Origin of the sequence: Achromobacter sp. ACRQX (assembly GCF_022346505.1) — a bacterium.
In the GTDB taxonomy this organism is placed as follows: Bacteria; Pseudomonadota; Gammaproteobacteria; order Burkholderiales; family Burkholderiaceae_B; genus Achromobacter; species Achromobacter animicus.
Map to the genome: position 1 here is coordinate 1 of NZ_JAKRML010000042.1, position 52,665 is coordinate 52,665.

51 protein-coding genes and 1 tRNA gene are annotated in these 52,665 nt (G+C 67.0%); 14 read left to right on the forward strand and 38 right to left on the reverse strand.

Annotated elements, in window-relative coordinates; genetic code table 11:
* Positions 1-298: 298 nt before the first annotated feature.
* From MHZ91_RS26230 to MHZ91_RS26250, 5 genes are all read right to left on the reverse strand, one after another.
* Positions 299-1,270 (reverse strand): tripartite tricarboxylate transporter substrate binding protein, encoded by a 972-nt coding sequence (locus tag MHZ91_RS26230; protein ID WP_239216376.1) that lies wholly within the window; start codon positions 1,268-1,270, stop codon positions 299-301.
* Between the two features lie 176 nt (positions 1,271-1,446).
* Positions 1,447-2,157 carry a 3-oxoacid CoA-transferase subunit B gene (locus MHZ91_RS26235; RefSeq protein WP_175186572.1) on the reverse strand — a complete coding sequence of 237 codons (711 nt, stop codon included), beginning with the start codon at positions 2,155-2,157 and terminating at the stop codon, positions 1,447-1,449.
* 1 nt (position 2,158) lies between these two features.
* A complete protein-coding gene (locus MHZ91_RS26240; RefSeq protein WP_175123712.1) occupies positions 2,159-2,824 on the reverse strand; it encodes a 3-oxoacid CoA-transferase subunit A in 666 nt (221 codons plus the stop codon).
* Positions 2,825-3,793: a tripartite tricarboxylate transporter substrate binding protein gene (locus MHZ91_RS26245; RefSeq protein WP_239216378.1), complete on the reverse strand. Its 969-nt coding sequence runs from the start codon at positions 3,791-3,793 to the stop codon at positions 2,825-2,827.
* 223 nt (positions 3,794-4,016) lie between these two features.
* The gene (locus tag MHZ91_RS26250) at positions 4,017-4,919 is read right to left on the reverse strand and encodes an NAD(P)/FAD-dependent oxidoreductase (protein WP_239216380.1); all 903 of its coding nucleotides are present in this window, start codon (positions 4,917-4,919) and stop codon (positions 4,017-4,019) included.
* Positions 4,920-5,039: 120 nt separating this feature from the next.
* Between MHZ91_RS26250 and folB the strand changes: the two genes are divergently transcribed.
* Positions 5,040-5,399 (forward strand): dihydroneopterin aldolase, encoded by a 360-nt coding sequence (gene folB, locus MHZ91_RS26255; protein ID WP_056565007.1) that lies wholly within the window; start codon positions 5,040-5,042, stop codon positions 5,397-5,399.
* 1 nt (position 5,400) lies between these two features.
* A complete protein-coding gene (gene ttcA, locus MHZ91_RS26260; RefSeq protein WP_191576457.1) occupies positions 5,401-6,369 on the forward strand; it encodes a tRNA 2-thiocytidine(32) synthetase TtcA in 969 nt (322 codons plus the stop codon).
* Positions 6,370-6,447: 78 nt separating this feature from the next.
* Here the strand turns inward: ttcA and MHZ91_RS26265 are convergent, their stop codons facing one another.
* From MHZ91_RS26265 to apaG, 5 genes are all read right to left on the reverse strand, one after another.
* Positions 6,448-7,404 carry a D-2-hydroxyacid dehydrogenase family protein gene (locus MHZ91_RS26265; RefSeq protein ID WP_239216382.1) on the reverse strand — a complete coding sequence of 319 codons (957 nt, stop codon included), beginning with the start codon at positions 7,402-7,404 and terminating at the stop codon, positions 6,448-6,450.
* Between the two features lie 67 nt (positions 7,405-7,471).
* Positions 7,472-8,260 carry a DsbC family protein gene (locus tag MHZ91_RS26270; protein WP_175123717.1) on the reverse strand — a complete coding sequence of 263 codons (789 nt, stop codon included), beginning with the start codon at positions 8,258-8,260 and terminating at the stop codon, positions 7,472-7,474.
* A 116-nt stretch (positions 8,261-8,376) separates the two neighbouring features.
* Complete coding sequence (locus MHZ91_RS26275; protein WP_175139586.1) at positions 8,377-9,546, reverse strand: UbiH/UbiF family hydroxylase; 1,170 nt, start codon at positions 9,544-9,546, stop codon at positions 8,377-8,379.
* On the reverse strand, positions 9,543-10,853 hold the full coding sequence (locus MHZ91_RS26280) for a murein transglycosylase A (protein ID WP_175123719.1): 1,311 nt from the start codon (positions 10,851-10,853) through the stop codon (positions 9,543-9,545). Before MHZ91_RS26280 ends, MHZ91_RS26275 begins: the two co-directional genes overlap by 4 nt.
* Before the next feature lie 40 nt (positions 10,854-10,893).
* Entirely contained in the window at positions 10,894-11,268 is a 375-nt protein-coding gene (apaG, locus tag MHZ91_RS26285) for a Co2+/Mg2+ efflux protein ApaG (protein ID WP_056319266.1), read from the reverse strand.
* A gap of 126 nt (positions 11,269-11,394) precedes the next feature.
* On the opposite strand from apaG, the gene rpe reads away from it, so the two are divergent.
* The 6 genes from rpe (at position 11,395) to trpC (ending at position 17,100) form a co-directional block, all read left to right on the forward strand.
* Complete coding sequence (gene rpe, locus MHZ91_RS26290) at positions 11,395-12,123, forward strand: ribulose-phosphate 3-epimerase (protein ID WP_056565028.1); 729 nt, start codon at positions 11,395-11,397, stop codon at positions 12,121-12,123.
* 10 nt (positions 12,124-12,133) lie between these two features.
* A complete protein-coding gene (locus MHZ91_RS26295; protein WP_056319270.1) occupies positions 12,134-12,841 on the forward strand; it encodes a phosphoglycolate phosphatase in 708 nt (235 codons plus the stop codon).
* 287 nt (positions 12,842-13,128) lie between these two features.
* Positions 13,129-14,649, forward strand: a complete 1,521-nt coding sequence (gene trpE, locus MHZ91_RS26300; protein WP_175123720.1) for an anthranilate synthase component I — start codon at positions 13,129-13,131, stop codon at positions 14,647-14,649.
* Positions 14,650-14,705: 56 nt separating this feature from the next.
* Complete coding sequence (locus MHZ91_RS26305) at positions 14,706-15,272, forward strand: aminodeoxychorismate/anthranilate synthase component II (RefSeq protein WP_239216384.1); 567 nt, start codon at positions 14,706-14,708, stop codon at positions 15,270-15,272.
* A gap of 11 nt (positions 15,273-15,283) precedes the next feature.
* Positions 15,284-16,315 carry an anthranilate phosphoribosyltransferase gene (gene trpD / locus MHZ91_RS26310; RefSeq protein WP_056565041.1) on the forward strand — a complete coding sequence of 344 codons (1,032 nt, stop codon included), beginning with the start codon at positions 15,284-15,286 and terminating at the stop codon, positions 16,313-16,315.
* Positions 16,312-17,100, forward strand: coding sequence for an indole-3-glycerol phosphate synthase TrpC (trpC, locus tag MHZ91_RS26315; RefSeq protein ID WP_175123721.1), 789 nt, complete (start codon positions 16,312-16,314; stop codon positions 17,098-17,100). Before trpD ends, trpC begins: the two co-directional genes overlap by 4 nt.
* Before the next feature lie 122 nt (positions 17,101-17,222).
* Here the strand turns inward: trpC and MHZ91_RS26320 are convergent, their stop codons facing one another.
* Entirely contained in the window at positions 17,223-19,229 is a 2,007-nt protein-coding gene (locus MHZ91_RS26320) for a sigma-54-dependent Fis family transcriptional regulator (RefSeq protein WP_239216386.1), read from the reverse strand.
* Between the two features lie 222 nt (positions 19,230-19,451).
* Between MHZ91_RS26320 and adh the strand changes: the two genes are divergently transcribed.
* A complete protein-coding gene (gene adh, locus MHZ91_RS26325) occupies positions 19,452-20,981 on the forward strand; it encodes an aldehyde dehydrogenase (RefSeq protein ID WP_175123722.1) in 1,530 nt (509 codons plus the stop codon).
* 90 nt (positions 20,982-21,071) lie between these two features.
* Positions 21,072-21,449 (forward strand): DUF779 domain-containing protein, encoded by a 378-nt coding sequence (locus MHZ91_RS26330; protein WP_175123723.1) that lies wholly within the window; start codon positions 21,072-21,074, stop codon positions 21,447-21,449.
* 6 nt (positions 21,450-21,455) lie between these two features.
* On the opposite strand, the gene MHZ91_RS26335 is transcribed toward MHZ91_RS26330, so the two are convergent.
* The 3 genes from MHZ91_RS26335 to MHZ91_RS26345 form a co-directional block, all read right to left on the reverse strand.
* The gene (locus MHZ91_RS26335; protein ID WP_175123724.1) at positions 21,456-21,629 is read right to left on the reverse strand and encodes a hypothetical protein; all 174 of its coding nucleotides are present in this window, start codon (positions 21,627-21,629) and stop codon (positions 21,456-21,458) included.
* A 171-nt stretch (positions 21,630-21,800) separates the two neighbouring features.
* Positions 21,801-22,451, reverse strand: a complete 651-nt coding sequence (locus MHZ91_RS26340; RefSeq protein WP_175123725.1) for a 2-hydroxychromene-2-carboxylate isomerase — start codon at positions 22,449-22,451, stop codon at positions 21,801-21,803.
* Entirely contained in the window at positions 22,448-22,723 is a 276-nt protein-coding gene (locus tag MHZ91_RS26345; RefSeq protein ID WP_175123726.1) for a DUF2917 domain-containing protein, read from the reverse strand. Before MHZ91_RS26345 ends, MHZ91_RS26340 begins: the two co-directional genes overlap by 4 nt.
* Positions 22,724-22,894: 171 nt before the next feature.
* Here MHZ91_RS26345 and MHZ91_RS26350 point away from each other — a divergent pair, with 171 nt between their 5' ends.
* Positions 22,895-23,812, forward strand: coding sequence for a LysR substrate-binding domain-containing protein (locus MHZ91_RS26350; RefSeq protein ID WP_175123727.1), 918 nt, complete (start codon positions 22,895-22,897; stop codon positions 23,810-23,812).
* 144 nt (positions 23,813-23,956) lie between these two features.
* On the opposite strand, the gene selD is transcribed toward MHZ91_RS26350, so the two are convergent.
* Positions 23,957-25,018, reverse strand: coding sequence for a selenide, water dikinase SelD (gene selD, locus MHZ91_RS26355; protein WP_239216388.1), 1,062 nt, complete (start codon positions 25,016-25,018; stop codon positions 23,957-23,959).
* Positions 25,019-25,129: 111 nt separating this feature from the next.
* Between selD and MHZ91_RS26360 the strand changes: the two genes are divergently transcribed.
* Entirely contained in the window at positions 25,130-25,777 is a 648-nt protein-coding gene (locus MHZ91_RS26360; RefSeq protein WP_239216390.1) for a TlpA disulfide reductase family protein, read from the forward strand.
* A gap of 471 nt (positions 25,778-26,248) precedes the next feature.
* Here MHZ91_RS26360 and MHZ91_RS26365 read toward each other — a convergent pair.
* From MHZ91_RS26365 to fdnG, 7 genes are all read right to left on the reverse strand, one after another.
* Positions 26,249-26,344 (reverse strand) — tRNA-Sec (locus tag MHZ91_RS26365).
* A gap of 12 nt (positions 26,345-26,356) precedes the next feature.
* Positions 26,357-28,339: a selenocysteine-specific translation elongation factor gene (selB, locus tag MHZ91_RS26370; RefSeq protein ID WP_239216392.1), complete on the reverse strand. Its 1,983-nt coding sequence runs from the start codon at positions 28,337-28,339 to the stop codon at positions 26,357-26,359.
* Positions 28,336-29,766: an L-seryl-tRNA(Sec) selenium transferase gene (gene selA, locus MHZ91_RS26375; protein WP_175123730.1), complete on the reverse strand. Its 1,431-nt coding sequence runs from the start codon at positions 29,764-29,766 to the stop codon at positions 28,336-28,338. Before selA ends, selB begins: the two co-directional genes overlap by 4 nt.
* A 24-nt stretch (positions 29,767-29,790) precedes the next feature.
* Positions 29,791-30,723: a formate dehydrogenase accessory protein FdhE gene (gene fdhE / locus MHZ91_RS26380; protein WP_218342277.1), complete on the reverse strand. Its 933-nt coding sequence runs from the start codon at positions 30,721-30,723 to the stop codon at positions 29,791-29,793.
* Between the two features lie 77 nt (positions 30,724-30,800).
* Positions 30,801-31,433 carry a formate dehydrogenase subunit gamma gene (locus tag MHZ91_RS26385; protein WP_175123732.1) on the reverse strand — a complete coding sequence of 211 codons (633 nt, stop codon included), beginning with the start codon at positions 31,431-31,433 and terminating at the stop codon, positions 30,801-30,803.
* Complete coding sequence (fdxH, locus tag MHZ91_RS26390; protein ID WP_175139597.1) at positions 31,426-32,325, reverse strand: formate dehydrogenase subunit beta; 900 nt, start codon at positions 32,323-32,325, stop codon at positions 31,426-31,428. The genes MHZ91_RS26385 and fdxH overlap by 8 nt, the downstream gene beginning before the upstream one ends.
* A 10-nt stretch (positions 32,326-32,335) precedes the next feature.
* Positions 32,336-35,404 (reverse strand): formate dehydrogenase-N subunit alpha, encoded by a 3,069-nt coding sequence (fdnG, locus tag MHZ91_RS26395; protein WP_175123734.1) that lies wholly within the window; start codon positions 35,402-35,404, stop codon positions 32,336-32,338.
* Between the two features lie 286 nt (positions 35,405-35,690).
* On the opposite strand from fdnG, the gene MHZ91_RS26400 reads away from it, so the two are divergent.
* Together MHZ91_RS26400 and MHZ91_RS26405 are read left to right on the forward strand one after the other, a co-directional pair.
* A complete protein-coding gene (locus tag MHZ91_RS26400) occupies positions 35,691-37,319 on the forward strand; it encodes a DUF1254 domain-containing protein (protein WP_239216394.1) in 1,629 nt (542 codons plus the stop codon).
* A gap of 77 nt (positions 37,320-37,396) precedes the next feature.
* Entirely contained in the window at positions 37,397-37,903 is a 507-nt protein-coding gene (locus tag MHZ91_RS26405; protein WP_056319320.1) for an acyl-CoA thioesterase, read from the forward strand.
* 128 nt (positions 37,904-38,031) lie between these two features.
* On the opposite strand, the gene MHZ91_RS26410 is transcribed toward MHZ91_RS26405, so the two are convergent.
* From MHZ91_RS26410 to MHZ91_RS26485, 16 genes are all read right to left on the reverse strand, one after another.
* Positions 38,032-39,039 (reverse strand): sterol desaturase family protein, encoded by a 1,008-nt coding sequence (locus tag MHZ91_RS26410; protein WP_239216395.1) that lies wholly within the window; start codon positions 39,037-39,039, stop codon positions 38,032-38,034.
* A 2-nt stretch (positions 39,040-39,041) separates the two neighbouring features.
* Complete coding sequence (locus MHZ91_RS26415) at positions 39,042-39,842, reverse strand: polysaccharide deacetylase family protein (protein ID WP_239216396.1); 801 nt, start codon at positions 39,840-39,842, stop codon at positions 39,042-39,044.
* Complete coding sequence (locus tag MHZ91_RS26420; RefSeq protein ID WP_056565095.1) at positions 39,826-40,806, reverse strand: hypothetical protein; 981 nt, start codon at positions 40,804-40,806, stop codon at positions 39,826-39,828. The genes MHZ91_RS26415 and MHZ91_RS26420 overlap by 17 nt, the downstream gene beginning before the upstream one ends.
* A gap of 196 nt (positions 40,807-41,002) precedes the next feature.
* Complete coding sequence (locus MHZ91_RS26425; RefSeq protein WP_239216397.1) at positions 41,003-41,851, reverse strand: DUF2950 family protein; 849 nt, start codon at positions 41,849-41,851, stop codon at positions 41,003-41,005.
* Positions 41,852-41,874: 23 nt separating this feature from the next.
* Positions 41,875-43,326, reverse strand: a complete 1,452-nt coding sequence (locus tag MHZ91_RS26430) for a DUF3300 domain-containing protein (protein ID WP_239216398.1) — start codon at positions 43,324-43,326, stop codon at positions 41,875-41,877.
* A gap of 132 nt (positions 43,327-43,458) precedes the next feature.
* Positions 43,459-43,674, reverse strand: a complete 216-nt coding sequence (locus tag MHZ91_RS26435; protein ID WP_175123743.1) for a molybdopterin-binding protein — start codon at positions 43,672-43,674, stop codon at positions 43,459-43,461.
* Positions 43,675-43,741: 67 nt separating this feature from the next.
* Positions 43,742-44,641 (reverse strand): ATP-binding cassette domain-containing protein, encoded by a 900-nt coding sequence (locus MHZ91_RS26440; RefSeq protein WP_239216399.1) that lies wholly within the window; start codon positions 44,639-44,641, stop codon positions 43,742-43,744.
* Positions 44,642-44,675: 34 nt separating this feature from the next.
* Positions 44,676-45,509 (reverse strand): MetQ/NlpA family ABC transporter substrate-binding protein, encoded by an 834-nt coding sequence (locus MHZ91_RS26445; protein ID WP_239216400.1) that lies wholly within the window; start codon positions 45,507-45,509, stop codon positions 44,676-44,678.
* A gap of 15 nt (positions 45,510-45,524) precedes the next feature.
* Positions 45,525-46,187, reverse strand: a complete 663-nt coding sequence (locus MHZ91_RS26450) for a methionine ABC transporter permease (RefSeq protein ID WP_056566920.1) — start codon at positions 46,185-46,187, stop codon at positions 45,525-45,527.
* On the reverse strand, positions 46,187-46,987 hold the full coding sequence (locus tag MHZ91_RS26455; protein ID WP_218342283.1) for a methionine ABC transporter ATP-binding protein: 801 nt from the start codon (positions 46,985-46,987) through the stop codon (positions 46,187-46,189). The genes MHZ91_RS26450 and MHZ91_RS26455 overlap by 1 nt, the downstream gene beginning before the upstream one ends.
* Positions 46,988-46,997: 10 nt before the next feature.
* On the reverse strand, positions 46,998-48,227 hold the full coding sequence (locus MHZ91_RS26460; protein ID WP_239216401.1) for an acyl-CoA dehydrogenase family protein: 1,230 nt from the start codon (positions 48,225-48,227) through the stop codon (positions 46,998-47,000).
* Positions 48,227-48,820 (reverse strand): ABC transporter permease subunit, encoded by a 594-nt coding sequence (locus MHZ91_RS26465; protein WP_239216402.1) that lies wholly within the window; start codon positions 48,818-48,820, stop codon positions 48,227-48,229. The genes MHZ91_RS26460 and MHZ91_RS26465 overlap by 1 nt, the downstream gene beginning before the upstream one ends.
* Positions 48,766-49,065, reverse strand: a complete 300-nt coding sequence (locus MHZ91_RS26470) for a hypothetical protein (RefSeq protein ID WP_239216403.1) — start codon at positions 49,063-49,065, stop codon at positions 48,766-48,768. The genes MHZ91_RS26465 and MHZ91_RS26470 overlap by 55 nt, the downstream gene beginning before the upstream one ends.
* Complete coding sequence (gene ssuD / locus MHZ91_RS26475) at positions 49,065-50,237, reverse strand: FMNH2-dependent alkanesulfonate monooxygenase (protein WP_239216404.1); 1,173 nt, start codon at positions 50,235-50,237, stop codon at positions 49,065-49,067. The genes MHZ91_RS26470 and ssuD overlap by 1 nt, the downstream gene beginning before the upstream one ends.
* Positions 50,238-50,251: 14 nt before the next feature.
* Positions 50,252-50,845, reverse strand: coding sequence for an NADPH-dependent FMN reductase (gene ssuE, locus MHZ91_RS26480; protein ID WP_218342287.1), 594 nt, complete (start codon positions 50,843-50,845; stop codon positions 50,252-50,254).
* Between the two features lie 22 nt (positions 50,846-50,867).
* Positions 50,868-51,674 carry a MetQ/NlpA family ABC transporter substrate-binding protein gene (locus MHZ91_RS26485; RefSeq protein ID WP_239216405.1) on the reverse strand — a complete coding sequence of 269 codons (807 nt, stop codon included), beginning with the start codon at positions 51,672-51,674 and terminating at the stop codon, positions 50,868-50,870.
* Positions 51,675-52,665 lie beyond the last annotated feature (991 nt).

A 52,665-nucleotide genomic window follows, 5' to 3' on the forward strand; every position in this document is an offset into this window, starting at 1 on the left:
CCAACGCGTCCTGCACCACCTGACAAAGCGCGCAGAGACCATGGGCTACAGCTTGGTACCGTTGGCCACCCCAGAAAAAGCCAATGAAATATCAACAGCTTAGGAGGAGTTTCTTGAGAGGCAGTCGCCGAAGGCGACAACGAAGATGACGACGGGGACGTCCGGAGCGAAGGCTCCGGACCGCAATCGTGGGCGATCGCCTCCCCGGAGACCACGGCGTCGGGCGACCTACGAAGACTATCGCCACGAAGGCCGCTATCAGACACCTAACTCAGCCTTCCCAAGCCGAGACAACCCTTCAATTCACCTTAGCCCCAGACACCTCAACCGCCCTCTTCCAAGTCCCCAACTCCCGCTCGATATGCGCCCCAAACTCCCCAGGCGTAGACCCCACCACCTCATATCTATATCCCGCCAACTGCCCCTTCAACGCAGGCACCGCCACCGCCTCCGCAATTCCCTTGCTGACTGCATCAACCACCGCCCCCGGCGTGCCCGCCGGCGCCAATATCCCGTACCAGCCGTTGACGACGAAGTTGGGAACGGTTTCTGCGACGGTGGGGACGTCGGGCAGAAGCGGAGAGCGGTGTTCGCCGGTGACGGCGATTGCTTTCAATTTGCCGGCCTGCACTTGCGGCAGCGAGGTCGAGATGCTGTCGAACATCAAGGACACTTCGCCGCCGAGCAGTGCAACGACCGCAGGACCGCTGCCTTTGTACGGTACGTGCATCATGTCGGCGCCCGTCTGGTTCTTGAACATCTCGGCGGCCAGGTGGCTGGTGTTGCCGTTGCCGGCGGACGCGAAGCTCAGCTTGCCGGGGTTGGCCTTGCCGTAGGCGATCAGTTCGCTGACGGTGTTGGCGGGCGTGGCGAGCGGGGCGGCGACGAGCATGGGCAGTGTGGCGACGAGGGAGACTGGCGCGAAGTCCTTGCGGGTGTCGTAGGGCAGCGAGGGATAGAGACTGGGGTTGATGGTGTGGGCGGCCAGCACCATCAGGAGCGTGTAGCCGTCGGGCTTGGCGCGGGCGAGTTGGGCGGAGGCGATGGCGCCGCCTGCGCCCGGTTTGTATTCGAGGACGACCGGTTGGCCCCACTTCTTCTGGAGTTCTGCGCCCAGCGGGCGCGCGAGCATGTCTGCGCTGCCGCCCGGCGGGTACGGGATCAGCAAGGTGATGGGCTTGTCCGGATAGGTTGGCGCGGCGTGCGCGACGGCGCTGGCGCCTAGACACAGCACGCTTGCCGACGCGGCTGCCAGGATTGAACGGATCATCGGTAGCTCCTTTGCCCAGCGCGGGGCGGACGTGGGTCATCATCAGGGCGGCAGGAACGGCTGCGCCTGCCAGTCGTTTGCGCACATCTCGGCGTGGCTGCGCAAGCCGGTCGCTTACGCACATCGCGACGCGCCCCGCGCAGAATCCCGCTTACGTGTGTCGCGGCGCGGCTGCGTCAGCGGGTCGATTGCGCGTATCGCGGCACGCCCGTGCCATCCACGACGATCGTTCGCGGCGATTGTGGAAAGTGCAACGGCGCGTCGGTGACCGACCGCAGGAAGTCTTCGGTCACGCCCGCCTTCATCGCGTGCACCTCCAAACCCACGGGCATGACGTCGATGACGGCAAGGTCCGTATAGATGCGCGACACCACGCCTTTGCCGGTGAGCGGATAGGTGCATTGCCGCAGGATCTTGGGCGTGCCGTCGCGGCCGCGGTGTTCCATGGTGACCAGGACCTGCTTGGCGCCAACGGCCAGGTCCATGGCGCCGCCGACGGCGGGGATGGCGTTCGTGGCGTCGGTTTTCCAGTTGGCGAGGTCGCCGCGTTCGGACACCTGGAAGGCGCCCAGGACCGCGTAGTCGAGGTGGCCGCCGCGCATCATGGCGAAAGAGATCGTGTGTTCGGTGATGGACGCGCCTTGCAGCAAGGTGATGGGCTGGCGGCTGGCGTTGATGAGGTCGGGGTCGATGTCGTTGCCGGTGGCGGCAGGGCCCATGCCGAGGATGCCGTTTTCGCTGTGCAGCAAGATTTCGCGGCCACTGGGCAGGTAGTCACCGACGAGGGTTGGCATGCCGATCCCGAGGTTGACGATGGCGCCGTCGGGAATGTCGCTGGCCAGAAGCTGGGCGATCTGCTGGCGGGTCAGGCCGATGATGTCTTGCATGTCAGGCCTCCACGCGCACGACGGATTTCACGAAGATGCCCTGCGTCATGATCTGTTCGGGCACCAGCGCGCCCAGCGGCACGATCTCGTCGACCTGCGCGATGGCGTGTCCGGCTGCCATGCACATGACGGGATTGAAGTTGCGCGCGGCGTGGCGGTACATGAGGTTGCCCCAGCGGTCGCCCAGGTGCGCGCGGATGAGGGCGTAGTCGGCGCGCAGGGGCTGCTCGAGCACGTAGCCGATGCCGTCGATGACTTCCTGGCGCCGGCCTTCTGCCAGTTCGGTGCCGTAGCCGGTGGGCGTGTAGAACGGACCGAGTCCAGCGCCGGCGGCGCGCAGCCGTTCTGCCAGGGTGCCTTGGGGCACGCATTCCAGTTCGACCTCGCCTGCGCGGTAGGCGCGCGCGAAAGCCTCGGAGTTGGGTGGGCGCGGGTGCGAACAGATGATCTTGCGGACCTGCTTGCGCACCAGCAGCGCGGCGATGCCGCGTTCGAAGGTGCCGGCGTTGTTGGAGATGATGGTGAGGTTGCGCCGGTCAAGTTCCGCCAGGCAGTGCAGCAGTTCGTAGGGCACGCCGGCTTCGCCGAAGCCGCCCACCAGCACGGAGGCGCCATCGGGAATGACGGCCACGGCCTGCGCCATGGATTCCTGAATCTTGTCGATCACTTATTGCTCCTGCACGAGACCCGCGGCGTCCACGATGCTGTTCCAGCGGGCGCGTTCCTGGTCGATGAAAGCCGCGAAGTCTGCGGGCGTGTTGCCGCCGGCCTGGCCGCCCATGGCCTTGAAGCGCTCGCTGATCTCGGGGCTGCGCACCACGTCGCGCGTGGCGGCGTAGAGCTTGTCGATGGCGTCCTGCGGCGTGCCCGCGGGCGCGACGAGGCCAAACCACGCGGTGACGACCATGTCCTTCACGCCGGCCTCGGCCATGGTCGGCACGTTGGGCAGTTCGTCCAGGCGCTTGTCGCTGGTGACGGCCAGCGCGCGCAGCTTGCCGGCCTGGATGTACGGCATGGAGCTGGGCAGGTTGTCGATCATGAAGGTGAACTGCTGGCCGAGCAGCGCGGCCACGGCGGGGCCGGCGCCCTTGTAGGCGACGTGCGTGCCGGGGATGCCGGCGCGCTGCTTGAACATTTCGGCGGACAGGTGCGGCGACTGGCCCGCGCCGGAGCTGCCGAAGGAGACCTTGTTGGGGTCCTGCCTGACCTGCGCCAGCAGATCGGCCACGCTGCGGGCGGGCGAGGCTTCGTTGACGACGAGGACGTTGGGCACCGAGATCACGAGCGTCACCGGCGCGAAGTCGGCGGGCTTGTAGGGCAGCGTCTTGTAGAGCGCGTAGTTGATGGCGTTGGGGCCGATGTTGCCCATCAGCAGCGTGTAGCCGTCGGGCTTGGCGCGCGCCAGCGCCTGCGCGCCGATGATGCCGGCGGCGCCGGCGCGGTTTTCCACGATGACCTGCTGGCCGAGCTTGGCGGACAGCTTGTCGGCGATGAGGCGTGCCGAGATGTCGGTGGTGCCGCCCGGCGCGGCCGGGATGATGAGGGTGATGGGCCGTTCAGGCCAGGCCGCCTGCGCCGGGTTCGCGATGGCGATGGCCATCGCGCCGGCTGCCAGCCAGCGATGCGCACACATCATGCTTGTCTCCCTGCGTGACCATTGATTGGTCAACTCGTGAGCACGAGTGTGGGCGCGGGGGTGGCAATTGCCTATTCCGGAATCCGGAGGTGTGGGTTCGCCTGGGCTGAAGTACGCATTCTGGCCGACGCGGTTTAACTGCCGCGGGCGCCACGATGGCCTTGCCGGCCAACGCTGCGGCGGCCGACCGGCGTGTTCAGTGGCGGCCGCCGGGCGTCGGGTATTACGCCCCCGCGCGCTCCCAGCGCCGCTGGATGGCCTTGGCCGCGACCACGCCGTCCGCCATCGACGTCACCACGCACGGATGCATGCGGTGCGCGACCTCGCCGATGGCGTAGATGTCGGGCACGCTGGTCTCGGCGGTGGCGAAGTCGGTGCGGATGTAGCCGCGCTCGTCGCGCGCGAGCCTCAGGTCGTCGGCAAACGCGGCCTGTGGTTCCCAGCCGTAGAAGACGAGGACCAGGTCGTACTGCCGGCCGTCCACGCTGCGGGTGGCCGGGTCGACCTTGTAGGGTCCGATGTGCACGCCTTCGGTACCGGCGCGCGTCACCCATTGCTGTTGGGCGCGCACACTGCGGGCGTAGAGATGGACATTGCGCGCGCCGCGGTTGCGCACGTAGACGTAGTTTTCGAAGGCGTTGTCGCCCCCGCCCAGCACCGCGACCGACAGGCCGGAATAATCCTGCGCCACGATGGGCGAGCCGGGGCCGATCAGCACGCCCGGCCAGGACGCGCCCGGCGGGTGGTCGGGCAGCCCCTTGGCGCGAACGCCGGAGGCAATGACCAGAGTGCGGGCGCGGGCCAGGGTTTCCTGGCCGTCCGGACCGGCGAGCGTGGCCTCGATGCCGCCCTTGCAGGGCCGCACGCCGGTGACGCGGGTTTCCAGCCGTACCGGCACATCGGCGGCGCGCACGCTCGTGTCGATGTTGGCGGCCACCTGCTGGCCGGTCACGCCGGGCAACACGGCGATCCAGTCGTCGGCGAACGGGTTGTCATTGCCCAGCCCGCCCAGACGGGCGCTGGCCTCGACCAGCAATGGCGACAGGCCCAGGCGGGCCAGCCAGAGGGCGCAGGAGGCGCCGGCCGGGCCGCCGCCTACAATGACCGAATCGTGCATCTGTTGCATTTCACCCCTTATTGACTGCGCCGGCGCCTCGCGGGCGCCCGGACATGGCCGAATTGTAGCCAGCGCGTCCCCCATCCGCCGCCGCCTTACAATTCGGGCTATTCCACCCAGGTTTTCATCATGCCCACTCGCCGCATCATTCTTTCCGGCCTTGCGCTCGACGCCCGCATCGGCATCCTCGAGCACGAGCGCCGCGCCACCCAGCCCCTGCACGTTGATGCCGAATTCGACGTCGACATCCAGCGTTCGGTGGACGACCACGATATCCACAGCGTGCTGGACTACCGCCGGCTGCGCGAGGCCATCGTCGAGGAATGCACGCAGGCCCACGTGAACCTGATCGAAACCCTGTCCGAACAAGTGGCGGCGCGCCTCTTGGCGGACTTCCAGGAAATCCGCGCGCTGCGCTTGCGCATCAGCAAGCCCATGGCCTTCTCCGACTGTGCGGCGGTGGGCGTGGAAATCCAGATCAATCGCTGACATGAACGATATCGCTCCCCCCGGCGTGCAATTTCGCACGCCTGCCGACGAAAAGGCACGCCACGAAGGCAACAAGCTGACCAAGCGGCTGGCGCGCGAGACCACGCGCGCCTTGTCCGACTACAACATGATCGAGGAAGGCGACCGCGTGATGGTCTGCCTGTCCGGCGGCAAGGATTCCTATGCCATGCTGGACATCCTGCTGCAGCTCCAGAAGCGCGCGCCGTTCAAGTTTGAACTGATCGCGGTGAACCTGGACCAGAAGCAGCCGGGCTTTCCTGACCACATCCTGCCGCAGTACCTGAAGGAACTGGGCGTTCCCTTCCACATCGAGACGCAGGACACGTATTCGATCGTGACGCGCGTGCTGGAAGAGGGCAAGACGATGTGCTCGCTCTGTTCGCGGCTGCGTCGCGGCATTCTGTACCGCGTCGCATCGGAACTGGGCGCCACGAAAATCGCGCTGGGCCATCATCGCGACGACATCCTGGCCACGTTCTTCCTGAACCTGTTCTATGGCGGCAAGGCCAAGGGCATGCCGCCCAAGCTGGTGTCCGACGACGGCCGCCACACGGTGATCCGCCCGCTCGCGTACGTGGTCGAGTCCGACCTGATCGCCTACGCCGAGCTCAAGCAGTTCCCGATCATTCCGTGCAATCTCTGCGGCTCGCAAGAGAACCTGAAGCGCAAGGAAGTGGGCCGCATGATCAAGGAGTGGGACAAGCAGCACCCGGGCCGGTCGTGGAACGTGTTCAATGCGCTGTCGCGCGTGGTGCCTTCGCATCTGATGGACCGCGACCTGTTCGACTTCGTGGGGCTCAAACCCACGGGCGTGCCGGATGCCAACGGCGACACGGCGTTTGATACGGTCGACCCCACGGACGAGTCGGACGATGCGTGCGGCGATACGCCGCCGGCGTTGGAGCCGGGCGCGATCATCGAGAAGAAGGTGGTGTTCTCGCGCGGGTGATGCGCCGCGTGCAAAGCGACCATCCCAAATGAAAATGGGGCTGCGATAGGCAGCCCCATTTTTTTTGCTCGGGCGCAATCAGGCGTTCAACACCCGGATCGGCGAGCCCGCTGCCCAGGCCTTCACGGCTTCCAGGCAGTTCTGATAGAAGGCCTCGAAGTTTTCGCGGCTGACGTAACCCAGGTGCGGGGTGAGGATCACGTTGTCCAGGTCGCGCACGCTGTCGGTGGGCGACAGCGGCTCTTCGGGATACACATCCAGCCCCGCCCCGGCGATGCGGAACTTCACCAGCGCGTCCATCAGCGCTTCCTGATCCACAAGACCGGCGCGTGAGGTATTGACCAGATAAGCGGTCGGCTTCATCGCAGCCAGCGCGGTGGCGTCGACCACGTGGCGGCTGCGCTCGGACAGGATCAGGTGCAGGCTCACCACGTCGGACGTGGAAAAGAGTTCGTGCTTGTCCACGCGCGTGACGCCGGCGGCCTCGGCGCGCTCGTCGGTCAGGTTGGGGCTCCAGGCCACCACGTCCATGCCGAAGGCCAGACCCACCTTGGCCACCGCGGCGCCCAGCTTGCCCAGGCCCACCACGCCCAGGCGCTTGCCGGCCAGCGGCTCGGGCATGGCCGTCTGCCACATGCCGCGGCGCATGGCGGCGTCTTCGGCGGGCAGATGCTTGAAGAGACCCAGGATGTGCGCCCAGGCCAGTTCCGCCGTGGCGGTGTTGGCGTCGGCACTGCCGGGCGCGCCGGACACGACGATGCCCTGCTCAGCGCAGGCCTGCATGTCGATGGCGTTGTTGCGCATGCCGGTGGTGACCAGGAGGCGCAGCTTGGGCAGGGCGCGGATGCGCTCGGCGGGAAATGGCGTGCGCTCGCGCATGGCGACGATCACGTCGAAGGGCTCGAGCGAGGCCTCGACCTGGTCGTCGGGAATGAAGTTGTTGAAGATTTGCACCTCGGCGTCGCCGCCCAGCGAGGTCCAGTCCGCATAGCGCCGGGCTACGTCGTGGTAATCGTCGAGTATTGCGATTTTCAAGTCTTGTCTCCGGGAGGGATGGCGCTTGCCGCGCCCCCCTTTCCCGGGCCGGCGCGACGCGCGCCGGTCAGTTCAAACGGGCCTTGAGCTGGTCCAGCGGCAGCGCGCCGCTGATGCGCGAGCCGTCGGCAAAGAACAGCGTCGGCGTGCCGCGCACCATCAGCTGCTGGCCAAGCTCCAAAAGCTTGTCTTCGGGCACGTCGCAATTGGCGTTGGGCGGCGTCTTGCCGCGCAGCATCCAGTCGTCCCAGGTCTTGCCCTGGTCTTTGGCGCACCAGACATTGCGCACCTTGACCTTGGAATCCGGCGACAGGATGGGGTAGAGGAAGGTGTAGACGGTCAGGTTGTCCACATCTTCGAGCGTCTTGCGCAACTGCTTGCAATAGCCGCAGTTGGGATCTTCGAAGATCGCGACCTTGCGTGAGCCGTCGCCCTTGACCTGCTTGATCGCCAGGTCCAGCGGCAGCTGGTCGAACGTGACGGCGCTGAGCTTTTCCTGGGATTCGCGGGTGACGTCGCGGCGCGTGGCGGCGTCGATCAGCGGTCCTTCCATGACCCACGTCACGCCTTCGTCGGTGTAGATCAGGTCCATGCCGAGCTGCACTTCAAACAGGCCATAAGGCGTGCGGCGCACGGTCGTGACGTTCATGCCGGAGAAGCGTTGCTGAAAGCGTTCCTTGACGGCGGCCGACTGCGGATCGAGTTCGGTGGTGGAGACGCTTTTTTCGCCCTTGGCCGCCTGCCCCACGGACTGTGTGGAGACGGATTTTGCGCCCTGCGCATGTGCCGTGGCGGACAAGCCGATACCCGCGGCGAGGAAACAGGCCGCCAGCGTGGCGGGAATGCGGAATTTCATCGGTACTCCTGGTCTTGTCAGTCGTGTGCTCAGCCGGAAAGCGTAACCGATCCGGGTCGGGCGGCCGCGGCAGGCGGCGGGTGGGCGGATCCGTATCAGACGGGGCCGGGTCAGTCCTAATTGGCCGACGCCCCCGCGATCAGCCGGCGCTTGATCAGCGGCGCGCCCTCGACCCAGTGCATGCCGGCGTTGCGCAGCCAGACGAGCGGCGTCGCCTTCGATCCGAACAGCTTGTGCAGCCCGTCGGTCGCCAGCCGCATGGCCAGGACCGGTTCGGCGCGCGCCCGCTGGTAGCGGTGCAGCACGCGCAGGTCGCCGGCCTGCCGGTAGGGTTCGCGCTCGGCGACGATGCGGGCCAGCGCCTCGACGTCGCCCAGCCCCAGGTTCAGGCCCTGTCCCGCCAGCGGGTGCAGGCGGTGCGCGGCGTCTCCGGCCAGCGCGATGCCGGGCGCCACCATCTGGGCGCGCTCCAGCGTCAGCGGAAAACCGTGCAGCTTGCTGCGGACCTTCAGGCGGCCCAGCCGCCCTTCGGCAGCCTCGGCCAGCAGCGCCTCCAGGCGGGCGGTTTGCGCTTCCTGCGGCAGGTCCAGCAGTTGCTGGGCCAGCTCGCTGCGCATGGACCACACCATCGAAACCTGGGGGCCGTCCGCGGTATCGGGCAGCGGCAGCAGCGCCAGCACGCCGTCGTCGCGAAACCATTGGATCGCGGTGCCCTGGTGCGGCAATTCCGCGTCCAGATGCACGACGAGTCCGGTGTCGTTGTAGGACTGGGCTTCGTGCTTCAGCCCGGCCGCCTCGCGCAGCGGCGAGGCCGCGCCATCGGCGCCGACGAAGAGTTCGGCCTGGATGCGGGCGCCGCTCTCGGTGTCGATCGCGCCGTTCTGGTAGCCGGTGCAGCGGTCTTCCAGCCACGCGATGCCGAACATGCGCACGGCCTGGATCAGGACGCGCTCGATCTCGCCGGATTCGACGATCCAGGCCAGTTGCGGCAGCGCGGCCTGCCAGGCATTGAGGTTGACCTGGCCGTCCGCGTCGCCGTGGATTTCCATGGCCTGCACCGGCATCAGCCGGGACGCGGGCATGGCGTCCCACACGCCGATGTCGGCCAGGAAGCGCTGGCTGGCCGGCGAAATGGCGTAGACGCGGGGGTGATAGCGGTTGGGATCGGCGGGCGGCACGGCGGCTCGCGGCGCCAGGACGGCCACGCGCTGGCCGCGACGGGCCAGCGCCAGGGCGGTGGACAGGCCGACGATGCCGGCCCCGCAGACTACGATCTGATGGCTCATCGTGCGGAAGGCTCCCCGGCCTGTTTGGGCCACAGCAGCCACATCTGGCCGCGTTGCTTCATGCGGCCGGCCTGCTGGCCGGCTTCTTCGCCGTAACCCCAGTAGAAGTCGGCGCGGGCCGCGCCCCGGATGGCGGTGCCGGTGTCCTGGGCGAACACCAGGCGCTGCAAGGGCCGGTCCGACGCGGGATAGGTGGTGGACAGGAACAGCGGCGTGCCGAGCGGCACGAAGGTCGCGTCCACCGCCACCGAGCGCCGCGGCGCCAGCGGGATGGCATAAGCGCCCTTGGGGCCTTGTTCAGGATCCACGACCGCCTCTTCGCGGAAGAACACCACGGCCGGATTGGCGTTGAGCATTTCCTGGACACGCTTGGGATTGCGCTGCGCCCAGGCCCGGATGTTCTGCATGGACGCCTGGTCGGCGGTGAGTTCGCCGCGGTCGATCAGCCAGCGGCCGATGGACACATAGGGCTGGCCGTTGTGGTCGGCGTAGGCGACGCGGATGGTCTTGCCGGCGTCGGGACCGTCGGTCAGCTGCACGCGCCCGGAGCCCTGGACCTGCAGGAAGAAGTTGTCCACGGGGTCGTCCACCCAGACCACCACGGGCGGGCGGCGGCCGGACGACGATTCGATGGCGGCGCGCGTGTCGTACGGCACGACGCGCTTGCCGTCGAGCTTGCCGCGCACACGCTTGCCGGCCAGGTCGGGGTAGATGGAACCCAGGTCGATCGTCAGCAGGTCGGCGGGCACCGCGTACAGCGGCCATTGGTAGACACCGCCCTGGCGGCGCGAGCCGCGCACCAGGGGTTCGTAGTAGCCCGTCACCGTATTGGTGGCCGGCTTGCCGTCGGCCGCATTCAGGCGCCACGGTTGCAGGTAGGTCTGCAGGAAGCGGCGCACGCCTTCGGCGTCGCCGGCGGCGGGCGCGCGGGCCGGGTCGATGGCCGCGGCGCAGACCGGCTGCCAGGCGCGCGGCGTGGCACGCGCGGGCGCGGCCAGGTTTCCGCTGGTGGGCCGCATCAGACCCTTGCAGTTGCGCAGGAAAAGGGGCCAGAACTGCGACAGGTCGTCGGCGCTCCATCCGGGCAGCTCGGACCAATTGGCCGGCTTCAACTTGCCGGCCAGCGCGCGCGGCGGGGTGTCGGGCAACGAGCCCAGCGGCGGCACGACGAGCGGGCCGTCGGCCGCGGGCGTGCGAGCACCGGGCGTAGCCGGCAGGCCGGATCCGGAATCAGGGGGAATATCGGAGGGGGTGGAACATGCCGCCAGCAGGATCGACAGCACGGACAGGCTAAGAATGCGCTTCATGTGCAGAGGGAAAAACGTGCAACGGAAGGCCGGACCATACTCAGTGCAAGGTGCGCGGCATGGCCAGGACGAATTCGGAGATCGGCACCTCGAACGGAATGCCGTTCTCGCCGACGCAGTGATAGATGCCGCGCATCGTGCCCACCGGCGTGGGCAGGGGACAGCCGCTGGTGTATTCGAAGGTCTCGCCCGGGGCCAGGAGGGGCTGCTGCCCCACGATGCCCAGGCCGCGCACTTCCTGCACGCGCTGGTTGCCGTCGGTGATGATCCAGTGGCGGCTGATCACCTGCGCGGGATGTTCGCCGGTATTGGTGATGCGGACGGTGTAGGCGAACACGAATTGCTGTTCGCCGGGGTCGGACTGTTCGGGCACGAAGCGCGGAGAGACAGAGACGCTCAGGTCGTAAGGTTTCACAGTCCTTCCCTGTGTGGCTGCACGCGGGCGGCGGAACATGGGCGCCCACGCTTGAAAGACGGAATTTCAGGCGCGCCAGCCGGGGCATACCCGCTGCGGCGCCTCAAACTGCAATAATGGCACATTATGCCCTCCCCGACCCCGAACATCATGTCCAAGCAAACGGCCTCCACCCGCATTACTCCCAGCATCCTGTCGGCTGACTTCGCCCGGCTGGGCGAGGAAGTCCGCAACGTCGTCGCCGCGGGCGCCGACTGGATCCACGTGGACGTGATGGACAACCACTATGTCCCCAACCTGACGATCGGCCCGATGGTCTGTGCCGCGATCCGCCCCCACGTCGAGGTGCCGATCGACGTGCACCTGATGGTCGAGCCCGTGGACGCGCTGGTGCCGCAGTTCGCCAAGGCCGGCGCCGACTACATCAGCTTCCACCCCGACGCCAGCGCCCACGTGGACCGCACGCTGTCCCTGATCCGCGAAAGCGGCTGCAAGGCCGGTCTGGTCTTCAATCCCGCCACGCCGCTGTCCTACATGGACTACGTCATGGACAAGATCGACCTGGTGCTCATCATGTCGGTGAACCCGGGCTTTGGCGGCCAGAGCTTCATTCCGGCGGCGCTGACCAAGCTGCGCGAGGCCCGCGCCCGCATCGATGCGTGGATGCAGGCCGGCGGCCAGGAGATCGTTCTGCAGGTGGACGGCGGCGTCAAGATCGACAACATCGCCGAGATCCGCGCCGCGGGCGCGGACACGTTCGTGGCCGGCTCGGCCATCTTCGGCAAGCCGGATTACGCCGGCATCATCAAGGCCATGCGCGACCAGATCGCCATCGGCGAAACCACCGCTGTCTAAGGAACCCGACATGACCGCTTTTCGCGCCGCGCTGCTGGACCTGGACGGTACCCTGCTCGACTCCATTCCCGATCTGGCCTTTGCCGCCAACGCCATGCGTGTTGAACTTGGCATGATCGCGCTGCGCGAGGACGTGGTCGCCACGTTCGTCGGCAAGGGCGTGGACAACCTGGTGCGGCGCAGCCTGGCCGGTTCGCTCGATGCCGCCGACCCGGCGCCCGACGAATTCCAGCGCGCCCGCGAGGCTTTCTACCGCCACTACCACCTGGTCAACGGCGAGCGCGCGCAGGTCTACCCGGGCGTGATCGAAGGCCTGAAACTCATGCGCGACCAGGGCCTGAAGCTGGCCGTGGTCACCAACAAGCCCACGGAATTCACCTTGCCGCTCTTGCAGCGCACGGGGCTGGCGGGCTTTTTCGAGGCCGTGGTGTGCGGCGACACCTGCGAGCGCCGCAAGCCCGATCCCGACCAGATCCACCATGCGTGCGACCTGATGGGCGTGGGCGTGAACGAGGCCGTGACGATCGGCGATTCGATCAATGACGCGCAGGCGGGCCGCAGCGCCGGCACGCAGGTCCTGGTGGTGCCATATGGCTACAACGAAGGACGTGACGTGCGCGAGCTGGATGTCGATGGTATAGTTGACACGCTTGTTGACGCCGCCCAGTGGGTCGCGCTCTGGAATCAAAACCAGAACGCAGCAAAAGTCCCCGCTTGAAGCACGTCGCAACCCAAGCAAGAATTCACTACCGCGCATCACTTCCGCGTACTTCATTACCGAACCGCTAAATGAACGTTTCCATCCAGAACCAAATGCTCGGCGCCTCGTGGCGTTGGTGGCGTTTGTCTTCCGGGTGGCGATGATTCCCCTTCCCGGCCCTAGACGCGACCTTGCCGCCTAGCGCCGACACTGTGTAAACAGCGCCCAACCCGGAACCAGTCAACTGGACCGGGTTTTTTGTTGCGTGCCCGGTCCGAAAGCAGACACCGCTTACGAGACCCGACATGACCGAAATCGAATTCAAGGCCCTTGCGGCACAAGGCTACAACCGCATTCCGCTGGTGGCCGAGACCTACGCCGACCTGGACACCCCGCTTGGCATCTACCTGAAACTGGCGCACTCCGGTCCCCTGGCCGGCCGCATGACCTGCCTGATGGAATCCGTGGTGGGCGGCGAGCGCTTCGGCCGCTACTCGTTCATCGGCCTGCCGGCGCGCACCGTGATCCGCGCCAGCGGCACGCGCACCGAAGTGCTGCACGACGGCAAGGTCGCCGAGACGCACGACGGCGATCCGCTGACCTTCATCGAGCAATACCAGAGCCGCTTCAAGGTCGCGCTGCGTCCGGGCATGCCGCGCTTCTGCGGCGGCCTGGCCGGTTACTTCGGCTACGACACCGTGCGCCACATCGAGCCGTGCCTGGGCCCCGCGGTCAAGCCGTTCCCGGCCGGCATGGAAGGCGGCACGCCCGACCTGATGCTGATGCACGTGGACGAACTGGTCATCGTCGACAACCTGGCCGGCCGTATCTACCTGATGGTCTATGCCGACCCCAGCCAGCCCGAGGCCTACAGCCGCGCACAGCAGCGCCTGACCGACCTGCGCGCCCGCCTGCGCCGCCCCGTGGAAATTCCGTACAGCCACGCCAGCATGCAAACCGAGGAACGGCGCGATTTCAAGAAAGAGGACTACCTGGCGGCCGTGCTGCGCGCCAAGGAACATATCGCCGCCGGCGACCTGATGCAGGTGCAGATCGGCCAGGTCATCGCCAAGCCCTTCCGCGATTCGCCCCTCTCCCTTTACCGCGCCCTGCGGTCGCTCAATCCCTCCCCCTACATGTACTTCTGGAACTTCGGTGATTTCCAGGTGGTGGGCGCATCGCCCGAGATCCTGGTGCGCCAGGAACGCACCGTGGAAAACGGCGAGCCGAAGTCGCAGATCACGATCCGTCCGCTGGCCGGCACCCGCAAGCGTGGCGGCACGCCCGAGGAAGACGCGGCGCTGGCGGCCGAACTGAAGGCCGATCCCAAGGAGATCGCCGAACACGTCATGCTGATCGACCTGGCGCGCAACGACGTGGGCCGCGTCGCGCAGGTGGGCTCGGTGAAGGTGAGCGACACCATGGTGATCGAGCGCTACTCGCATGTGATGCATCTGGTGTCGAATGTGACCGGCACCCTGAACCCCGGCATGAGCAGCATGGACGTGCTGCGCGCCTCGTTCCCGGCGGGCACTCTGACCGGCGCCCCCAAGGTCGAGGCCATGAAGATCATCGACGAACTGGAACCCGTGCGCCGCGGCATCTACGGCGGTGCGGCCGGCTACCTGAGCTACGGCGGCGAGATGGACGTGGCCATTGCCATCCGCACTGGCGTCATCAAGGACGGCACGCTGTACGTGCAGGCGGCTGCGGGCATCGTGGCCGATTCGAACCCCGAAGCCGAATGGGCCGAGACCGAAGCCAAGGCGCGCGCCGTGCTGCGCGCGGCCGAGCAGGTGCAGCACGGCCTGGACGAACCCATCTGAGCCTCGCGGCCAAAACGACACCGCCCGGGCCGCAGAACGGCCCCGAGGAGAAAAAAATGCTGTTGATGATCGACAACTACGATTCCTTTACCTACAACCTGGTGCAGTACTTTGGCGAGCTGGGCGTGGACGTGCGCGTGGCGCGCAACGACCAGATCACGCTTGAAGAAGTGGCTGCGCTCAATCCCGACCAGATCTGCGTGTCGCCCGGCCCGTGCTCGCCGGCCGAGGCCGGCATCTCGGTGCCGCTGATCCAGGCGTACGCCGGCAAGAAGCCCATCCTGGGCGTGTGCCTGGGCCACCAGGCCATCGGCGCGGCCTTCGGCGGCGACATCGTGCGCGCGCAGCAGATCATGCACGGCAAGACGATCCAGCTGTCGCACACGGGCACTGACATCTTTGAAGGCCTGCCGACGCCGTACACTGTCATCCGCTACAACTCGCTGACCATCGATCCGGCCACCCTGCCGGACTGCCTGGCGGCCACCGCGACGGCGCCGGATGGCGACATCATGGGTGTGCGGCACAAGACCCTGCCGCTATACGGGGTACAGTTCCACCCCGAATCCGTACTGAGTGAGCACGGCCACGCCCTGCTGCGCAATTTCCTGAACCTCGCCTGAAAGGACGCACCGTGACGATTTCCCCCTCCGAAGCGCTGACGCGCTGCATCGAACACCGCGAAATTTTCCACGACGAAATGCTGCACCTGATGCGCATGCTGATGCGCGGCGAGATGTCGCCGCAGATCGCCAGCGCGCTGTTGATGGGCCTGCGCGTCAAAAAGGAAACCGTGGGCGAGATCACCGCCGCGGCGCAGGTCATGCGCGAGTTCGCCACGCCCGTGGTCACGCCCAATCCGAACGACCTGCTGGACATGTGCGGCACGGGCGGCGACGGCAGCCACACGTTCAACATTTCCACAACTGCGATGTTCGTCGCAGCCGCGGCCGGCGTGCCGATCGCCAAGCACGGCAACCGCAGCGCCTCGTCGTCCAGCGGCAGCGCCGACGTGCTGGAGGCGCTGGGCGCCAACCTGGTGCTGACGCCCGAGCAGGTGGCCGAATGCATCCAGGAGACCGGCATCGGTTTCATGTTTGCGCCCGCCCACCACGGCGCGATGAAGAACGTGGCCGCCGTCCGCAAGGAACTGGCCGTGCGCACGATCTTCAACATCCTGGGTCCCCTGACCAACCCGGCCGGCGCCGCCAACCAGTTGATGGGCGTCTTCCACCCCGACCTCGTCGGCATCCAGGTGCGCGTGCTGGAACGCCTGGGTTCGCGCCACGTGCTGGTCGTGCACGGCAAGGACGGCATGGATGAGGCTTCGCTGGGCGGGGCCACGATGGTCGGCGAACTGAAGGACGGCGTGGTCCGCGAGTACGAGATTCATCCCGAGGACTACGGGCTATCCATGATGTCCAACCGGAGCATCAAGGTGTCCAATCGCGAGCAGTCGCGCGAGCTTGTCATAGAGGCGCTGGAGAATGTCGAAGGCGCGGCCAGAGACATCGTCGCCCTGAACGCCGGGCTCGCCATCTATGCCGGCAACAAAGCCGATTCCATTCCCGAAGCCTTAGCGCTAGCATTTGAACTAATTTCCACCGGCGCGGCGCGAGCCAAGCTGGAAGAATTCTGCGCATACACCCGGACATTCCAGAAATGAACGATATTCTCGCGAAGATCCTCGCCGTCAAGGCCGAGGAAGTCGCCGCCGCCCGCCAGATGCGCAGCGAAGCCGAAGTCCTGCGCGAAGCGCAGGCGCGCCAGGACGTGCGCGGCTTCGCTCAAGCCATCGAAGACAAGATCTCGCAAGGCAAGGCCGGCGTCATCGCTGAAATCAAGAAAGCCTCGCCCTCCAAGGGCGTCATCCGCGAGGGCTTTGCGCCCGCCGAAATCGCGGCCACCTACGCCGTGCACGGCGCGGCCTGCCTGTCCGTGCTGACCGACGTGCAGTTCTTCCAGGGTTCGCACGACCACCTGCGCCAGGCGCGGGCCGCGTGCGCGCTGCCGGTGCTGCGCAAGGACTTCGTGATCGATCCTTACCAGATCGTCGCCGCGCGCGCGATGGGCGCCGACTGCGTGCTGCTGATCGTGGCCGCGCTTACGCCCGCGCAACTGCGCGACTACGAAACGCTGGCGATCGAGCTGGGCATGGACGTGCTCGTCGAAGTGCACGACGCCAAGGAGCTGGAAGTCGCGCTCACGCTCAAGACGCCGCTGCTGGGCATCAACAACCGCAACCTGCGCACGTTCGAGACCAGCTTGCAGACCACGCTGGACCTGCTGCCGCGCATTCCCGCAGGCAAACGCGTCGTGACCGAAAGCGGCATCCTCAAGCCGGAAGACGTGAAGCTGATGCGCGAGCACAAGGTCGACGCGTTCCTGGTGGGCGAAGCTTTCATGCGCGCGAAGGATCCTGGCGCGGAACTGGCGCGTCTGATCGGGTGAACCCGCGGCGGCGGGCGGCGTTGCCGTCTTGCCGTGCCGGACGGCGCATGCGTCATGCGGCGCATCGCCAGACGAGGGATCGGCCAATCGGCTGATCCCTCGCTCGTTTCTCCTTCCAACAGCTATTTCGGCCGAGCCAGGCCCCATGCAGCGCCGCGCCGGTACACCGTGCTGCGGTGCACGCCCAACGCGCGCGCCGCGCGGCTGACGCTGCCGCCGTGCTCGGCCAAGGCGGCCCGGATGGCGGCGTCCGTCATGGCGTGCAGATCGCCTGAGCCTCCGGCCGGCGCGAGCGTCGTTGTTGCGGTGCGCGATGCATCGCCGCCCGGCGTGGCGATGCCCGACGTAGTTTCGCCCGAGGTGGCTACGCCCGACGTAGCGACGCCCGACGTGTCGACGCCCGACGCGATGGCTTCGATCTTCGCGGCGCTCGCTGCACCGCGCAATTCCGCCGGCAGCATGTCCGCATCCACCCTGCCCGCTGGTCCCGCCAGCACATGCAACGTGCGCAGCACCGACGCCAGTTGCCGGTAATTGCCGGGCCAGGAATATGCCGCAAGCACGGCTTCAATAGCGGGCGGCAGCGCGGGACCCGCGCCTTGCGCCGCCCACAGCTCGCGCAGCAATTCCAGGCGGTCTGCCCGCGCGCGCAGGGGCTCGAGCGTGACGGTGTATTCGGCAATCCGGAAGTACAGGTCGGGACGCACCGGTGCGTCCGGGCCTTCGTGCGCCAGCGGCCGATGCGTGGCGCACACCAGGGTGAAGTCCACCGGCACGGGCCGCGCCGCGCCCAATGGCGAGACCTCGCGCGTCTGCAGCACACGCAGCAGGCGGGATTGCAGCAGCAGCGGCATATCGCCGATCTCGTCCAGGAACAACACGCCGCCATGCGCCTGCCGCAACAGGCCCTTGCTGCCCTGGCGGCGCGCGCCGGTGAAGGCGCCGTCTTCGTAGCCGAACAGTTCCGATTCGATCAGGCTTTCGGGCAAGGCGGCGCAGTTCACCGCCACGAAGGGGCCGGCCGCGCGCTGCCCCCGCGCATGGATCTGCCGCGCAAACACTTCCTTGCCCACGCCCGTTTCGCCCTGCAGCAGGATCGACACGCCGGCGTCCGCCAGATGCACGGCGCGCGCCAGCGCGCCCAGCGTCGCGGCATCGAAGCTGGGGGCTGGCGCCCTGGCTAGCGCGCCCGGCGCGCGCGACAGGGGCGCGGCGGGCGGTTGCGGTGCGCGCGTGCGCGGCATGCGCAGCCGCGCGTGATAGACCGCGCCTGTGCGTGTGTGCACCCTGCCCGTCGCGTCCGGGCATCGTTCGATGTCGCCGTCGAATACGTCCGCGTAGCGGTACACGCCCAGCGCGGTCGCCGCCAGCGCCAGCGCCTGCAGCGCGCGCCGGTTGGCGCCGATCAGCAGGTCGCCCTGGAAGGCCAGCAGCGCTTCGCCGGGCTGGCCGAGCCCGGCGGGGTCGGCATGCAGGCGCAGCACCGTGCAGGGTTCATAGGCGCTTTCGAACAACTGGTGTTCGATGCGGTCCACGGCCCCGCGCACCAGTGCCAGCACATCGGGGCGCACGTCGCGGGCCTGGCTGGAGAGATCAAGCACGCCGAGCGTGCGGCCTTCGCTGTCGGTGATGGGGACGGCCGCGCAGGTCAGGATGCGGTTGGGTTCGAAATAGTGTTCGGCGCCGTGCACGGCGATGGGCCGGCCTTCGACCAGCGCGGTGCCGATGGCGTTGGTGCCGGCGGCGGCTTCGTCCCACGGCGCGCCCGGCATCAACGCCACGCGCGAGGCGCGATGCGCAAATCCCGTATCGCCGTCCGAGTCCAGCACCAGGCCCTGCGCGTCCGACAGGATGACGAGGTTGCCGCTGCCGCCGGCCTGGCGGCGCAGATAGGCGATGGCGGGTTCGGACAGGCGGCGCAGCGCTTCGTTGCGCTGCTGGGCTTCGCGCAGTTCGCCCTGCGTCATGAGATCGGCGCGTCGCACGCCACGCATGTCGAAGCCCAGGTCGGCGCAGCGGCGCCAGGAACGCAGGATGGGTTCGGCAACCATGCCGCCCGGCACCGCGCCCTGCTGGTTAAAGAGCAGGCGCGCCTGCGTCAGCGTCTGCCTACCGGAGTGAGAGGCCATGTATGTCTCCTGGGACCGGCGTTCTGCGACGCCTGTGCTGCGACACCCGTTGCGCGACACCTGTTGCGCGACACCGTCGCGGATTGCGACATGGAACAAGCGAAAAACTACTTTCGCACGCGTGCGGCGGGCTGTCCAGCCGGGATGCCCCGACTGGCATGCGTTTTGCTTGATACCGGACAGGCAGCCCACTGCCACCATCCCAACAATACGGAGACAAGCATGGATATCGCGACCCGCGTTACCCCGGAGACCTACGGCACCCGCCTGGACCTCAGGACGCAGTACGACAATTTCATCGACGGCAAGTGGCAGTCGCCCGCGGATGGCGAATACTTCGACAACGTCACGCCGGTCACGGGCCAGACCCTGAGCCGCAACGCGCGCTCGAAGGAGCGCGACATCGAATTGGCGCTGGATGCCGCGCACCGCGCCGCGCCAAAATGGGGTTCGACCCCGGCCGCCGAACGCGCCCGCATGCTCATGAAGATTGCGGACGTGATGGAAGCCAACCTCGAACGCCTGGCCACGGCGGAAACCTGGGACAACGGCAAGCCCATCCGCGAGGCCCGAGCCGCCGACATTCCCCTGGCCATCGACCACTTCCGCTATTTCGCGTCGTGCATCCGCAGCCAGGAAGGCGGGCTGTCCGAGATCGATCACGACACGGTGGCCTACCACTTCAATGAACCGCTGGGCGTGGTCGGCCAGATCATCCCGTGGAACTTCCCCATTCTGATGGCTGCGTGGAAGCTCGCGCCCGCGCTGGCCGCCGGCAATTGCGTGGTGCTGAAACCGGCCGAACAGACGCCGCTGGGCATTCTGCTGCTGATGGAACTGATCGGCGACATCCTGCCGCCGGGCGTCGTCAACGTGGTAACCGGCTTCGGGCTGGAAGCCGGCAAGCCCTTGGCATCGAGCAAGCGCATTGCCAAGATCGCGTTCACCGGTGAAACCACCACCGGGCGGCTGATCATGCAGTACGCGTCGCAGAACATCATCCCGGTCACGCTGGAACTGGGCGGCAAGTCGCCCAACATCTTCTTTGCGGATGTGGCCGCGCAGGACGACGATTTCCTGGACAAGGCCGTCGAAGGCTTCGTCATGTTCGCGCTGAACCAGGGCGAGGTGTGCACGTGCCCCAGCCGCGCACTGATCCAGGAATCGCTCTACGACAAGTTCATGGAACGCGCCCTGAAACGCGTGGCCGAGATCAAGCAGGGCAACCCGCTGGACGCCGACACCATGCTGGGCGCGCAGGCTTCCACCGAGCAGCTGGAAAAGATCCTGTCCTACCTGGACATCGGCAAGCAGGAAGGCGCCGACGTGCTGGCGGGCGGCTCGCGCGCGCAGATGCAGGGCGGGCTGGAAGGCGGCTACTACGTGCAGCCCACCGTGTTCAAGGGCCACAACAAGATGCGCGTGTTCCAGGAAGAAATCTTCGGGCCGGTCGTGGCGGTCACCACGTTCAAGGATGCCGATGATGCGCTGGCGCTGGCCAACGACACGCTGTACGGCCTGGGCGCGGGCGTGTGGTCGCGCGACGCCAACACGTGCTACCGGATGGGACGCGCGATCAAGGCGGGACGCGTGTGGACCAACTGCTATCACGCCTATCCGGCGCACGCGGCATTCGGCGGCTACAAGCAATCGGGCATCGGGCGTGAGAACCACAAGATGATGCTCAACCACTATCAGCAGACGAAGAACCTGCTGGTGAGCTATTCGCCGAAGAAGCTGGGGTTCTTCTGATCAGCCTGGCTTGATCTGTCCATCCCAAGCCGCTTGCGCGGCCAACCTGCGCGCCGGGTCCGCCCGGCGCGCTTGCAGAGGAATCCCGTCATGCCAGAGCACACGCCACGCGTGGTTGCGACCGACGAGGCGCGCCAGCTGATCGACACCTTGCGCACCAAGCACGGGCCGCTGATGTTTCACCAGTCCGGGGGCTGCTGCGACGGCAGCTCGCCCATGTGTTATCCCCAGGGCGAGTTCATGGTGGGCGGCTCGGATGTGCTGTTGGGCGATCTGGAAGGCTGCCCGTTCTGGATCGGTGAAGACCAGTTCGCTTACTGGGAACACACCCAGCTCGTCATCGACGCCGTGCCCGGACGCGGCGGCGCGTTTTCGCTGGACAGTGCGGAAGGCAAGCGGTTTCTGCTGCGGTCTCGGCTGTACTCGGATGACGAGTGGGCGAACGTCGGGCCGGTGACGAAGGGATAGCGCGCCTTAGCCGCGCTTGCCGTGGCCGCCGCCCTTGGACAAGGTGTCGTCCTGAAGGCCGGCGCGTTCGGCCTGTTTCCACTGGAAGGACACCCGCCGGATGCGGGCGGCGCGGAATTGCGTGAACGAACGGCCGCCCGGCATGGGCGCACCGCGATAGGCGCTGCTTGCGTTTTTCATTGCTGATGTTGCGTTGACGAGAAATCTTGCGAAGGATGATTGGGCGAAGCGGCCGACGTCGTGCAGCCGTCGCCGTGCGGCGGGCCAGGTGCAGCCGGCCAGGTGCGCCCGGCTAGGTGCGCCCGGCTAGGTGCGGCCGGCGAGGTGCGGCGGCGGGCCTGGCGCGGCTATCTAAAGGCCGGCATGCGGTGACCACGCGCTGGCCGGCGCTTTGCGGCGCGTCCACGCCAGTGCGTCTTCCAATCGGTCGTTGCCCCAGAACATTTCCCCCTCCACGAAAAGCGTCGGTGCGCCGAAGATGCCCAGGTCACGTGCACGGTCGACCTGCTTGCGCAGCGCCTCCTTGGCGGTTTCCGTCTTGGCCCGGGCGATGAGCGCATCGGCATCCAGCGACAGGCCAATGAGCAGATCGCGCACGACGTCTTCGGACTGAATGTCCAGGTCGTGCTGAAAATTCGCGCGGAACACCGCGACGCAGAAATCGCGTCCCCAAGGTTCATCCTGGCCCAGCAGCGCGATGCGCGCCGGCAGCACGCTCATGCGCGGAAAGAGGCGCGGGCGGTTGTAGACCACGCCGTACTTCTCGGCCAGGCGGGCGATGTCGCGCATCATGTACGCGCCCTTGCCGGGAAACAGCCGGAACGGCGTGTCGTTCCAGCCCTGCGCCTGGAAGATCGGCCCCAGCAGAAACGGCCGCAAATCCACCTTGACCTCGGCCTCGCGCGCAAGACGGTCGATGCGCTCGATCGCCAGATAGCTGTACGGGCTGGCGAAGTCGAACCACATTTCGATGCGGGGCGTATCGGGCAAGGACGCGGTCATGGCTGAAACTCCGGTTGGCCTGCACAGCGGGGCGTGGCCGTGGCGCGCTGCGCCTGACCGCCCTGCGAAAGTAGCGCGACCTGCGCATCCGGCAGGCCGCTGAGGACGACGTCGCGATCGCTGTGCACGGTCAGGGATTCGCCCGCTTGCAGCACGCTGTCATCGAAGCGGCGGTACTCGGAGACCCACACGGCGCCAGCGTGACACTCGATGCGGACGCCCGAAGCGCGCTTGAGCAGCATAGTCGAGCCGCCGCCCAAACGGAATGACATGCCTGCGGTGCAACATAACTGGAACATGGCGCCCCTCCCGGCCGCAGCAGCGGCGATCACGGCGGATGACCACGACCTGGTCCCGGTCACCCAACGTCTGAGTCATATTGGACGCCCGCGGCGTACTATTGCTCAAGCGACTTTTCCGCTCGACACGCATGAGTTTCACGAATGCCATATCCGCTAGCGAAACTACCTCCGCTTGATCTGGTTCGCGGCTTTGTCGCCGTCGGCCGCCGCATGAGCATCACGCTTGCCGCGCAGGATCTGCATGTCACGCAGTCCGCCGTCAGCCGCCAGATCCGCGCGCTGGAAGCCCATCTGGGGGTGCCGTTGCTGGTGCGCGGGTTTCGTAGCGTGACGTTCACCTCTGAAGGCGCGCAGCTTTTCCGGATGGCCGATGTATGGCTCAGTCAGCTCGGCGACCTGACCGAACAACTGCGCGCCCCCGAGCGGCGCACGCCTGTCACCGTCACCACCACCATCGGCGTGGCCTCGTTGTGGCTGCTGCCCCGGCTGGGCGATTTTCAGGCGGCGTATCCCGACATCGACGTGCGCGTGGCCGCCGACAACCGGCTGATCGACATCGACCGCGAAGCCGTCGACATCGCCATCCGCTACAGCGAGCGCAACACGGTCTCCGATGGCGCCGTGTGGCTCTTTGGCGAGTCGGTGGTGCCCGTAGCCCATCCGTCGCTCAACGCGCGCGAACTGGATGCGCGCGAGTTGCAGCGCCATGTGCTGCTGGAATTCGACGATCCCACGCGGCCCTGGCTGCAATGGTCGGAATGGCTCAACGCGCGCGGCCTGGGGCGTGTGCGCCCGAAGGGCATGCTGCGCTTCAACCAGTACGACCAGATCGTGCATGCCGCGCTGGCCGGCCACGGCATCGCGCTGGGGCGGCTGGCGTTGATTGCGCCCATGCTCGCGGACCGGCGGTTGGCCCTCGTTGGCAGCCCCGCGGCCAGCGCCACCGAACACGCCTACTGGCTGGTGCGTAACGCGCGGCGCAGCACGCCGGATGCCGACGTCGTCACGCAGTGGCTGGTGGATCAGGCAGCGGCGACGGCGCGGGATTTGACGGGTTGAGCGGACGTCGCCGCGGCGAACGGCGCGGCGGGCGCGCGCAAGGGCGAACGCGGGTGGCACAGCAGCCGCCCATGCCCTGGTTACCAGACCGGCGACCACCAGACCGCTCGGGAGCAGCCCGCCGTGCCCTGTGTAGCCTGCCGGTCAGTCCACCACGACCTGCGCCGGACCGTCAGCCATCTCGCCGATCACGGCGGCCTGGCCGAAGCCCTGTTCGTGGAAGATCTTGAGCACCGCATCCGCGGCTTCCGGCACGCACGACACCAGCAGGCCACCCGAGGTCTGCGGATCCGTCAGCAAAGCACGCTGGGTGTCCGACACCCCGGCGCCCAGACGCACCGATTCGCCGTACGACGTCCAGTTACGGCCGGACGCGCCCGTGATCACGCCGTCGGCGGCAAACGCTTGCACACCTGGCAGCCAGGGCAAAGCATCCAGCCGCACGCGAGCCGTGAGCTTGGCGCCGCGCGCCATCTCCAGCGCATGGCCCAACAGGCCAAAGCCCGTCACGTCGGTGATCGCATGCACCCCATCCAGCGCGGCCAGCGCGGGGCCGGGACGATTCAGGCGTGTCGTCGTGTCGATCATGACGCGATAACCGTCCACGTCCAGCAGATTCTTCTTGAGCGCCGCCGACAGGATGCCCACGCCCAGGCCCTTGCCCAGGATCAGCACGTCGCCGGCGCGCGCATCCGCGTTGCGCTTGATGCGGTCCGGATGCACCAGCCCCATCGCGGCCAGGCCATAGATGGGTTCGACAGAATCAATGCTGTGGCCGCCCGCCACCGGAATGCCCGCGTCGGCACAGACCGATTCGCCGCCCTTCAAAATCTGGGCAATCACGTCGTGCGGCAGCACATTGATCGGCATGCCGACGATCGCCAGCGCCATGATCGGCGTGCCGCCCATGGCGTACACATCCGACAGCGCGTTCGTCGCGGCGATGCGGCCGAAGTCGAAGGGATCGTCCACGATGGGCATGAAGAAGTCCGTGGTGGCGATAAGTGCCTGCTCGTCGTTCAGCCGGTACACCGCCGCATCATCCGCGGTTTCCGTGCCCACCAGCAGGTTTGGATAGCTGGCGGCGGGGCCAAACCGCGCTAGCAGCGCCGACAGTACACCCGGCGCAATCTTGCAGCCGCAGCCGCCGCCATGCGATAGGGAAGTCAAGCGCGGCGCGTTAGTGGACGCAACATCCTGGGTCATCTCAGTCTCCGTGAGTCAGTCGGAAAAAGGATAGCACCGGCCCGGTGAATGGCCCTATGATCGAACGCAGCCAGGCCCTCGCCATTGAACGCTCGCTTGCAGGAGTCCGCCTTGATCAGCCGCCGCCGCCTTCTGCAAACCGGTTTGACGCTCGCGGCGCTGCCCGCGTGGGCCGGCGCCGCGAACAATGCGGCAAGCAACGCCGCGGCTGGCGTCGGAAAAGGCCCGGCAAATGGCGCCCAGAATGGCAGCCCGAACGGCACTCCCAGTGCCGCCCAGAATGCCGCCCAGACAGCCGACGCATTGAAAGCCGCCACCGGCCCCAACTGGGCGCCATGGACCGGCCCGGCCTTGCCGCTCGTCCTGCCCGACCTCGGCGGGCGCGAGCAAAAGCTTTCTGCTTGGCGCGGCAGCGTCGTCATCGTCAGCTTCTGGGCCACCTGGTGTGAGCCGTGCCGCGACGAACTCCCCGTTCTGTCCGCCATGGCCAAGCGCCATCGCGAAGAAGGCCTGCGCCTTGTCGCCGTCAACGTCGGCGAAGCGCCCGCCAAGATCTCCGCCTTCCTGAAAAAGACCCCCATCAACGGCACGGTCCTGCACGACCGCAACAGCGCCGCATCGAAGAAGTGGGAAGCCGCCGCGCTGCCCGCCAACTATCTCGTCGACCGTGCCGGCACGATCCGGTTCTGGCATCTGGGTGAACTGAACTGGAAGTCGCACGAGATAGGCGGCGTGGTGACGCGCATGCTGCGCAGTTGATGGAGCCCCCCCATTTGCGCCGGGGCGCTGCAACGCACTGCGACGGACATCTCGTAAGGGTGTCAGACACCTGCATCGGGGACACCTGCATCGAGGTATGCCGGCACTTGGTCCGACGTCCACACCCCAACGACAGCCCGATCAGCCACTGAAAGAGCCCGTGGTGGCGCGGGGTTCGCGTTGCGGGCCGTTTAGATGGTGCCCGGCGGAATCCGAAGGGAGCCGAAGGCGGACGAGGATGAGCACGGGGAAGTCCGGAGCGAAGGCTCCGGACCGCCATCGGAGGCCCGCAACGCGAACCCCGCGACGCCGCGGGCGGCAGAAGAACACAAACCGACAGCCCGGTGTCAGACACCCGAACACGACCCAGCATCAGCCCCGGTGTCAAACACCCGGACACGACGCAGTATCACGACGACTATCTCGTACGGGAATCAGACACCTGCGTGGGGAGCGGCAGAAGAGCCCAAATGGCGGAAGGCAGCAGGAGTCGAACCTACCTGGGAACGTCTGACGCCCCCAACCGGGTTTGAAGCCCGGCCGTGCCGCCGGGCACGAATGCCTTCCGTGGCGGACCGCCTATGATACCGGCTCGGCGGGCGGCTGCATCGCCGCGTACGCGCTTTCGCCGCGCAGCACATGCGTATCCCGCACCCGCCGCGTGTAGCCCACGCGATCAAAGAACTCCAGGATCTGGATCGCCCGCTTGCGGCCCAGGCCCGTCGCGTCCCGGAAAACCGCAGCGTTCAAGCCCGGCGGCTGCGCGGCCAGGTCTGCTGCCAGCGCCGCCAGCTTGCGTACCTGATCGCGGTGATAGAACAGATCCTTCACTACCTGCGCCACCTCGCCACGCCGCAGCAGCTTGCGCAGCAATTGGCGCACGGCGTCCTCGGGCTGCGCCTGCAGCTTCGCCAGATCGCGCACCCACGGCGGATCGAACGCGCCCGCGTCCAGCAGCGGCAACAGACGCGCCGCCAGCGCGGATTCGGCCGCTCCCAGCGTCGCAGTGTGCGTAGGCAGATGCAGCCAGGGACCATTGCGCGCGATATGGCCGTCGCGTTGCATTTCGTCGAGCAGCGATGTCCAGAGCGTGTCGGACATCGCAGGAAACGCCATGCGCCGCAGCCGCGCGCTGTCCGGACCCGGTTCGTCGGGCGCGCTTTGGTGGAACGACGCCAGCGCCTGCTCGGTCCGATCGCGCAGCGCCTTCCAATGCGCGTCCAGGATCAGCGTGCGCGCGCCCTGCGCATTGCGCGGCTCGATCCACACCGCACTCTCGGGCGCCGCGATATCGCTGACCGGCAGGCCCGTCAGACGCTGTAGTGCCGCTTCGTCCAGGCCCTGCGGCGCATGCGCCAGCACCGGTTGCAGGCCCCCGCCATCCAGCATGTCGGTCAGCGCCTGCAGGCCCGCCAGCCGCGACGCCGACCGGCGCTTGCGGTCCGGCGCATTGGGATCCAGCACCCGGCCGCCGCCCACCGTGCGCGTCGCCTGTGCGTTGCGCACGATGTAGCGGTCGCCCGGCATCGCGCAGACGGGTTCGTCGAACACCAGTTGCACCCATCCCGACTGGCCCGGCGACAGCGCCTCGGCGCTGATCGGCACCACGTGCGCCACATGGCGCGCCGCGCCGATGTGCACGTGCAGCGGCGCCCACGCCCGCACTGGCGCATCCGCGGACGGCAGCAGCGTCAGCGTCACATCCACGTGCTTCGAGGGCAGGAAGCAGCGCGCGTCCGCGATCCAGTCGCCGCGCGCAATGGCGTTCTTGTCGATGCCCGCCAGGTTCAAGGCACACCGCTGGCCGGCCGAGCCCGTCTCGCTGGGCTGGTTCTGCGCGTGGATGCCGCGCACGCGAACGCGTGTATTGGCCGGCATCAGGCGCAGATCGGTCGCGTCGTCGTCCGCGCGGACCTGGCCGGCGTGCGCCGTCCCGGTGATGACCGTGCCGTGCCCGGACAAGGTGAACACGCGATCCACCGCCAGCCGGAAGAGGCCCGTGGCCTCGGGCCGCGACAGGGCCTGCGCCTGCGCGTGCAAATAGTCTTTCAGCGCCGCCACGCCGGGATCGCCGGCGTGGGCCGCGTGAGATGTTTGGCTCGCCTGAGCCATCTGCGTCGCACTCGTGCTGAACACCGGCGCGCCTTGCAGGAACGTCCCTTCCGTCAACGCCGCGATCTCGCCGCGCACGGCTTCCAGTTGTGCCGCATCCGCGCGATCCGTCTTGGTCAGCGCCACCGCGCCGCGCGCCACGCCCAGCATCGACAGGATGGCCAGATGCTCGCGCGTCTGCGGCATGACGCCGTCGTCCGCCGCCACCACCAGCAAGCCGAAATCTATCCCGCTGGCGCCGGCAGCCATCGTATGCACGAGCTTCTCGTGCCCCGGCACGTCGATGAAGCCCAGCACGTCGCCGTTGGCGAGCGGCGTGTAGGCGTAGCCCAGTTCGATGGAAATGCCGCGCGCCTTTTCTTCCTTCAGCCGGTCCGTGTCCACGCCCGTCAGCGCGCGCACGAGCGTCGTCTTGCCGTGGTCGATATGCCCTGCGGTGCCGACGATCATGCCAGCGGCTCCGCCAGCTGCGCCGCAAAAGCGGCTTCGTCGCGGTCTTCCAGGCAGCGCAGGTCCAGCCACAACGCGTCATCCGCAATGCGGCCGATGACGGGCACCGGCAGCTTGCGCAACAGCGTCTCCAGCCGGTCCAGATGCCGCCCGGGGCGGCCGGTTCCCGCATGGCGCACGGCCAGTCCGTAACTGGGAAGCTGGTCGATGGGCAACGCGCCGCTGCCGATCTGGCTGAACATCGGCACCGCCTCGACCGCATAGCCCGGGCCTGCGGCATGCGCCAGCACGCCGCGCAGCCGTTCGGCCTGCGGCTGAATATCGCGCAGCGGCCGGGTCAACAGGCGCAGCGTCGTCAGCCGCTGCGCCAGGAACTCCGGTGCGCGATACAGCTGCAGCACGGGTTCCAGCGCCGCCAGCGTCAGCTTGCTGACGCGCAGCGCGCGCTTGAGCGGATTCTTTTTGATCTTGCGGATCAGGTCGGCGCGGCCCACCAACAGGCCGGCCTGCGGTCCGCCCAGCAGCTTGTCGCCGCTGAACGTGACCAGATCGGCGCCCGCAGCGATGGTCTCGCGCACGGTGTCTTCTTTCGGCAGCCCGAATTGCGTCAGGTCCACCAGCGTGCCGCTGCCAAGATCCACCGTGGCCGGCAGACCGCGCGCATGGGCCAGCGCCGCCACCTCGGCCACGCTCACGCTTTTGGTGAAGCCGGTCACTGCGTAGTTGCTGCAATGCACCTTCATCAGCATCGCGGTGCGCGGGCCGATGGCGTTTTCATAATCCGCCGCGTGCGTGCGGTTGGTGGTGCCGACTTCGATGAGCTTGGCGCCCGCCCGCTTCATGATGTCGGGGATGCGGAACGCGCCGCCGATCTCGACCAGTTCGCCGCGCGACACCACGACTTCGCGGCGATCCGCCAGGGCGTTGAGCATCAGCAGCACGGCCGCGGCATTGTTGTTGACCACCGTGGCGGCCTCGGCGCCCGTCAGCTCGCACAGCAGATCGTCGATGAGGTCGTCGCGATCGCCGCGGCCGCCGGTGTCCAGGTCGAACTCCAGGTTGGCGGGCGTGGTCAGCGCGCGCAGCACCGAGGCCACCGCTTCGTCGGGCAGCAGCGCGCGGCCCAGGTTGGTGTGCAGCACGGTGCCGGTCAGGTTGTAGACCGCGCGCAGACGGGGCCGCGCGGCCTCGTCCAGCGCGGCTGATGTGCGCCCCGCGACCGCGGCCGCCTCCAGCTCGTGGCGCGGCACGCCGCCGTCCAGCGCGCGCTTGCGCAGCGCGTCCAGGTCACGGCGCAGGGCCGCCACCACTTGTGTCCGCCCGTGGGTTGCGAGCGCCGGCTGCAACGCGTCGGCATTCAGCAGGCGGTCCAGCGAAGGAATGTCGGACGCGGCGGCAAGGCCGGCGCCGGACAGTTGATCTGCCATGCGAGACTCCGTCATTGAGCGGCGCTAGTCCTCGGCGCCATGCCACAGCAGCGGATTGCCGCTGGACCGCGAATAACCGGCCTCGCCGACCAGCACGTCGAGCATCAGGCTGGCCAGGTCATCGGCCACCGGCTCCACGTACAGATCCTTGTCCTGGTAGAAGATCTTGCGGTACGTGTGGCAGTTGTCACAGGTTTCGGCCTTGATGGCGGGCGTGCGGCCCTCGATGGACTGGTACGCGACCTTTTCCACGTCCTCGCAGTGCGAGCATTTGACCCGCACCATGTGCCACTGCGTCGCGCACAGGCTGCAGCACAGATAGCGATAGCCTTCGTACTGGCCGCCGACCCGCACGATGCTGGCGACCGGCAGGCTGCCGCACACCGGACACACGCCGAACGGGCTGGCGACGGGGAGTTGCTTGGGATCGAAGCGGTTGGCCAGGTCCGTCCAGTAGACCTGCAGCGCCGCCATGACGAAGGGCGCGGCCGCGCTGTCCACGCCTTCGTCCTGCTCGGACAGCACGGCCTGCGCCAGGTCTTCAAGCGATTCGGGATCGTCGGCCAGCGCGCGCCGCAGTGCGGCGCAGACGTCGAGGGCTTCGGCGGGCACGCCAGGGGCGCGCGACACGTCGTCCAGCAACTGGCCCAGGATGCGGCGCCACAGCGCATCGCGCGGCCAGCCGATGGCCTGCAGCGGCGGCATGCCATGCGCCTGCGCGAGCGAAATCCGGTCTTCGGTGGCGGGCGGCGCGGCGCAGTCCTGCAGCGCGCGATGCTGGGCATCGACCAGTTGCGCCATGAGCTGCAGGTAGTCGCCGACCGGATTGCCGTCGGCAAGCTGCCGCAGGCGCGCCGCCCGCGCCGCGAAAACGGATGTCCGTTCCGGCAGGGTGATGCGGGGAATGGCGTTATGGTCTAGCGCTTCGATCTCGCCGCGTGGAAGAATTCGCTGCAATTCTCGTCTCCAGAAAAACAAATACGGCTGCCAGCCTGCAAAGAGGATAGCAGCCGTCGATCACGACATGCCGGGGATTACTTCTTCACCTGCTCCCGGAACCAGGCGCGATGGTGCTTCCACGCCCAGCCTGCGGTGACATAGCCGCGCAGCATTGCCGTGAGCGACCCCTTCACCCAAATCGCCGCGTAAATATGCACAATGATCGCGCAAATCAGCACCAGCGCACAAACCGCGTGCAGCACCGACGCGGCGCGGATCACTTCGATCGGGAAGTAGAACGCGAAATACTCGCGCCAGATCACGATGCCGCTGACCATCAGCCCCAGCATGCACAGGATCAGCACGTAGAAGAGCAGCTTCTGGCCGGCGTTGTACTTGCCGACCTCGGGCAGCTTTTCCTCGCGGTTCTCGACCACGTCGTCGAGCTGCCTGAGCCACTGGCGATCCGCGCGCGTCAGCAGGTTGTGGCGCCACATGTGCCCGGCAAACACGGCAAAGCAGACGAACATCACCACCCCGATGAACGGATGCAGGATGCGCGTCCAGGGTCCGCCCCCGAACAGGTTGGACAGCCAATACATGGATGGATGAAACAGCGCCAGTCCGGACAGCGCGAGCAGGATGAACGTCAGCGCGATGATCCAGTGGTTGGTGCGCTCGCCCGGCGTGTAGCGCTTGATGCGGCGGTAGTGGTGTTCTTCACTCATGGCGCACCTCCTCTTCAGCCCTGCGTTCGTCTTCCTCGGTCACTTCGTTGCGGCCCACGCGCGCATAGTGGAAAAAGCCCGCCAGCGCGGTGAGCGCCATCGTGGCCAGGCCCAGCGGCTTGGCCAGGCCCTTCCACAACGACACCATCGGACTGATCTTCGGATCGGCGGGCAGCCCGTGGTACAGCCCCGGCTGGTCGGCGTGATGCAGCACGTACATGACGTGCGTGCCGCCCACGCCGGGCGGGTCATACACGCCGGCCTGCGCAAAGCCGCGCGACTTCAGGTCTTCGACGCGTTCGGCCGCATGCTGGTGCATGTCGTCCTTGGTGCCGAAGACGATGGCGCCGGTGGGACAGGCCTTGACGCACGCGGGCTCCATGCCGACCGCGACGCGATCGGAACACAGCGTGCACTTGTAGGCCTTGTTGTCCTTCTTGGAAATGCGCGGGATGTTGAACGGACAGCCGGTGATGCAGTAGCCGCATCCGATGCAGTTTTCCTCGTGGAAGTCCACGATGCCGTTGTTGTACTGGATGATGGCGCCCGGCGAGGGACAGGCCTTCAGGCAGCCCGGATCCTCGCAGTGCATGCAGCCGTCCTTGCGGATCAGCCATTCCAGGTCGCCGGCGGGATTCTCGAATTCCGAGAAGCGCATGACGGTCCAGGAGTGCTCGGTGAGGTCGGCCGGGTTGTCGTAGACGCCCACGTTGACGCCGATCTCGTCGCGCAGGTCGTTCCACTCCATGCAGGCGCTCTGGCAGGCCTTGCAGCCGATGCACTTGGAGACGTCGATCAGCTTGGCCACCGAGCCCGTGACGGGTTCACGGATGCCCGGCGGCGGCGTTGTGGTGGCGGAGCGCCGCTTGATGTCCAGGGATTGCATTGACATGTCGGTTCTCCTATACCTTTTCGACCTTCACCAGGAACGACTTGAATTCCGGTGTCTGGGAATTGCCGTCGCCCACGAATGGCGTCAGGGTGTTGGTGAGGAAGCCCGGCTTGGCGATGCCCACGAAACCCCAGTGGATGGGAATGCCGACCTGGTGCACCGTCTTGCCTTCGATGGTGAGCGGACGGATGCGCTTGGTGACCAGCGCCACGGCCTTGATGTAGCCGCGGTTGGACGACACCTTGACGCGGGAGCCGTTGGGAATGCCCAGCTCCTTGGCCAGCGCCTCGCCGATCTCCACGAACTGCTCCGGCTGGAGAATCGCGTTGATGCGGACGTTCTTGGTCCAGTAGTGGAAGTGCTCCGTCAGGCGATAGGTGGTGGCGACATACGGGAAGTTTTCCACCGTGCCCATCGCCGCGAGGTCATCCTTGAAGATGCGCGCGGCCGGGTTGCTGGTGACGCCCTTGGCCTTGGGATGCAGCGGGTTGTAGCCCAGCGGGTTTTCGAAGGGTTCGTAGTGCTCCGGGAACGGCCCTTCGGCAAGGCCCGCCCGCGCAAAGAAGCGCGCCACGCCTTCCGGGTTCATGATGAACGGCCCCATGCCGCCCGCGGGGTTCTCGTCGCCCTTGAAGTCGGGGATGTCGGCGCCTACCCACGCCCTGCCGTTCCATGACACCACGCTGCGCCGCGGATCGAACGGCTTGCCTTCCAGGTCGCACGACGCGCGGTTGTAGAGGATGCGGCGGTTGGCCGGCCACGCCCAGGCCCAGTTCAGGGTCTGGCCGATGCCAGTGGGGTCGCTGTTGTCGCGGCGCGCCATCAGGTTGCCGCTGGGACTCCAGGCGCCCGCAAAGATCCAGCAGCCGCTGGCGGTGGAGCCGTCGTCGCGCAGTTCGGCAAAGCCGGCAAGCTGCTCGCCGGCGCGGCGCATGATCTTCGTCGGATCCTTGGGATCGGCCAGATCCACCAGCGCGCGGCCCGTGTATTCCTTGGCCAGTTCCTCGGCCGTGGGATTCTGCGGGTTGGAATAGGGCCACGACAGGTTGACGATGGGATCCGGGTACTTGCCGCCGTCCTGTTCGTACATCTTGCGCAGGCGCGTGTAGATGAGCGCCATGATCTCGATGTCGCTCTTGGCTTCGCCCGGGGGCTCGGCGCCCTTCCAGTGCCATTGCAGCCAGCGGCCGGAGTTGACCAGCGCGCCGTCTTCCTCGGCAAAACAGGTGGTGGGCAGGCGGAAGACCTCGGTCTGGATCTTGGACGGATCCACATCGTTGGCCTCGCCGGCGTTACGCCAGAACTCGGACGTTTCCGTGACCAGCGGATCCATGATGACCAGGAACTTGAGCTTGGCGAAGCCCTCGTTCAGCTTGGCCTTGTTGGGCGCCGCGGCCAGCGGGTTGAAGCCCTGCGCGATGTAGCCGTTCATCTTGCCCTGGACCATCAGCTCGTAGACCTGAAGCATGTCATAGAGCTTGTCCAGCTTGGGCAGGTAATCGAACGCCCAGTTGTTGTCGGCCGTGGCCGCGCCGCCCCACCAGGCCTTCATGAGACTGACGTGGAACTTGTGATAGTTCTGCCAGTAGCTCAGCTGGTTGGGCCGCAGCGGCTTGAGCGTGCGTGTGTCGATGTACTTGGCGTAGTCCTGCTCGGGTTCGTTGGGCAGCGTCATGTAGCCAGGAAGCAGGTTCGACATCAGGCCCAGATCGGTCAGGCCCTGGATGTTCGAGTGCCCGCGCAGCGCGTTCATGCCGCCGCCGGCGATGCCGATGTTGCCCAGCAGCAGTTGCACCATCGCGCCCGTGCGGATGATCTGCGAACCGATGGAATGCTGCGTCCAGCCCAGCGCGTACAGGATCGTGGCGGCGCGGTTGGTGGTGGCCGTGGACGCGAGCATGTCGCACACCGTCAGGAACTTGTCCTTGGGCGTGCCGCAGACGCGTTCGACCATTTCCGGCGTGTAGCGCGAATAATGCTTCTTGAGCAGCTGATACACCGAACGCGGATGCTGCAGCGTGGGATCGGTCTTGACGTAGCCGTCGTCGCCGCGCTCGTAGTCCCAGCTTTGTTTGTCGTAGGTGCGCTTTTCGGCGTTGTAGCCCGAGTACAGGCCCGCGTCGAACGCGAAATCCTCGCGCACGATGAACGAAAAGTCGGTGTAGTTGCGCACGTACTCGTGCTGGATCTTGTCGTGATCCAACAGGTACTTGATGACGCCACCCAGGAAGATGATGTCGGTGCCGGTGCGTATGGGCGCATAGAAGTCCGCCACGGACGCCGAACGCGTAAAGCGCGGATCCACGACGATCAACTTGGCCTTGTTGTGGGCCTTGGCTTCAGTGACCCACTTGAACCCGCACGGGTGGGCCTCGGCGGCATTGCCGCCCATGATCAAAACTATGTCCGCGTTCTTGATGTCGACCCAATGGTTCGTCATCGCTCCACGGCCAAACGTCGGGGCAAGACCTGCCACCGTCGGGCCATGTCAGACACGGGCTTGATTGTCGAACGCCAGCATCCCCATGCTGCGCACTGTCTTGTGCGTGATGTAGCCGACCTCGTTGCTGCTTGCCGAGGCGGCCAGCATGCCGGTGGTCAGCCACCGGTTGACCGTCTTGCCGTCCGCGGTCTTCTCGACGAAGTTCGCGTCGCGGTCTTCCTTCATGAGCTTGGTGATGCGCGTCAGGGCTTCGTCCCACGACATCCGTACCCACTTGTCCGAACCGGGCGCCCGGTATTCCGGGAATTTAAGACGGTTGGGGCTGTGGATGAAGTCGATCAGGGCCGCGCCCTTCGGACAGAGGGTGCCGCGGTTGACGGGGTGGTCGGGGTCGCCTTCGATGTGCATGATGCTGGCGCGGGCGTTCTTCGAGCCATCGCCCAAGCCGTACATCAGCAAACCGCAGGCGACCGAACAGTAGGGACAGGTGTTGCGCGTTTCGGTCATGCGCGCAAGCTTGAACTGGCGCACCTCGGCCATGGCCGTGCCGGGGGCAGCCCCCAACAAGGCCAGGCTGGAGCCCGCCAGCGTCGCACCGGTCACCTTGAAGAACTGGCGGCGATTCATGTTGACCATGAAGCACTCCTCTCCTGGTGAATGAAGGAAGCGGAAATTTCCAGGACGAAAAAGCCCTACGACTTCCAGGGAAATGTGAGGAAGTATAGGCCTTCGATACGGGGTCCGTCATGCCTGCCGATGCCGGAGAGGCCGGCGCTGGTCCGAATTTGACGGCAAAATGCGCTTTTTTCACAGATTTTGCGGCAGTGCAGCGCTGCTACGATGGCCGGCGGCATCGGTGATCCGGCAGCATGTTTGCGCTGGTCGCCGCCTGCCCTTTTTCCCGCTTGTCCTTGGAGCGCCGATGCGCCGCCTTGCCCCCTTGGCCCGAGTTCTCGCCCTGACACTTGCTTTCTCGCCCTTCGTTCTGATGCCGCACGCGCCCGCCCACGCGGCGCCCGCCGCGCTGTCGCCCGCCGCCGCCGCCACCGAGGCGGCCCAGCAGGCGGCGACAGAAGGCTATCTGTATTTCTATCCGCTGGTGGCGATGGACCTGACCCGCCGGCAGTTCACGCATCCATCGCGGGGCGCCGATGGGGCGCCGGCCAACATGTTCCATCACGGGCGCACCCTGCCCCGCGCGGGCGCGGCCACGCCGTGGGCGAACGTCGACATGCTGCGCAGCAGCGCGTGGCTGGATCTGACGGACGGACCCGTCGTGCTGTCCGTGCCCGACACGGCGGGACGGCTCTACACACTGACGCTGCTGGATATGTGGACCGACGTCTTCGCGACGCTGGGCAAGCGCACCACGGGCACCGCAAAGGGCAACACCGTGATCGTGCCCCCGGGCTGGAGCGGCACGCTGCCCTCCGGCATGGCGCGCATCGACGCCCCCACCGTGCACGTCTGGGCGAAGGGGATGATCGAAACGCACGGCCCCGCCGACCAGGCGGCGGTAAACACATTGCAGGACGGCTTCGTCCTGACGCCCCTGGCGCAATGGAACCTGCCTGCGCAAGCGCCGCGCACCAAGCCCGACCCGTCCCTCGATCTGAAAATCCCGGTGAGCGAACAGGTGGACTCGATGCCCACCGACGCGTTCTTCACCTACGCTGCCGAACTGCTGCGCAAGCACCCGCCGCATGCGACGGATCAGCCCGTGCTGGCGCTGCTGCGCCGCGTCGGGCTGGCGCCGGGCCGGCCGTTCGACTTCGACAAGCTCGATCATTCCGCCAAGCAGGGCATGCGCCGCGGCGTGCGCGCCGCGCGCGACCGCATGGCGGCGGCCGCCGGCCATTCGCTGCGCGCCACAGACGGCTGGCTGCAGGAAACAGGCAGCATCGGCGTGTATGGCAACGACTGGCTACGCCGCGCGCTGGCCGCGCAGGCGCAGCCGGGCAGCGGATTGCCCGAGGACCTGACGGTGCTGGTGCTGGCCACGGACAGCGACGGCGCGCTGCTGGACGGCGCGCACCGGTATGCGCTGCATCTCGAGACCGGCCAGTTGCCCGACGCGGGCGCGTTCTGGTCGCTGACGGCGTATGACAGCCAGGGCATGCCCGTGCCCAACCCCGTCAACCGCCATGCGCTCGGCAGCCGCGATCCGCTGCGCTACAACGCGGACGGCTCGCTGGATCTTGTCTTCAGCCACTCGGCGCCGCCGCCGGAAGATCAATCGAACTGGCTGCCGATTCCGGCGGCCGGGCCGGTGGGAATGCTGCTGCGGGTTTATCTGCCGGGACCGGCGGTGCGGGATGGCTTGTGGACGCCGCCTGCGGTGCGGCGGGATGTGCCGGAGGCGGCTGATGGGGGAAATGGCGAACCTGCGGCAGGCGAACCTGCGGCAGGCGAACCTGCGTCGGAAGACGCCGCGAAGACCGATGCCCCGGCAACCTCCGAAGCGCCGGTCTCAAACAAGACCGCATCGCCGTCTGGCGCGGCAAAGCCGCAGGCAAACGCCCCCGCCACGCCGCCCGCCAAGAAACCCTGACTGCCCCCAAAAATACGGCGCGATGTCAGCCGCCAGCCGCTACCATTGGCGTTTTATTCATGAATGAGCCGCCCGCCATGGACGACGCCTTTAGCCACCAATTGTCGATGACCATCCTGATGACGCCTGACATGGCGAATTTCTCAGGAAACGTACACGGCGGAACCATCCTCAAGTATCTGGACCAGGTAGCCTACGCCTGTGCCAGCCGGTACGCCGGCCAATATGTCGTGACGCTGTCCGTCGATCAGGTGGTGTTCCGCGAACCGATCCACGTCGGCGAGCTGGTGACGTTCCTGGCGGCCGTGAACTACACAGGCCGCACGTCGATGGAAATCGGCATCAAGGTCGTGACCGAGGACATCCGCAAGAAGCTGGTGCGCCACACCAACAGCTGTTATTTCACGATGGTGGCGGTGGACGACAAGGGCGCCCCGACCGCCGTGCCGCCGCTGGAACCGCGCACGCACGAGGAAAAGCAGCGCTTCAAGGCCGCCGGCCTGCGCCGCGAACTGCGCCAGGAAATGGAACGCCGCCACGGCGAGATCAAGCGCGAAACCACGCACGACACGCCGGGCGCCTGATCATCGCGGGGAAGACGGGCACGCAGCTGCCTGCCCGTTGCCCCGCTCTGGAATCCGTTGGCCGGCTCCCGTCGTCCGGACCGCGCCCTGCTTACCCCCGCCCGCTGATACCCAGCCGTGGGGGTTTTTCATGCCCGCTCGATGCCCGCCGGCGGGGCCGGCGGCGCCGCCACGGGTTCGCGGTCGCGGCCGATCATGCGCTTGATGCCCAGCCATTGCTGCGACCAGAACCCGCGTCCGTAGTCGCGTCCGCCCAGCTCGGCCTGCTGGTCATGGATGCCCGTGGGACCGTAGCCCACCCCAAACCGCGCGGTGCGGAACAGCACGTCCCAGATCGGAAACAGCGCGGCGAAGTTGTAGCCGCCCACCGGCCCCGGCGACGAGGCGTCGTAGGCGATGGAATGGTGATGGCGATGAAAGCGCGGGCTGACCAGGAGGCGTTCGCCCAGCGCGCCGAAGTGCATGCGCAGATTCGCGTGCGAGAAGCTCTGCGCCAGCTGGGTGATGGCCACCACCATGACGAACTGCGCGGGCGCCACGCCCACCAGTTGCGACACGAACACGACCAGCACGTCGCGCAGCATGTCGTCGAGCAGGTGGTTGCGGTCGTCGCTCCAGATGGTCATCTGGCGCTGGCTGTGATGCACGGCATGCAGCGCCCACAGCCAGCCGAAACGGTGCTGCGCGCGATGGTAGAAGTAATCCACCGCATCGAACAGCAGCAGGTAGATGATGAGGCTGACCCATGCCTTGTCGGTCACGCCCGGCCAGTACTGATCCAGCTGGAACGGCGCAAAGCCCCACACGTGCAGCTGGCCGAAGATGCTGTCCCAGAACGGGTCGATGGTGAAGAACAGCAGCAGCCGGAAGGCGCCCAGACGGTGGATCAGCGTGTACAGCACGTCGATGCCGATCTGGCGGCGGTCGGTCACCGGCTCCACGGGACGCAGGCGCTGGAGGGGTCCCAGGACCAGCACCAACACCGCGATCTGGATCAGCCCGACCAGCAGCCACATGGTGGCGTCGTAGGCGTCCTCGATGAAGTTGCTTAGGCCCAAGTGGAACAGCGCGGGCTGAATCGCCGTCTCGAAGAGCCATTGCTGGCTGTCCCCGAAGAGTTGGCTAAGCGTATCCATGATCAGTGATGCGTGGCGATCCAGTCGCGATAGGCCGGATGGGTGTTCAAGGTGGCAAAACAATAGCCCTTGCGCTGCAAACCTTCAATCAGCGGTTCCAGCACGCCGGGCGCCCACGGGTCCTGGCGCGACCAGATGCCCAGGTGGGCGAGCAGGATGTCGCCGGGCTTGATGGTGCGCAGCGCCTGGTCCAGCAGCTTGACGTTGGGGTATTTGTCGCTGGGCAGCTCATCGCCCAGGAACCCGGCCGGCGACCAGCCCACGTGCTCGAAGCCGCAGGCCTTGGCGGCCTTCAGCAGCGCGGGCGAGGTCTTGCCGCCGGGCGCGCGGTACAGCGGCAGCATGTTCTTGCCCGTCATCTGGTGGAACCGGGTCACGGAGCGTTTGATTTCGGCGCAGTATTGCTCGGCGGTCCACTCGGCGCGCTTGCCGGCGTCGGGCCCGGCGCTGGGCTTGACGCGGAACTTGCCGCCCGGCAGGTCGCCCTGCCAGTAGACGTGGTCGTAGGTGTGCGAGGCAAAGGCGTGGCCTTCGGCGGCGCGTGCCTTCCACCAGGGCGCCCACACGTCGTCCAGGCTGGCGCCGTCGGTCAGCGTGCGCTCGTTGGCCAGAAAGAAGGTGACCTTGACCTGGTGACGGGCCAGCACGTCGGCCACCAGCGGCGCGACGCCCATGTGGCCGGTGTCGAACGTCAGGTAGACAGGCTTGTCGCAGGTGGCCTGCGGGGCCGCGCCGGCCACCGAGGTCGCCAGCGCCAGGCACAGGACCGCGGACCGGGCTTTGCCCTTAGCGGGTCGGCGCATGATTCAGGGTCCATACGCCGTGCGGCGACTTGCCCACGGGCACCTGGTTGACGACCTTCTTCTGCTCCAGGTCCACCACCGTCAGCTTGCGCGCCCAGCGCGAGGTGACCAGCAGCGTCTTGCCGTCGGCCAGCACGTCCATGCAGTCCGGGCCGCCCGGCACCGGGAAGGTGTCGACGACAGCCAGCGTCTGCAGGTCGATGCGGCTGATCGAGTTGGCGGTGCGGTTGCTGACGAACAGGTGGCGGTGGTCGCCCTGCGCGCGGAAGGCGTGCGCGCCCGCCGCTGTCTGGATGCGCTTGACCAGCTTGGCCGGGCCGTTGCTGACGTCATAGGCTTCCACGTACGAGTCGCCGGTCAGCGCCACCAGCAGCGTCTTCTGGTCGGGGGTCAGGAAGACGTCAGCGGGCGTCTTGCCCGTGGACACCGTCCACTTGGGCGTCTGCGTGGCCAGGTCGATGGCGATGAGCTGATCGCTGTCCTGCAGCGAGACGTAGGCCGTCGTGCTGTGCTTGTCGATCATGATGTGGCTGGGCGTCTTGCCCGCCTGGATGCGCTTGACCAGCGTCAGGTCAAAGCCCTTTTCGAGCGGCTTCCAGGCATAGATGTCGATGTGGTCCAGGCGGTTGGCCGCCGTGACGAACCACTTCATGTCGGGCGAAAACTGCAGCTGGTAGGGATCGACGATGCCGGTCAGCGTGCGCTGCACTTCGCCCGTCTTGGGATCCATCAGCGTGATGGAATCGCCGGTGGCGTTGGCAATCATCAGCGACTTTTCGTCGGGCGTCAGATACAGGTGATGCGGCTCTTTGCCGGTGGGCACGCGCCGCAGTTCCTTGTAGGTGGCCGGATCGATGATGCTGACGTTGGCGTCCAGGGAATTCAGGACAAAAATCGGGGCGGAAGCCGCCGCGGCGCTAAGCGCCATCCCCACGCCGAACAGGGCGTAGCGGACAAAAGACATGGGGTTCAATTTGGAGATCCGGCAAGGGGAAATCGGGCAGGCACCCGGTGCTCGCCATTTTAGGCACAGGCGCCTGACAAATGGGTCACAGGTGACGACGGAAACGCGGCGCGGCGGCAGGCTTTGACGGCAAACACGCAAGCCTGTTGCGACCCCGCAACAGGCGCGTGAAAAGCGGCATACGGCCCCGAAAAACCTACCTGGCAGGCGCCGGCTGACCGTTCGCGTCCACCCAGTTTCCAGTGCGGATATCGGCTTCTCGCAAGGCCGCCGCGCGGGAAGCCGAGGACGGTCCCAGGTCACTCTCCAGCACGCCGCCTTCCGGCCCCACGACGAACGTGCCGATGCCCGTGTGCCCGTACCGCGCGGGCCAGGCCACGATGCGGTACGTATTGCCCGCGCCACCCGGCAGCACCTTGTAGCGATAGCCGAAATACGCGTCGTCCACGGGCACGTCGGGCCCCATCGCCAGCGCATCCGGGCCAAAGGCCTGCTGCGGCGCACCGGGCACGTCGGGCCAGTACAGGCCGTCGCGCTCGCCGGCCCGGCTGACCAGCCGCGTGGCGTACCGGCCCTGGCCGACCCCTTGCGCATACCGGGTCTGCGCGGCCTGAAGTTCCTGCAGGGTTTCGATGGCGGTCAGCTCATTGCGGTCGATGGCGCGGCGCTGGATCTCTGCCTTGCCCACCACCGGGTCGAATCGCCATCCCTGGCCGGCGCGCACCAGCGGCACCGGCAGCGTCCACCCGGAATCGCCGACCGCCACCCACGAACGCCCGCCGTCGGCGACGATGTCGTGCTTGCGCACCCACGCCGCCAGGTAGCGATAGATGTTTTCCTGATCGACGCCGCCCGGCACGAGCTGCCGGTGGTTCGGACCCAGCACGGTGCGCAGGGCGTCGACGTCGTTCAAGGCCAGCGCATCGGTAAACGCCTGCGCCGCCGCCTGGGCGCTGGGATACACGGCCTGCGACATGGCGGGCGCCGCCACGCCCAGCCCAAGGACCGAAGCCACGCACAGCGCGCGCAAACGAGCGATCGTCATAGAAAGTCCCTTGTCCATGGTGCCTATCTCCGGCCGCCGCCGCGCCCGCCGCCACCGCCGCGATGGACGCCTGCCCCGCCGCCACGATGCGGCGCGCTGGCGCCGGTGCTGCGATGCCCGCCGCCGCCGCGGCTCATTTCGCCGCGCTGGTTCTGCTGCCGCATGCGGTCGCCGTCGCCCGCCCCGCTCAGCGCGTTGTGGCTGTTCGACGCCCGCGCCCGGTCGCGCGCGGCCGCCTCATCGGCGCGCTGGCGCTGGGCGGCGGCCTGCCGGTCCTGGGTCGAGATGCCGGACGTCCCGACGCTGGACGCGCCGTCGCGCGGACGATCTTGGGTCGAGACACCGGCCGTCCCGGCGCCGCGGTCCCGTCCGCCCTGTCCGGCTTGCGGCCCCTGCCCTTGCCCCCGGCCCGCCGCGCCGTCGCCCCGGCCTGCCCCCTGGCCGCGTCCGCCGTCCGCGCCGGAATGACCCGCGATCGGCTGCCCGGTCCGCCCTTCAAAAGACTGCGCCGCCCGCTGCCTGGCGGCATCGCGTGACCCGGCTGCCGGCGCCGCGCCCGCCGCGCCAAGCCCTTGGCCGCCCGCCTGCGCACGGTTCTGCAAGCCGGCCTGCCGCTGGCTGTCGAAACGCTGGCGGTTGGCGGCGTCCGCGTACGGCGCGTTGCCGCGGTTGGCGGCGTTGTGTTGCCACGTCGACCGGTTGTTGTTGACGTTGTTGCGGTCGATGCGATTGTTGACGTTGATGTTGTTGTAGCGATCCACGTCGATATCGATGTCGCCATGCCCCCAGTTCGCGTCGCCCCACATCGAATTGATCGCCGCGACGCCGATGCCGAATCCGATCCCGGCCACCAGCGAACTGGCAAACACCGACCCCGGCGGCGGGGGATAGTAATAAGGCGGATACGACGGATACGCCCACGCGCCATAGACCACCGTCGGGTTGTAACTGGGCACGTAGACGACTTGAGGATCCGCCGGCTCGATCACCACAACCGTCTTGTCATTCGCGGTGGTGGTCTTGACCGTCTGCTGCGGCGTGCTTTTCAGGTTCCCGGCCTTTTGCGCCTGTGTGCGCAGCCGCTGGACGGAATCCATGACGGCCTCCGGTTGCGCCAGGAACGCGTCGCCCACGGACTTCACCCAGCCGGGCTCGCGGCCCATCATGTCCATGACGGAGGGAAAGGCCACCAGCGACTTGACGCTGGGATCCCAGGTTTCGGCGTCGACGGCTCGCACCGCATCATCGCCGGACTGGTTGGCGTTTGCGGCCGACCATTTGGCCGCCGCCGCGACGTCATCGGGGTACGTGGATCCCATCAGGATCTGCGACAGCAGCGCGTCCGGATAGAGCGCCACGGGCGCCATCAACTGATCAAGCTGAGCGTTGCTCAGCTTGGTCTGCGCCATGGCGGGAAAAGAGAGTGACAGCCCCAGGCAAATCAGGCCGAAGAACCACGTTCGCAGTCGCCGCATTTCCGTTCTCCGCACACAGAGCAAGATGCCACAAGCCAGGAGGGAACCGCCGGATATCGCGAAGACAATATATGCCTAACGCTGGCCGTTTGGAAGCGCGGGCGGTAGTACGCCCGAACCGCGCTTATCGGCCTACAGCTTGGCGACGGACACCTCGGTCGCCTTCACGAATGCCAGGACCTCGGTGCCGATCTGCAGGTCCAGTTCCTTGACCGAGCGGGTGGTGATGACCGACGTGACAATGCCGGCGGGCGTGTCGACGTCGACTTCGGACACCACCGGGCCGAGGATGATTTCCTTGATCTTGCCGCGGAACTGGTTGCGGGCGTTGATGGACTGGATGCTCATGGTGTTGCTCCTGAAAGATGAGGATGGCGCCACGGCGGCGCCGGGTTGTGCCTGCCGGCCCGCGGCGTCAGACCGCGAGCCTCAGATGCCGGATCTGGATGACAGGCGCAAGCGGCCTGCCGTCCGGACCCGGCGTGTCGGGTTGTCCCAGCGCGGCGCGCAGCACGCGCGCCTCCAGCGCCGTAAAGGCAGCAGATCCGCGCACGCGCGGACGCGGCAGGTCCACCCGCACGTCCAGCGTCACGCGGCCCGCGTCCAGCACCAGGATCCTGTCCGCCACGGCCACCGCCTCGGCGGCGTCATGGGTGGCCAGCACGGCGGTAAAGCCTTGCCGGCGCCATGCGGCTTCCAGCTCGCCCTGCATGCCGATCCGGGCCAGCGCGTCCAGCCGGCCCAGGGGCTCGTCCAGCAGCAAAAGGCCGGGCCGGTGCGCCAGCGCGCGGGCGAGCGCGACGCGCTGGCACTGCGCGTCGGTCAGGCTGGCGGGCCAGTCGTTGGCGTGGCGCGCCAGGTCCATCTGCCGCAACGCGGCAAGCGCCCGGTGGCGCTCGGGCAATCCCAGCGCGACGTTATCGATCACGCGCTTCCACGGCAACAGGCGGGCATCCGCCCGCAACGCGCGAACACGATGGTCTGGCGCCCACAGCGGAAAGTTGTCGAACAGCACGGGCGAGCGTTGCGGCGCGCCGCCCTGTTCGCCGGTCGGGGTGGCTTCGCCGGCCAGCATCCGCAGCAGCGCGCGCTTGCCGCTGTCCGCACGCCCCACCACCGCCACGAATTCCCCCGCGGCAATGTCAAGGTCCAGCGGATGCAGCACGTCGCCGCCAACACGCCCGGCCAGCCTGCGCAACGTCACACGCAGAGGCGCAGGACGCGCGGCGTCCTCGTCCGGCGCGTTGTCCCGCTCGGCGCGGTCAGGCGCCTGCAGGTGCTGGAAGAGCTCGAACTCGTTGGGGTGGATGAACATGGCGGCCTGCCGGCGTATGCCCCTGTCCGCGGCCCTAGCGGGCCGCCTCCAGCTTCTGCTGGTAGTCGGTCTTCACGAAGCCGGCGAACGACTTCTCGGTGACCGCCAGAAACTCCGGCGACGCGTAGGCCGCTGCGATGTCCTTGACGAACGGCTTGTCGCGATCCGCCGTGCGCACGGCCACCAGGTTCTGGTAGGTGGGCGTCGTCTTTTCCAGCGCCAGCGCCTCGGTCAGCTTCAGACCCGAGGCCAGCGCGAAGTTGCCGTTCACGAACGAGAAGTCGGTGTCTTCCAGCGAACGCGGCAGTTGCGCGGCTTCCAGCGGGATGATCTTGATCTTCTTCACGTTGACCGCCACGTCCTTCTCAGACACCTGCAAGGGGTCATAGCCGTCGCGCAGTTTCACCCAACCCAATTCCTGCAACACGACCAGCGCGCGCGCCTGGTTGGTGGGATCGTTGGGCACCGCCACGCTCACGCCGTCGGGCGCCGCGTCGACGCTTTTGTACTTCTTGCTGTAGATGGCGATGGGCGCGGTCGGCACCTTGACCAGTTCGGACAGTTCAAGCTTGTTCTTGGCCGCGAAGTTCTTCAGGTAGACGATGTGCTGGAACGCGTTGGCGTCCAGCGCGCCCTGCGCCAGCGCAAAGTTGGGTTGCACGTAATCGTTGAACTCGACGATCTTGACCGTATAGCCCTGCTTTTCCAGGATGGGCTTGATGCCCAGCTTGATCTGGTCGCTGTACGGCCCGGCCGTCGCGCCGAACACGATTTCTTTTTTGGCGGGGTCGGCCGCGTGGGCGGTTCCCCCGAAGGCCAACACGGCCAGCACGGCGAGCGTCGGGGCGAGGCGATTGGTAAGCAGCATGAGTGTCCTTTGGGGTCAGCGTTTGTCGATGCGTCGCGCGACGGTATTGCCGGCGAACTGGATGATCTGCACCAGCACCACGAGCAGCGCCACGGTCAGCACCATCACGTCGGTCTGGAAGCGGTAATAGCCATAGCGGATGGCCAGGTCGCCGATGCCGCCGCCGCCGACCACGCCAGCCACGGCCGAGTACGACAGGAAGCTGACGGCCAGCACCGTCAAGGCCAGCACAAGGCCCGAACGCGCCTCCACCAGCAGCACGCGGCGCACGATCTGCAACTCCGACGCGCCCGCGGCGTGCGCGGCTTCGATCACGCCGCGCGGCACTTCACGCAGGCATTGCTCGACCAGCCGCGCGAAGTACGGAATGGCCGCGAAGGACAGCGGCACCGCTGCGGCGACCGGCCCGATCGACGTGCCCGCAATCACCCGCGTAAACGGCACCAGCGCGACGAGCAGGATGATGAAAGGAAACGAACGCACGGTATTCACCGTCCAGCTCAGCAACCGGTGCAGCACCGGACGGTCCAGCGATTGGCCGGGTCCGGTCAGGAATACGAGGATGCCGAGCGGCCCGCCGAGCAGAATGGAGGCGGCCAATGCAATGGCCAGCATCAGAAAGGTCTGTCCGACTGCCACGCCCAGTTCGGGCAGCAACTGCACAAAGGTGTCCAGCATCATGCAACCTCTTCGTAGGGGTGGGTGGCTTCGCGAATCAACTCGCGGCCCAGCGGCGAGGACAGGTGCACGTTGGCGCCCGAGATCTCTGCCTGTTCCAGCACCTCGCCGTTTTCCATCACGGCCACATGGCGGCAGAGTGCGCGCACCACGGCCAGTTCGTGCGTGACGATGACGATGGTGACGCCCAGGCGCTTGTTGATGTCGCGCAGCACGCTCAGCACCGAGCGCGTGGTTTCGGGGTCGAGCGCGGAGGTGGGCTCGTCGCACAGCAGCACGGCCGGCTCGCTGGCCAGCGCACGCGCGATCGCCACGCGCTGTTTCTGGCCGCCCGACAACTGCGCGGGATGGCTGGCCGCCTTGTCGGTCAGGCCTACGATCTCCAGGCAGTCGCGCACGCGGTCGGCGATCTGTGTCTTGCTGCGCCCGCCGTGCACGCGCAGCGCAAAGGCCACGTTCTCGAACACGGTCTCGTTCTGCAGCAGGTTGAACTGCTGGAAGATCATGCCGATGTTCTGCCGCGCCGACCGCAGGTCGCGCTTGGACAGCGCGGTGAGTTCGGTGCCGGCCACGCGCACGGCGCCTTCGTCCGGCCGCTCCAGCAGGTTGATGAGGCGCAGCAGCGTGGACTTGCCCGCGCCGCTCTTGCCGATGATGCCGAACGTGTCGCCGGCGCGGATCGACAGCGACACGTTGCGCACGGCGTCAAAGCGTCCCGCACGCGTGGCAAACGACTTGCTCACCGCATCCAGGCGGATGACGGGCTGCGGCACGGCGGGGATGTCGGAAATATCGGTCATTGCGATTGCATCAGGAATAGGCGGTGGGTTCGGGCGCCTGGTCAAGCAGCGCGTACCGACCCAGGTCGCGGATCTTGTAGGACACCGGGTCATGCAGGGTGTGGACGCGCGCGTTACGCCAATAGCGGTCGTAGCCGTAACGCGCGGAAGTGGCGCTGGCCCCTGTCACTTCAAACAGTTCCGAGCCCACCGCCAGTGCGGCGCGATGCGCCAGCACCTTGGCCTGTGCACCGGCCACCGCGACGTCGCCGCGTTCCTGCGCCGTGACGGACGGTCCGCGCGCCAGCGCCGCGTCCAGCTTCAATCCGGCCAGATCGGCCAGCGCCTCTGCCGCCTGCACGCGCAGCCAGAATTCTCCGAAGCGCTCCTGCACGTAGGGATCGTCGACATGGCGATCGACGCCGGATGCGAACCACGGCCGCGCCTCGTCGCGCACATAGCGGCGCGCCTCGTGAAAGGCGCCGCGCGCGATGCCCAGATAGAGATTGGTCATGATGAGCTGCGCCACCTGTGAACGCAGCGTGGCGCGGGCGGTGGGCGTGACGCCCGGCGCCTGCAGCACCTGAATGGATTCCAGGCGCACGTGATCGAAGCGCACCGTGCCGCTGTCGGTCTGGCGCTGGCCGAACGCATCCCAGTCGGGATTGACGGTGATGCCGTCTGCCTGCGTGGGCAGCGCGGCGATCAGCGCGGTGCCCGAAGGCTTGTGCCAGGCCGAGAACGTCAGCAGATCCGACCCGACCGAACCGGAGCTGAAGCTTTTCACGCCGTCGATGCGGTAGCCGTCCAGCTCCGCGCGGGCGATGACGCGGCGGTCCAGCGGATTGAGCGCGTTGCCCCAGAACAATTGGCGCTCGGCGGTGGGCGCCAGAAAGTAGGCCTGCTGCTCGGGCGTGCCGTACAGCAGCACACCGGCGACCTGCAGATGATGAAAGCCGAATACGTGCGCGAGCGCGCTGTCGACTTCGGCCAGGCGGCGCACCGCCGCCAGCACCGTCGACCAGTCCGCGCCCGTGCCGCCGTAGGCGGTCGGAATGGACAGGCGAAGCAGGCCGCTGGCGCGGATGCGTTCGCGCTCATGGGCCGCATGACCGCCAGCGCGGTCGCGTTCGACCGCGGTGGCAGCCAGTTCGGTCGCCAACGCTTCCAACGCAGCGCCGACCGCATCGGCCGCATGGGCCGCTCCGGCGCTGGCGCCTTCATCGTGGCGCGCTTGGCGCAACAGGGAAATCTTGGCCATCAATCGATCCTTGAAAACAGTTCGGGCCGATGCGCCGGGCTCCAGCGCAGCAGGTGGCGCGCAAGCAGGTGCACCAGCGCCTGCGACGCCGCGCTCATCGCGGCGTACAGCGCAATGCCGAGCAACAGCAGGTCGGCGCGCGCGGCGATGCGGCCCTGCTCGGCCAGGATGCCAACGCCCGACGGCGCCGCAAACACTTCCAACGCCACCAGGATCAGCCACGCGAGTCCCACGCCTTGCCGCAGCCCCGTCAGGATCGACGGCAGTGCGCCAGGCAGGATGACGTGCAGGAACAGCGCCCAGCCGTGCAGGCCATGAGACCTGCCCGTGGCGATCAATCCGGGATCCACCGCGCGGATACCGCGCACCGTCTGGCGGTAGATCGGAAAGAATGCGCCCAGCGACAGCAGCGCCAGCCGGGCCGTCTCGCCCACGCCGAGCCACAGCAGGATGAGCGGCGCAAACGCGAGCACGGGCACGAGGCCCAACGCCTGCAGCAAGGTGTCGGCCTGCTTGCCGGCGCGCCGGGCGGTGGCGTTCATCGCGCCCAGGAGCAAGGCCGCACCGCCACCCAACACCAGGCCTGCGAGCACGCGCAGCAGGCTGGCGCCCGCAGGCTCCACAGCTCGCCGCTGCGCGCCAGCGCCACCGCGGCGGCGGCAACCGTCGATGGCGCGGGCAGCAGGCGGCCGGACAGCCAGCCGGCCTGCGCGGCGCCCTGCCATGCGGCGAGGACGAGCAGGGAGGCCAGCAGTGGAGACAGCGCGGGAGCCAGAACGGACACCAGCCAAGGCGCGGCCCGCAGGTTCGGGCTGGGAGGCTTGCGCGGGGCAGACATCAGCTTGCCGACTCCTTGGGCACCAGCTCGGTCGCCATGACTTCGCCGAAGGGGCCGGTGAGCACGGTGCTGCCCGGCTTGCGCTCGCCCTTGCCGGGCAGCAGCGGGAACACCAGTTCGGCAAAGCGGTACGACTCTTCCAGGTGCGGATAGCCGGAGAAGATGAAGGTGTCGATGCCAAGGTCGGCGTACTCCTGGATGCGGGCGGCGACGGTTTCGGGATCGCCGACCAGCGCGGTGCCGGCGCCGCCGCGCACGAGGCCGACGCCCGCCCACAAGTTGGGCGAGATCTCCAGGTGCCCGCGGCCGCCGTTGCCGTCGGTCAGCTTGCCGCCATGCAACGCGGCCATGCGGCGCTGGCCTTCGGAATCCATCTTGCCGAATGCGGCCTGCGCGGCCTGCACGGCGTCTTCGCTGAGATGGCTGATGAGTTCATCGGCCGCGGCCCACGCCGCTTCGTTGGTCTCGCGCACGATGACGTGCAGCCGGATGCCGAAGCGCACGGTGCGCCCATGCCGCGCGGCGCGGGCGCGCACGTCGGCGATCTTGCGCGCAACGGCATCGGGCGGTTCGCCCCAGGTCAGGTAGACGTCGAGCTGTTCGGCCGCGAGTTCGTGCGCGGCTTCGGACGAGCCGCCAAAGTACAACGGCGGGTACGGTTTCTGGACGGGCGGATAGATGACCTTGCCGCCCTTGGAGACGAGCTGCTCGCCTTCGAAGCTGAAGCCTTCAGCCTGGTGGCTGCTTTCAAGAATGCCGCGCCAGATCTTGAGGTAATCCGCGGTGATGGCATACCGCTGGTCATGACTGACGAAGACGCCGTCGCCTTCGAGCTCGCCGGGATCGCCGCCGGTGACGACGTTGACGAGCAGCCGGCCTTCGGACAGGCGGTCGAAGGTGGCGGCCATGCGCGCGGACACCTGCGGCGAGCTGACGCCGGGGCGGATGGCGACCAGGAACTTCAGGTTGCGGGTGGCGCCGATGAGGCTGGAGGCCACGACCCACGCATCTTCGCAGGACCGGCCGGTGGGCAGCAGGACGCCGTCATAACCGAGCGTGTCGGCGGCGACGGCGACCTGGCGGAAGTAGTCATAGCTGGCGGCGCGCGCACCACGGCTGGTGCCAAGGTAACGGGAATCGCCGTGCGTGGGGATGAACCAGAAAACATCCATGCTGAAACTCCGGATCAGACGCTGAAGCCGCCCGCAAGGGCGAGGCGGCCAAGGTCGTAGGCAGGGTGGACGGCGCCGGCGCGCGGCTGCACGTGTTCGGACAGACGCTCGACGGAATCCTCGAGCCGCCCGCGCACGTCGTCGTCGATGTCGGCGTTGCCCGACTCATCGAGCCGCACCTGTTTGTCGGTGGCGTAGACGCCGGCAAGGATGTGCCGCGCGCCAAGCGCGGACAGCACGGGCTTGAGGCCGTATTCGAGGGCAAGCAGATGCGCGGGACTGCCGCCGGTGGCAATCGGCAGGACGACTTTGCCGGCGAGCGCCTTTTCATCGAGCAGGTCGAGCACGGCCTTGAGACCGCCGGAAAACGAGGCTTTGTAGACGGGCGTGGAAATGAGCACGGCGTCGGCGGCCGCAACCCGCGCACGCAGGGCGTTGGCGGCCGCGCCGGTGTAATGCCCTTCGATGAGTTCTTCGGCGGGGATGTCGCGCAGACCGAGTTCACTAATGCCTAGCCCGCGTGCACGCAGGATCTGTGCGGCGTGGCGCAGCAACGCGGAGGAACGGGACCGCTGCGACGGACTGCCCGCCAGGGTGAGGATGCTCATGGTGATCTGCTTAGGCAATGCGTTAGAAGGCGGGAACAAGCGAGCCTTTGAATTCGCGCTCGATGTAGGCGCGGACTTCGGGCGATTGATACGCGGAGACCAGCTTCTTGACCCAGGGCTGGTCGCGGTCTTTGGTGCGCACGGCGATGAGGTTGGCGTAGGGGCCATCGGCAGCCTCTCGTCCGATGGCATCGCGGGCGGGCACCAGACCGGCCTGTTCGGCGTAGTCGTTGTTGATGGACGCGGCGGTCAGATCATCAAGAGACCGTGGCAGCTGCGCGGCGTCGAGCGCAATCAGCTTGAGCTTTCGGGGGTTGGAGACGACGTCAAGCGGCGTGGCGGTGTTCTTCTGCTCGGCCTCGGGCTTGAGGGTGATGAGCTTGTAGGCGGCTAGTAGACGCAGGGCGCGGTTGCCGTTGGAGGGGTCGTTCTGAATGCCGACGGAGGCGCCTTCGGGCAGTTCGTCGAGCGATTTGATTTTGCGGGAATAGAAGCCTAGCGGCGCGGTGACGGTAAGGCCGACGGGAACGATGTCGAAGCCGCGTGCCTTGATCTGGTTGTCCAGGAAGGGCTTGTGCTGAAAGGCGTTGGCGTCGAGGTCACCGGCGTTGAGGGCGGCGTTGGGGAGTTGGTAGTCGTTGAATTTGACGAGCTTGATCTGCAGGCCGTCGCGGGCGGCGACTTGCTTGACGACGTCGAAGATTTTTTCAGCGGTGCCTACGGAGATGCCTACTGTGATGGTGTCCTTGCTGTTGTTCTGGGCTTGTGCGCTTGTGGTGAACGCGAGCGTGAGTGCTGCTGTGGTCAGGAGGCGGAGCAAGGAGGCCATTTCGTTTTGTGTCCGATGAGGTGAATGCTTGATGAGGTGATTCTGTCATCGGGGTTTGCGGGCGAAAAATACTTAGTCGATATGAGGTTATGTGTGCAAAGGGTGGGGGTGTTAGCGCGGATGGTGATTTGGTTGCTGATGGAGGCCGGCGTGGGATTGAGTTCTTAAGACGTCCGGCACGGTGGCGGCTTGCGCGGTGATTGAGTTCTTAAGACGTCCGGCACGGTGGCGGCTTGCGCGATGGTTGAGTTTTTAAGACGTCCGGCACGGTGGCGGCCCGGGGCGCGCGGGGCCACGATTGCGGTCCGGAGCCTTCGCTCCGGACTTCCCCTTCGTCATCTTCGTCCGCCTTCGGCTCCCTTCAGATTCCCTCGGGCTTATCGACGCCCCGCGCACCCCGGGCCGCCACCGCACCGGACTCTGGCAATTGAAATTTTTCGGGCAGCGGGGCGGTCAGCGTGCTTGGCCTTTTTGCGCAGATGCCTTCGGGCTAGAAGCATTTTGCGGTGCCCGTCTCCGTTCGGCCGCGCGGGCGGCCTCCGGAGACTTACGCGGCGTCTTGCGTCGTGGCGATGACGCTTCGCGTGTGGCTGCTTTTGGGTTTGGGTGTCTGACAGCCTCAAATTCGTAAGACCGAATGAGGTGTCTGACACCCTGGCGAGATTCGCTTCATACCAAGTGCATCTTCCGAGGGTGTCAGACACCTGCAGATCCGCTTCATACCACGTGCATCTTCCGAGGGTGTCAGACACCGCCAGCGGCAGACGGCATCGGTAGATTCCGGCAGCGACGGCAATAACCGTCAGTTGAACTCCAGTGCCCGATGGGCGGCGCGTACGGGTCGGCAAGTTGTGGCTGAACGTCGGGGAGTGTCAGTATTTTTGTGTTTGAGGCGTTAGAAGCGTGATAGTTGGTTCTATCAGGCTTATTGATGCTATCTCAGCGATACGGGTCAGTGAAGCGTTCTGCATAAATCACGGCGAACTGGTTC

Coding starts and splice junctions, on each gene's coding strand:
- MHZ91_RS26340 (WP_175123725.1), bottom strand. CDS start 22,451: ATGACCGCGTCCTTGCCCGATACGCCCCGCATCGAAATGTGGTTCGAC.
- MHZ91_RS26420 (WP_056565095.1), bottom strand. CDS start 40,806: ATGTCTTTTGTCCGCTACGCCCTGTTCGGCGTGGGGATGGCGCTTAGC.
- adh (WP_175123722.1), top strand. CDS start 19,452: ATGGATATCGCGACCCGCGTTACCCCGGAGACCTACGGCACCCGCCTG.
- folB (WP_056565007.1), top strand. CDS start 5,040: ATGCCCACTCGCCGCATCATTCTTTCCGGCCTTGCGCTCGACGCCCGC.
- MHZ91_RS26385 (WP_175123732.1), bottom strand. CDS start 31,433: ATGAGTGAAGAACACCACTACCGCCGCATCAAGCGCTACACGCCGGGC.
- ttcA (WP_191576457.1), top strand. CDS start 5,401: ATGAACGATATCGCTCCCCCCGGCGTGCAATTTCGCACGCCTGCCGAC.
- MHZ91_RS26425 (WP_239216397.1), bottom strand. CDS start 41,851: ATGACGATCGCTCGTTTGCGCGCGCTGTGCGTGGCTTCGGTCCTTGGG.
- MHZ91_RS26280 (WP_175123719.1), bottom strand. CDS start 10,853: ATGAAGCGCATTCTTAGCCTGTCCGTGCTGTCGATCCTGCTGGCGGCA.
- MHZ91_RS26485 (WP_239216405.1), bottom strand. CDS start 51,674: ATGGCCTCCTTGCTCCGCCTCCTGACCACAGCAGCACTCACGCTCGCG.
- MHZ91_RS26335 (WP_175123724.1), bottom strand. CDS start 21,629: ATGAAAAACGCAAGCAGCGCCTATCGCGGTGCGCCCATGCCGGGCGGC.
- MHZ91_RS26415 (WP_239216396.1), bottom strand. CDS start 39,842: ATGCGCCGACCCGCTAAGGGCAAAGCCCGGTCCGCGGTCCTGTGCCTG.
- ssuD (WP_239216404.1), bottom strand. CDS start 50,237: ATGGATGTTTTCTGGTTCATCCCCACGCACGGCGATTCCCGTTACCTT.
- MHZ91_RS26245 (WP_239216378.1), bottom strand. CDS start 3,793: ATGATGTGTGCGCATCGCTGGCTGGCAGCCGGCGCGATGGCCATCGCC.
- MHZ91_RS26455 (WP_218342283.1), bottom strand. CDS start 46,987: ATGACCGATATTTCCGACATCCCCGCCGTGCCGCAGCCCGTCATCCGC.
- MHZ91_RS26330 (WP_175123723.1), top strand. CDS start 21,072: ATGCCAGAGCACACGCCACGCGTGGTTGCGACCGACGAGGCGCGCCAG.
- selD (WP_239216388.1), bottom strand. CDS start 25,018: ATGACCCAGGATGTTGCGTCCACTAACGCGCCGCGCTTGACTTCCCTA.
- fdxH (WP_175139597.1), bottom strand. CDS start 32,325: ATGTCAATGCAATCCCTGGACATCAAGCGGCGCTCCGCCACCACAACG.
- MHZ91_RS26235 (WP_175186572.1), bottom strand. CDS start 2,157: ATGCAAGACATCATCGGCCTGACCCGCCAGCAGATCGCCCAGCTTCTG.
- MHZ91_RS26230 (WP_239216376.1), bottom strand. CDS start 1,270: ATGATCCGTTCAATCCTGGCAGCCGCGTCGGCAAGCGTGCTGTGTCTA.
- selA (WP_175123730.1), bottom strand. CDS start 29,766: ATGGCAGATCAACTGTCCGGCGCCGGCCTTGCCGCCGCGTCCGACATT.
- trpE (WP_175123720.1), top strand. CDS start 13,129: ATGACCGAAATCGAATTCAAGGCCCTTGCGGCACAAGGCTACAACCGC.
- MHZ91_RS26470 (WP_239216403.1), bottom strand. CDS start 49,065: ATGTCTGCCCCGCGCAAGCCTCCCAGCCCGAACCTGCGGGCCGCGCCT.
- trpC (WP_175123721.1), top strand. CDS start 16,312: ATGAACGATATTCTCGCGAAGATCCTCGCCGTCAAGGCCGAGGAAGTC.
- MHZ91_RS26320 (WP_239216386.1), bottom strand. CDS start 19,229: ATGGCCTCTCACTCCGGTAGGCAGACGCTGACGCAGGCGCGCCTGCTC.
- MHZ91_RS26400 (WP_239216394.1), top strand. CDS start 35,691: ATGCGCCGCCTTGCCCCCTTGGCCCGAGTTCTCGCCCTGACACTTGCT.
- MHZ91_RS26405 (WP_056319320.1), top strand. CDS start 37,397: ATGGACGACGCCTTTAGCCACCAATTGTCGATGACCATCCTGATGACG.
- MHZ91_RS26440 (WP_239216399.1), bottom strand. CDS start 44,641: ATGTTCATCCACCCCAACGAGTTCGAGCTCTTCCAGCACCTGCAGGCG.
- MHZ91_RS26250 (WP_239216380.1), bottom strand. CDS start 4,919: ATGCAACAGATGCACGATTCGGTCATTGTAGGCGGCGGCCCGGCCGGC.
- MHZ91_RS26295 (WP_056319270.1), top strand. CDS start 12,134: ATGACCGCTTTTCGCGCCGCGCTGCTGGACCTGGACGGTACCCTGCTC.
- MHZ91_RS26275 (WP_175139586.1), bottom strand. CDS start 9,546: ATGAGCCATCAGATCGTAGTCTGCGGGGCCGGCATCGTCGGCCTGTCC.
- MHZ91_RS26445 (WP_239216400.1), bottom strand. CDS start 45,509: ATGCTGCTTACCAATCGCCTCGCCCCGACGCTCGCCGTGCTGGCCGTG.
- MHZ91_RS26410 (WP_239216395.1), bottom strand. CDS start 39,039: ATGGATACGCTTAGCCAACTCTTCGGGGACAGCCAGCAATGGCTCTTC.
- rpe (WP_056565028.1), top strand. CDS start 11,395: ATGCCCTCCCCGACCCCGAACATCATGTCCAAGCAAACGGCCTCCACC.
- MHZ91_RS26430 (WP_239216398.1), bottom strand. CDS start 43,326: ATGCGGCGACTGCGAACGTGGTTCTTCGGCCTGATTTGCCTGGGGCTG.
- MHZ91_RS26460 (WP_239216401.1), bottom strand. CDS start 48,227: ATGGCCAAGATTTCCCTGTTGCGCCAAGCGCGCCACGATGAAGGCGCC.
- MHZ91_RS26435 (WP_175123743.1), bottom strand. CDS start 43,674: ATGAGCATCCAGTCCATCAACGCCCGCAACCAGTTCCGCGGCAAGATC.
- selB (WP_239216392.1), bottom strand. CDS start 28,339: ATGATCGTCGGCACCGCAGGGCATATCGACCACGGCAAGACGACGCTC.
- ssuE (WP_218342287.1), bottom strand. CDS start 50,845: ATGAGCATCCTCACCCTGGCGGGCAGTCCGTCGCAGCGGTCCCGTTCC.
- MHZ91_RS26305 (WP_239216384.1), top strand. CDS start 14,706: ATGCTGTTGATGATCGACAACTACGATTCCTTTACCTACAACCTGGTG.
- MHZ91_RS26450 (WP_056566920.1), bottom strand. CDS start 46,187: ATGCTGGACACCTTTGTGCAGTTGCTGCCCGAACTGGGCGTGGCAGTC.
- MHZ91_RS26270 (WP_175123717.1), bottom strand. CDS start 8,260: ATGAAATTCCGCATTCCCGCCACGCTGGCGGCCTGTTTCCTCGCCGCG.
- MHZ91_RS26345 (WP_175123726.1), bottom strand. CDS start 22,723: ATGTCATTCCGTTTGGGCGGCGGCTCGACTATGCTGCTCAAGCGCGCT.
- MHZ91_RS26350 (WP_175123727.1), top strand. CDS start 22,895: ATGCCATATCCGCTAGCGAAACTACCTCCGCTTGATCTGGTTCGCGGC.